The organism is Clostridium sp. UBA7503, from assembly GCF_002477055.1.
Classification (GTDB): Bacteria; Bacillota; Clostridia; order Clostridiales; family Clostridiaceae; genus Clostridium_J; species Clostridium_J sulfidigenes.
In genome coordinates this window covers 57,672-115,342 of sequence record NZ_DLNT01000059.1, presented here as the reverse complement: position 1 = coordinate 115,342, position 57,671 = coordinate 57,672, and the positions used below count along the sequence as shown (strand labels likewise).

Here is a 57,671-nt window from a genome sequence, read left to right as displayed (position 1 = left end):
GAAGATTTAAAGTCTCATAATAAAGAACTGAAAGATTCATTAAAAGAATATAAAGATCTTTTAGAAAAAGAGAGAGAAGATATCAGGGGATATAAAGAGCTTAACCTCATGTTAAAGGATAAAGTAAATGAGTTAACTGCCTATAAAAATGAAGTAGAAAGTTTAAGAGTAATAAACCGAAACATGGAAGAAAACTTAAAAAAATTAGAGAGAGAAGAGGAAAGCCTTACTAATAAATTAAATGAGGAATTAAATCGTAGCATTGCATTAGAAGATGAAATTCAGGATATGAAGAGTTCTTATGAAAATAATATTAAGCAGATCACAGAGGGGTTTAGCAGAGAATTAATATTAAAAAATGATGAAATAAGGATTTCTATGCAAAAAGAAGTGCTGAAAAAAGAGGAAGAGTACAGAAAAGAAATTTGGTCTATGAAATCTCATTATGATGATAAAATTTCTAAATTGATGGATGATAAAGAACAATTACTACTGAAAATAAGAGATGATATAAATAACAATAAATAGTATAAAAAACAGTATAAAAAATGCTGAAGTANNTACTTCAGCATTTTTTATACTATTTACCTTCTGTATAAGCATGTTCTAGTATATCTAAATATTCAGTAAAACTATCTTTGTCTTCTTTAGAAACGTTTTCTAAGGAATAATCGAGAAATTTACATCTTTCCATAATTACCGCTTCTAATATGTTATGTCCCTTTTCTAAACCTTCTATTCTAACTATTCGTCTATCTTTTGAATCTCTAACCCTCTTGACAAGATCCTTACTTTCCATTCTATCAACTAAATCAGTGATGGTGCTAGGGGCTTGATACAGTTTATTGCTAAGTTCACTAATGGTTACTTCTTTATGATTTACTATAATCTGTAAAGCTTCAAATTGTGCAGGAGTAATATCATAATCTTCTAATATAGTTCTTCCTTTTTTCTTTATATAAAAGCATACTCTTCTTAATAGTTTCTCTATTTTTTCTATTTGCGGATCTTCATAAATTTTCAAAAAATCACTCCTAATTTATATTATAAAAAACATTAAAGTTTATTATACTTCTGTGCTATTATACACTTTTTTTTGAATATAGTCAATTAATTACAATTCAATGATAAAATTCAATAAAAAACAGCATCTTGAATTAAAATCAAAATGCTGTTTTGATATTTTTAAATTAGTTATGTAAGAATATATTATTCTTGCATTTTAGCAATACTATCAAGACATTCTTCACAAATATTTTTACCTTTGTAGTTTTTAACGTCTCTAGCATTACCACAGAATAAACATGCTGGCTCATATTTTTTTAATATGATTTGATCTCTATCTACATAAATTTCTAAAGCATCTTTTATCTCGATGTCTAAAGTTCTTCTTAACTCTATTGGAATTACTATTCTTCCTAATTCGTCTACTTTTCTTACTATACCTGTTGATTTCATAATATTTTCCTCCTAAATGTTTGTTATTTATTTTTTCATAAGTATAAGTGGGATTATATATAACTATTATATATAATTATTGTAATTTGTATACATTATTAAATTATCCAATTCTCATTAAATTATACATTAATAGTTAATATATATCTATTATAACTTATTCTTTTAAATTTTAACAGAGATTTTTTGCATTTGTCATATTTTACAAATGTAAAGCCTACCTATAGTTAGTAAATTGTACATCTATACCATAGTCTTTAGATTTTAAGAGCTGCATTGTTTCTTGTAAATCATCCTTATTCTTTCCAGATATCCTTAATTGATCATCCATAATTTGAGGCTGAACTTTTATTTTACTAGCCTTGATATCTGCCACCATAGCCTTAGCTTTCTCAGTAGAGATACCTTTTACTAATTTACAAGTAACTTTAGCTGTACCTAGAGAACCTGAATCAATTTTACCAATCTCAAGAGCTTTGGAAGAGACGCCTCTTTTAATGAATTTTCCCTTGAGTATATCGATTACAGTATCTAACTTAAACTCATCGTCAGATATGAGCTTAACTTCATCTTTTAGTAAAGTTATTTCTGTCTTAGTACCTTTAAAGTCATATCTTTGTTTAATTTCCTTTAAGGCTTGATTAATAGCATTATCAACTTCTTGCATATTAATTTCAGAAACCACATCAAAGGAATATGAACTTGCCATACTTAGAACCTCCTTAAAATAATCTATATGTAAAAAACATATAAATATATAATAATTTATATATTCAAAAATGTCTATATAAATTTTAAAAAAATTAGATTTATTTTTAGTTGATGTTTTTCAATAGTTTTGTTAAAATAGTCTAATGATTTAATAAAGATAAAACAGGAAGTGATGATAATGAAATACTGTATTTTTGATGAAAAGAAGGTATGCAATGATTGTGGAGAGTGTAATATATGTGAATATAATAGGGATAAGATCTGTGATAACTGTGGTAAATGTCTAGAGATTGAAGGATATGATGTTAAGGCAGTAAAAATAGATGAGGTATTTGAAAAAAACAAAGAGGAAGAAATAAAAATTAATTTGGAAGACTTTAGTGATTTTGATATAATTGAAGAAGAGAATAGCTTTGAAGAAGGTGTAGTACCATTAGAAGAAGATGAAATACCATATATAGATGCTCTCGATGATGAATCTAATTGGGATTATATATCTGATATAGAAGGCATGGATGAACTTATGGAAGAAACGGGTACGGATGGACTACTACATGAAGAATATCCAGGTTTATATATAGTAAATAATAAAAGATAGCTACACAAAACTATTGTATATGATATAATAGTTTTATAATATATTGCTACGGAGGTACAAAAGAATGAGCATTACTATTCTTAATTAATTTTATAGGCATAACAAAATAAATAAATATTTATTACAATTTTAATATAATTTTATATTTTTGTTATGCAATTAATTAGGCAGTGGTAATCTATTCTTTTAATTCTAATCATATAATAAGTATAAGACTGTTTTGGTAAGTAAAGGTATGTAACTATAGTTTACTTAATAGTTTCTATTTACCATTAACCAGTCTATATTATATGAATTAATAATAGAGTTGTAAGTTTGGTTTTAATTGCTTATTGTGATTAAAACCTTTTTATTTCTTAAAATTGAAGTACCACCATTGCCTTTTGATAGACTTTATTAAAAGGAGTGTTATAAATGGGTAAGATAATTATAAAAAATATTTCTAAATCCTTTCAAAATCGCACAATTTTAAAAAATATAAGTTTTGAAATAGGAGATAATTTTAAGATAGGTCTTGTAGGAGAAAATGGCGTAGGTAAAAGTACCTTAAAACAAATAATAACTAAGGAGATATCCTACGATGAAGGAAGTGTCAATTATATTCCTTCAGATATTCTCATCGGAATTATAGATGAAAACTTATGTAATAATACTTTTTTAAGTGGTGGTGAAGCTACTAAAAAGGAAATTCTTAATATATTTCATAGTAACTATGATTTGTTTATACTAGATGAGCCTACAAATCATTTAGATTTAAGCGGTGTTCAATGGTTAGAAAGACTTATAAATTCTATAAATAAACCTATGATTATAATAAGTCACGATAGGTTTTTTTTAGATGAAGTTACAAATAAGACCTTTGTTTTAAGCAATAACGGAATAAAAATCTATGAAGGTAATTATTCTTCTTATGAAAAACAACTGTTGATGGAAAAAATAACTAATGAAAATTTGTATAACAAACAACAACAGGAAATAAGGGCTTTGAAAGAAAATATTAGTCAAAGAAAACAATGGTTTAACAAAGCACACAAAATGGCGGGTACTAATGACCATTTAAGAGCATTAAGTAAAAAGCATGTTTCTATAATGAGATCAAAAGAAAAGAAGTTAGAAAAATTAAAAGAAAATGGAGTTGAAATAATAAAGGATAATTCTTCAATTAAACTTATACTTAATAATAATAATAGTTTTAAAACAGCCATAAGAGTTGAAAATCTTAGTAAATCCTTTGATAAGAAATTATTATTTAAAGATGGAAATTTTACTATAAATGGTGGAGATAAAGTCGGCATCATTGGTAATAATGGTAGTGGGAAGACTACATTATTAAATATTCTTCTAGGTGAAGATAAGAATTACATTGGTGATGTTTATTTAAACCCAAATATAAAAATTAGCAGTTTATCTCAATATCTAGAAGTAGTAAATGAAGAAATAACTATATTAGAGTATTTATTAACCACCAATGAAACTGAAAATATAATTCGGTTATATTTGGGAAGTGTATTTATAAAAGGGGATAGAGTAAATACATTAATTAAAAACTTAAGTATGGGAGAAAAATGCAGAGTAATATTTACTAAAATAATCATTGAAAATCCTGATTTAATAATTCTTGATGAGCCAACTAATTATATGGATATCTTATCTAAAGAAAGTGTAAGTTTACTTTTAAAAAGTTATTCTGGAACAGCTTTGGTAGTTTCCCATGATAGACATTTAATTTCTACAGTATGTAATAGAATTCTAAAAATAGAAAATAACAAAATTATTAATTTTACTGGAAATAATACTGAGATAATTGAGTTTTTCACTTGTAATAAGACTAGAAATAGTAAATCAAAGGTTAATAAAGATGAAATATTAATGCTTCAGTGTCGACTTTCTCAGCTAAGTGGTTTACTAGATGATCCTTCATTGGAAAAGGATTCTAAGTTAAATTATGAAAAAGAATTTTTGAGTATTAGTAGGCGTATATATGAATTGAGAGATATAAAATATAAAAAGTAATAAAAAGAAGGATAGCAGCCATAGATTTGATAGCTGCTATCCTTCTTTATTACTCATCTCCTAAGGGATGAGTGTTAATTGCCTCTCTTAGGGTTTCATCATCAACATGAACATATATTTGAGTAGTACTTACATTTTCATGACCTAATATCTCTTGGAGAGTTTTAACATCTACACCACCGTGTTTATGAAGTAATGTTGCAGAGGTATGCCTTAACTTATGAGGTGTGTATTTATCAGTATCAAGACCTGCTGCGCCTACATATTTTTTTATTATTCTTTCTACAGTGCGCTTATTAATTCTTCTATACTTTCCACTTATAAATAGTGCCTCTCTATCCTCACTATGAACTTTATCTGCAATATCATTTCTTACAACAAGATACTTATTTATAGCCTTAATTGACGCTTTATTAAGATATATAGTCCTTTCTTTATTTCCTTTACCAATGACAGTAAGGGTATCACCTTTAATATTGGCAATATTGATGCTGCAAAGCTCTGAAAGTCTCACACCACAATTTAAGAATAGGGTAATTATACATAAATCCCTAGGTGAATTTTTATCTCTATTATTAGCTACAGCTAATAAGTCTCTACTTTCATCTAAAGTTAAGTAAATGGGGGAGCGCTTTCCTATTTTAGGACTTTCTAAGTCTAAAGTAGGGTCTGTAGGTATAATTTTAGCTTTAGAACATAAATAGTGAAAAAAGGACTTTAGAGAGGCAACTTTTCTTGCCTTTGCATAGGTTCCATTTTCTCTCATATTCTCTAAAAAGGATAGATAGGTGTAAAAATCAACCAATTCTAAATTTTTAAGATAATCAGAAGAGATGTTATCAATAGGAATACTTTCAAAGATTACATCCTGTGATAAAGTTACTTCATTATTATGTACTTTAAGAAATTTAAAGAATAAAGTTAGATCATAAGCGTAGGCAACTAAAGTATTGCTAGAAACACCTTTAACAGAAGAAAGGTAACTTAAATAATCCTTTAGTATTTTTGGTAGAGAATTATCTTGCATATAATTTAATTTAGAATCCATAAAATCCATTCCCCTTTAATTTTTATAGCACAATGTCGCGAAACTTACATTTCACGACATTAATTATTCTATGAAGAGAGGTAAAAATCCTTTAATTTTTAAAAAACTTTTCTATTTTAATTTTTTCTTCTAGAATTTTATAATCCATATTACTCACAGAATCAATCAAATGTATTTTTAAAGATCCACTTCCCTGAAACTTTTCTACTATCTTGCTATAAGCAAGTTCACCACATACTCCCATAATACAAAAAGCAGTTACCGTTGAATCAAAGATTTTATGAGGATTAGCACCGACTAAAACGCCTATGATTGATGAAAGCATACATCCTGTTCCAGTGACATTTCTCATAGATGGATGCCCATTTCTAATAATATATACTAAATCTTTATCTGCAACTATATCTATAGCCCCTGTAATGGCTATAATTGCCCCTAGATCCTTAGAAAGCTCAGTAGCTAGAGTAATTGCACCTTCTATATTATCTTCCGTTATAGACTCAATTTCACTGGCATCTACACCCTTACATATAGTTTTTTTCTTTCCTATAGTTTTTATTTCAGATATATTACCCTTTATAACTTGAAAATCTACAGTGTTTAAAAGTTCCTTTACAGCCTGTTGTCTAAAGGATGATGCACCAATACCCACAGGATCCAATATTACAGGATGCTTTAATTTATTAGCTCTCCTCCCTGCCTTAATCATAGCTTCTAACTTTCTTGGATTTAAAGTGCCTAAATTCATTACTAAAGCATTACATAAGGTGGTTATCTCCTCTACTTCCTCTGGATCATCTGACATAATAGGAGAACCACCACAAGCTAAAGTTATATTAGCACAATCATTAGCTGCTACATAATTAGTTATATTGTGCACAAGTGGGTTGGTTTTTCTTGCTGAATCTAAAATATCTTTAATCATTTTATATCCTCTCCTTAAGATCTATTTTAAAATACTAAGATGTTAAGCTCTAATTACCTTCATTAGAAACTTTATCTAATACTCCTGTTTTTTTAAGAGCTATTAAAAATAGTATAGCAATTAGTGTGCCACCAATAGAGCTTACGCTAAATGGCACCACAAAGCCCCATAGCGCGGCTTCCTTTGATAGGATGAACTTTGCTACCGGATAGGCTATTAAAGCTCCTATCGCCCCTGTACCGAAGATTTCTCCTATGGATGCCATAGTTATTTTTTTATTATATTTATATAGGATTCCAGCTAAAAGAGCTCCACACATACTTCCAGGAAAAGCTAGGAAGGTACCTGTACCAATAAGCACCCTAATTGTGGAAGTAAGGAAAGCTATAGCTACTCCATAAAAAGGACCTAAAATAACAGCTGATAAAACATTTATCAAATGTTGAACTGGAGCGCATTTTGCAATACCTACTGGTATAACTATAACTGTAGATAAAATAACTCCCATGGCTATGAAAATTCCAGCTAAAGTTAGTTTTTTAGTTTTTAACATTACATATCATCCCCTCAAAATCAATATTTTTAAATTACTTGCCCTCCCCTATATGCACAAAAATAAAAGGCATACCAACTAAGTGGTATACCTATAATTATATAAATCTACTTCCTACGTTGGCATTATCCAAATCAGGTACGGTCGAAGTTTACACTCCCTCTCAGCCTGTACACAAGCTCCCAAGTATTAAGTTAACTAAATATTATCATAATGAATTACTATAGTCAATTAAGGATATACTTGCTATTTTAGAAAAATAATATGCTATAATTATTTTAAAGCCTTGAGTCATTATTTAAAGCCATATACATAAAATTTTTAAGGAGGATGATATATGGAAAATAAACAAGCCACTCTATCTATTATTTTAGTAGTAATATTAGGTTGTATTATCATGGCCTTAGTGGAAATTTTAATTGTACCTAACTATTTTACAAAGTCTTTAATAAAAATATGTATCTTTTTACTATTGCCCTTAGTTGTATGTATAAAAGAGAGAGCTATTTCCTTTAAAGCACTTTTTAAAGGAAGTAAAAAAAGCATATTTTTTGCACTTATATTTGGTATAGTTGTATATGCATTTATACTAGGAGCTTATTTTATTCTAGGTCCATTTTTTGATTTTTCTATGGTCACTACTAATTTAGAGAATAATTTAGGAGTAACTAAAGAAAACTTTTTATTTGTAGCACTATATATTACATCAGTTAACTCCCTTTTGGAAGAGTTTTTCTTCCGTGGTTTTTCCTTCTTATCTTTAAAACAGGTAAGTTCAAGAAAAGCTGCTTATATTTTTAGTGCTTTGGCCTTTGCAATTTATCATGTGGCTATTATGAATAATTGGTTTACTCCCCCACTGTTCATTTTGCTTATAGTTTCACTATTTATAGCTGGACTTCTTTTTAATTACCTTAATGAAAGGTTTAATAATATTTATGTCTCATGGATAGTTCATATGTCCGCTAATTTAGCTATAAACACTGTGGGATTTATCCTCTTTGGCATCATAAAAATAAGCTGAAATGCATTAGCATTCCAGCTTATTTTATTATACGTTTATTTCTACTTGTTCACCTAATTCATTTTTATGAGCTTCTAATATTGGGTTTATATATTCGTCTATAAAATCTACTACCTGACCACTAGATCTTCCAGTGAACTTACTTGGATCTATTATAGATAGAATTTCTTCTTTTGATAATCCAAAGGATTCATCAGCTAATATTCTTTCTATTAAATCATTCTTTTCTCCAAATTCTTTTACTTGTCTTGCAGCAGCTAAAGAATGTACTCTTATTTTTTCATGAAGTTCTTGTCTATCCCCTCCACGCTTAACAGCTTCCATCATAATATTTTCTGTAGCCATAAATGGTAACTCACTATTAACATGTGCAGCTATTACCTTTTCATATACAACCATATTAGAAGTTATGTTTATATACAGGTTAAGTACTCCATCAAGAGCTAAGAAAGCTTCTGCAACGGATATACGTTTATTAGCAGAATCATCTAGTGTTCTCTCAAACCATTGAGTTGCAGCAGTAATTGCCGGGTTAAGAGAGTTTACAATTATATATCTTGAAAGTGCACTAATTCTTTCACTTCTCATAGGATTTCTCTTATATGCCATAGCTGAAGATCCTATCTGATGCTTTTCAAAAGGTTCTTCCATTTCCTTCATGTTTTGAAGAAGTCTCATATCATTACTAAATTTGTATGCACTTTGTGCTACTTCAGATAATGTATTTAATATTATAGAATCTAATTTTCTGGAGTAAGTTTGGCCAGTAACAGGATATGCTTTTTCAAAGCCCATTTTTTTACATACAATTTTATCAAGTTCTTTAACTTTTTCTTCATCATTATTAAATAAAGACATAAAGCTAGCTTGAGTTCCTGTTGTTCCCTTAACTCCTCTAAATTTCATTTTATCTATTGCAAAATCAAGGTTTTCTAAATCCATTAATAACTCTTGCATCCAAAGAGTAGCTCTCTTTCCTACAGTTGTAAGCTGAGCCGGTTGAAGATGTGTAAATCCAAGAGTTGGAACGTCTTTATATTTTAAAGCAAACTTGCTTAGTTGATCTAACACATTTATTACTTTTTTTCTAATTAATATAAGAGCATCTCTCATAATAAGTAGGTCCGTATTGTCGCCTACATAACAGCTAGTAGCTCCTAGATGTATTATTCCTTTAGCTGATGGAGCTACAACTCCATAAGCATATACATGACTCATTACATCATGTCTAACTTCTTTTTCTCTAGCAGCAGCTAATTCATAGTCAATGTTTTCAATATTGTCTCTAAGCTCTTTTATTTGTTCATCAGTAATATTTAATCCTAATTCTTGCTCTCCCTCGGCTAATGCAACCCAAAGTTTTCTCCAAGTTTTAAATTTCATCTCCTCAGAAAAAATATAGCTCATTTCCTTAGATGCATATCTAGAATTTAATGGTGAATTATATGTATATCTCATAGTAACCTCCGTACAAAAATGTTTTTTTATCTAATATCATTCACTATTATAACATATTATATAAATATAAGTCCAATTAAAATTCGTGTTATTTATAATAATAGGTTATTCTCATTGTTCTATTTTATCCAAATATATCATATATATTAAACATAAAATATATTAATGGATTTAAACATATCATAATATAATAAAAATGGGGGGGAAGTTTTTATGTGCAAAATTAGTTTATTAGACAAAATATCATTTGTACTTGTTATTATAGGCGCAATTAATTGGGGAATATTTGGACTCTTCAATTTTGATCTTGTTCATTTCATCTTTAGCTTTTCAGATATGCTAGTTAGAGCAATATATATATTAGTAGGACTAGCAGGCATAAATATGATTAGATTTTTATATTGTCTCAATAAAAAATAGTAGCTTTAATATTAAGAAATAGTTCTATATGTAAATATTTATATATGGAACTATTTCTATTTTTATGTAGGAAACTATTAAACTATGAAAAAATATAAATAGTTAAATAGTTGTACTGTTCATGGAGATCTTAGAGGATGTGTCATTAGAATATTAGAATAAAATAGACTCATTTATCCTCTATACCAAAGAATAATGGTATAATATTTTACGGAAATATATACTTATTGGAGGGATAACATGAAAATTGCTTTTATTGGTGATACTCATCATAATGAAAGAGCTTTAAAAGTAGCTTCAAAATATATAAATAATTTAAAATCTGATATAGTTATTCATCTAGGAGATTGCATAGAAGACGTAAAACTCTTAGAAAAAACTTTTAAAGGTGAAATATATGCAGTGGCTGGAAACTGTGATTTTTCTAATACATATCCTAAAGAAGATACTATTACTATTAATGGACTAAAAATTTTCTTTACTCATGGAGATTTATATAATGTTAAAAGTACCATGAATAGTATAGTTATAAAAGCAGAGAGCATTGGTGCAGATGTGGTACTCTTTGGTCATACCCATATACCCATTAAAGAAGAATATAGAAATATTATATTTATGAATCCTGGCAGTATCCCTAAGCCTTCTCCATGGACTAAGGGTAAATATATAGGCTTCATAGAAATTGATGATGAGGGAGCTATAGTTGCAGCTGAATTAAAGGCTGTAGAAGTATAAAATAAAAGCTATCTTTTCGTAGATGGTTTTTTATTTGTATATGAACTTTTTACTTATATTCTATCCAATATCTTTGAGTTATTTCATCTCCATTTATAACTTCATTTTCTAAAATTCCACCATTATTCATAATAGTTTTAGCTGAACCTGTATTATTTTTATCACAAGTAATTAAGGCTTTACTTATACCTAATTCTTTTACTATAGGTAGTGCTAGAGTTAACATTTGAGAAGCATAACCTTTTCTCCGCTGAGAAGGTCTTATTCCATATCCAATATGTCCTCCATACTGTAATAAGTAATCATTTAGCTCATGTCTAATATCTATAGCACCATAAATTTTTTTGTCTTCATCCATTAAAAAATATATGGAAGAAGGTACTAGTCCTTTCTCATACATCCTTTCTGACTCATATTCTTTCCACTTAGTTACTAACTCTTTGAAACTCATGCTATCTCGTTTAGCTGCATTTGGAACAATCTTCTCTTCAGTAGCTTCCCATTCAGTAATATATTCTACATATTCTTTCTCCATAGATAATGTGGGTTTAACTAATTCAAACAACTATTTCACTCCTTGTCATATTATATATTTATTAAATCTTTAATCTATATTTTAATGTCCTTTTCTTTTAAATAATTAATTATACGTTCTTTGTCTTTTAATCCTTTGAATAATATTGCCTCATAAATATAATATCCACTGGTAAATGGAGTTTTTCCTTCTTCACTTATAATGGAGTTTTTTATATTTAAGATTAAGCTCCTGTTTTCTTCATTTAAATTTTTAATTACTTTAGAGACATAGTTTTTATTAAATTCAAAACTTTCTTTATCTACAATCCACAAATCCATTTTCCAAGTTTTATCGGTGATCTTACTTTCATATTGGATTCCCCAATAAAATCCCTTTGGAAGTCCTTTCTTAGGGTAATTAACAAAGTCTTGAAATTTCATTAGTTTAATGTTCTTTATCTTTGCAAGTTCACTCCCCATTTTAAAGAAATTATCTAAAGAAAATTCTTCTCCATTCATTATCATGTTCATATCAATATCTTCCCATGCCATTAAATTAAACTTATAACTACCAGTATAATTAACTTGTCCATATTTCTTTAGAATAGAGTCAATACCTTCTTTATAAATTATATCTTCAGCTTCTTTGTGTAATTCTATAGCATGACTTAAATAATTCATTATTTCACCTCACTATTAATATAGTTATCTATATTGTTCATAATAAAATCTGCAAAATTAACTAGATATTTTTCGTTAAAATCAGCTTCTTCTCCTTTTTCATAGCAGTTTAAAGCTTTTTCCACAGTCTTTATATACTCCTTCGGAAGATTAGAGCATGCCCATTGTCCACCCTCTTTTTTTGAACAAATAACGTCTTCTTTAAGATAATATAAAACTCTACAAAGATTAAGAATAGTATACATAGGCAACTTTATAATTTCTTCTCTAGAATTTGCTATGTCAAAATAAATTGATTTTAAATAGTCTTTTCTTGGTACAGGTGAAAATATATCTTCTATGGAGCTACCATATATACAAATCCCTCTAGCTCTTGTTATTGTAATATGAGCAGCTAAATCTGGATCTTCTCCATCTTCACATAAATAGCTATGATTAGCTTCATAAGTTGCTTTATATGCATTAGAATAGTGAAGTATATATTGTGTTGGATGCTTAAAGTTCTTAACATCCTTTTCTAAAAGCACACTCATTTCCAAACCTTTTCCTGGTCCATCTTTAGATAGTTCTAATAAAATATCTACAAGCTTTCTTTTATCATTGGCATTTATGTTTTCTTTTACTACTACTAAAAAATCTATATCACTTATATCAGGGTTAAAACAATCCATAGCTAAAGAACCATGAATATAGATTCCTATTAGGTTATCCTTTAATATGGTTTTATAGCTTTCCACTATAATATCTAATATGGTTTTTATATTTTGCATTTTATATCACTCCTTTTCTATAACTTATACTTTTCATTACAGAATTCTATTATAAATTTTATGAAGTTTTTAACTGAGTATTCTCTTTCAAATGTTCAATTGTAAAAGGATGAATCAGAATTTCTCTTCCTAAGTCTTAAACATTCTTTTATAATTAAACTGTACTCCTTTTTAATATTTTCTTTGCAATTCCTCTACCTTGGTACTCAGGAAGTACAGATAACCTATGAGTGATTTTTTGAAAATTAATAACCAATACCTTTTCATCTTGAGTAATCCAATTTATGTTATTGTACTCTGATGGTTGTTCCTCATCTATTACAAAATATCCTATAGATAGTCCCTTGTCTCTTAGTAAATAGCAATTACCACTAATAATATTAGTTTCTATAATATCTAAGCTTGGATAAAATTCATTCCATTGATAGATGTTATGACTTTCCATATGAGTTTTACACTTAGAAATTATATTAAATATACTTGATAGATCTTGTTTTTGGCATTTAATAATATTCATAACATATTCCCTTTTAATCATATTTTTTATTAGATGCATTTTAAAATGGTAGTTATATTATACCATTTATATAAATATAATTCATAAATTTATAATTTCAATATTGAGATTAGTGTATAATATTCATATATTTTGAATTTAATTATTTTCATAGAGGGTGTGATTTTTTGAAAAAGCCTTTAGGTATATTAATAAAAGTTAATTAAGGAGATTAAACTTAGTCAGGCTAACAAATTTTTATGTGAGTGAATTTAAGTAAACAAATATTAAAATAAGAGGTAACCCGGAGGTTACCTCTTTTACATCTGCTCAGCTGCAGCCTGTGCCTTTTCCATCATATCTTTAACCTTCATTAGACGGCTTAAAGCACCTCTTTCATTTTCATCCAACTTCATTTTAATATATTTAATTGTTTCTTGAAGTTGAGGAATTGTCATATATTCTAGAGCGTTTACCCTTCTTCTTGTCTTCTCAATCTCATCAGCCATAAGCTGACAAGACTTTTCTACTTCGGCAAGTTCTAGAANNTCTAGAAGCTTAGGAAGAATTAAATAAAGCTGTTCTATAGAATTATCAAGTTCTGAGGAAGTACTGTAAAATCCATAAGGATATATACTACCTGAATCACCTTCTAGCTTACGTACAAAGTTCATAACAGGTACATTTACACTCATTATGTTTTTTTCTGCTAGCTCTAAAGATATGCTTTCCTTAGGATAAGAAATAGCTTCCTCTAAGAACTCAGGTGATATAGCTGCTGATGCCATGAGGAAATCCTTAAAGGCACCTTGAAGCTTATCTTCAACTTCACCACGTAACTTATTGTTATATTTTATTAAATCTATGAACCTTCTCATTAATTCATCTTGTTTATCTTTAAGAAGTTTATGCCCTCTAGTTGCTGTAGCTAATCTTTTCTTTAATTTAGATAGCTCCATTCTAGTAGGATTGACATTTAATCTTGCCATATGCTATGCCTCATCTCCCTTAGGCATATACTTTTCAAGGTATTCATCTCTAATTCTCTTAAGCTCTGTAGTAGGAAGTATGGTTAGAAGCTTCCATCCAAGAGATAAAGTTTCTTCTATGCTTCTATTTGTATTAAATCCTTGAGAAACATATTCATTTTCAAAAGCCTCAGCAAACTTAGCATATTTTTTATCTGCATCTGAAAGAGCAGATTCACCTAGAATTGCTGATAATTCTTTTGCTTGCTTACCTTGTGCATATGCTGAAAATAATTGGTTCATAGTATCTGCATGGTCTTCTCTAGTTTTACCCTTACCTATTCCTTTATCTTTAAGTCTTGATAGTGAAGGTAATACATCTATTGGAGGCATTATACCTTTTTGATATAACTCTCTAGATAAAATAATTTGTCCTTCTGTTATATATCCAGTTAAGTCTGGAATTGGGTGAGTCTTATCATCCTCTGGCATTGTAAGAATCGGAATTTGAGTAATAGATCCTTCTATACCTTTTAATCTTCCAGCTCTTTCATAAAGTGTAGATAGATCAGTATAAAGATATCCTGGGTATCCACGTCTACCTGGAACTTCCTTTCTAGCAGCTGATACTTCTCTTAAAGCTTCTGCGTAGTTTGTTATATCAGTCAATATAACAAGTACATGCATTCCTTTTTCATAAGCTAAATATTCAGCTGTAGTAAGAGCCATTCTAGGTGTAGCTATTCTCTCGATAGCTGGGTCTGAAGCTAAGTTCATGAATAGTACTGATTTATCTATAGCACCAGTCTTTTTAAACTCATCTACGAAGAATTGGGCTTCTTCAAAAGTTATACCTATAGCTCCAAATACAACGGCAAACTTAGAATCTGAGTTAAGAACTTGAGCTTGACGTGCTATTTGAGCAGCTAATTGTGCATGTGGAAGTCCTGAACCTGAAAATACAGGTAGTTTTTGACCTCTAACTAATGTATTAAGCCCATCTATAGCAGAAATTCCAGTTTGAATAAATTCAGATGGATAATCTCTTGATACTGGGTTAATTGGCTCACCGTTTATATCTACTCTTTTTTCAGCTATTATACTAGGACCATCATCGTTTGGATTTCCCATACCATCAAATATTCTTCCTAACATATCCTCAGATACTCCAAGTTCTAGAGGTCTTCCTAGAAATTTAGCTTTAGTACCTTTTAAGTTTATACCAGATGAACCTTCGAAAAGTTGAACCATTGCTTTAGAACCATTAACTTCTAGAACTTTACCTCTTCTCTTTTCTCCAGTTTGTAGTTCTATTTCAACTAACTCATCATATTTAACACCTTCAACACCTTCAACAACCATCAAAGGTCCTACAACTTCTGTAACCGTTCTATATTCTTTAAGCATCTAGAACCCCTCCTTCGCTAATTAATCTATTAATTTCTACTACTAATTCCTCAGCGATGTTATTGATAGTGTCAATATTATTTTCTTCAATATATTTACTTCTTGCAATTTTATCTCTAATAGGTAAATTTAATATATTGTTTAGATAAACTCCAGCTTCTAAAGCACGTTCAGCTTCTTTTCTAAATAATAGAATTAATTTTAGCATTTTATGCTGTTTTCCAAGTGAAGCATAAGTGTCTATTTCATGGAAAGCATTTTGTTGTAAATAATCTTCTCTAAGAGACTTTGCAACTTCTAATTTTAATCTATCCTTTTCAGATAATGCATCTATACCTACTAATCTAACAATTTCATCAAGGCTAGCTTCTTCTTGTAGTAGTGTCATAGCTTCAATCCTTAGTTGAGACCAATCTGATGCTACTTCATTATCCATCCACTCACCTATACTATCTAAGTATAATGAGTATGAACTTAACCAGTTTATTGAAGGGAAGTGACGTTTATAAGCTAATTGAGCATCTAGTCCCCAGAAAACTTTAACTATTCTTAAAGTAGATTGAGTAACTGGTTCAGATAAGTCTCCACCTGGAGGAGATACGGCTCCAATGGCAGTAACTGCTCCTTGTCTACCATCTTTTCCTAAACATACAACCTTACCAGCTCTTTCATAGTAATCTGCAAGTCTTGATCCTAAGTAAGCTGGATATCCTTCATCACCAGGCATCTCTTCAAGTCTACCGGACATTTCTCTAAGAGCCTCAGCCCATCTTGAAGTAGAGTCTGCCATTATAGAAACTGAGTATCCCATATCTCTAAAGTATTCTGCTATAGTTATACCAGTATAGATACAAGCTTCACGGGCTGCAACTGGCATATTTGAAGTATTAGCAATAAGTACTGTTCTCTTCATTAAGCTTTCACCAGTTTTAGGATCTTTAAGTTCTGGGAATTCATTAAGAACGTCTGTCATTTCATTACCACGTTCACCACATCCAACATAAACAACAATTTCTGTATCTCCCCATTTAGCTATCTGGTGTTGAACTACTGTTTTACCAGCTCCGAAAGGCCCTGGTACCGCAGCAGCACCACCTTTAGCTACTGGGAAAAATGTATCTACAACTCTTTGTCCTGTTACCATTGGTTCTATAGGCTTTAACTTACTAGCATAAGGTCTTCCTTTTCTAGCTGGCCATTTTTGCAGTAGGGTTAACTCTTTATCACCCTTTTCAGTTTCAACAATACATACAGTTTCAACTATAGTAAAGTTACCTGATTTTATTTCTTTAATCTTTCCTTTTACTCCATAAGGAACCATTATTTTGTGAAGAACTACGGCAGTTTCTTGTACTGTTCCAATAATATCTCCAGCTTCTACCTCATCTCCTACCTTTGCTGTGGCATTAAATTCCCAAACCTTTGTTCTGTTTAGTGATTTTACTGCAACACCTTTTTTAAGGAAATGAGAATTTGCGGCTTCCTGCAAAGCATTAAGTGGTCTTTGAATACCATCAAACATAGCTTCAATTAATCCTGGTCCAAGTTCTATACTTAATGGTTCTCCTGTTGTAATTACTGGGTCTCCAGGTCCTATACCAGAAGTTTCCTCATAAACCTGAATGGAAGCTTTATCGCCTCTCATTTCAATGATTTCACCAATAAGTCCCTTTTCACCAACTTTTACAACGTCAAATATATTAGCATTATCCATGTCCTTAGCAACTACTAATGGACCTGAAACTTTAACAATAGTACCATTCTTCAAGTTTTTTACCTACCTTTCNNATAAGATATTTACTCCAACAGCTTTTTCTACATAATCGCTGATTTTTTGTTTACCAATATTTAGCGTACCTTGATTGCTTGGTATAAGTATAATTGCAGGTATAAGCTTTTTATTATACCTTTCAATAGTTTCTTCTAAATGCTGAGCTAATTGCTCAGTTAAAAATATTACAGCATAATTTTCAAAAGCCATTTTATCTACAATTTTTCTTGCCTCTTTAGCTTCAACTGCTGGATAAACATCAATTCCTAAGGCCTTAAATGCTAGTATTGAATCTTTATCTCCAACTACACCTATCTTATACATATAGTTCACGCAACCTTTCTCTGATAACTTCAGTAGCAACCTTATTAATCTTTCCTACCATAATAATTCTAATTATTTTTATTTCAGTTTCTTTAGCAATTATATATGCAATGATAGGCTCTGGTCCGAAGTTAACTCTTTTAGCTTCCCTTGCATGATCCATAATGTAATTATCATAGAGTACATCTAGGGATGAAATGCTACCTGTAGCCATATATTCTTCTAAGATGGTATGTAGTACCTTTGAGTAAGGGGTTCTAGATATTTTACTAGTAAAGATTTCTAGGGATTCATTTATTCCTTCTATAAAAAAGTTATGATGTATAGTTCCACCAGGTATTAATACACCTTCAAGGAATCTACCATCTTTATTTTGCTTTTTAACTCTAAGCATAGTCTTTATATTAGTAATATCTATGGACTCATTTACATATCTAGTTATATACTGAACATTTATATTCCTTGCTTTTTCTATCATACCTTCAAACATGTATTTATCTAAAAGAGTGTCTATTACTTGAGGATCAGAATTAACCTCAAACTCTTTTTCTACCTTAGTGATAACTTCTTCAATATGTTTATCTAAGGATTTTAATTCATCAGATAATATACAGTTTTTTAGAATTTCTAAAGGAATTGTTCCTATTGGTATTAAAATATTAGATAAATCCTTGCCCAAGGCTTTTGCCTTTAATAAAACTTTAATATTATGATAATCATATCTTAAACTCATAATATCTATAATTTCTTTTACAGGAGATATTTTATATAAAGTGCTGTAAAGATTCACTAGCTCTTCCTTAAGGATTTTTTCATAATCGTAAACTGAATCTATATTATTAATAAGTTCACCATAAGTAGTTTCTTGTAATATCTTTAAAACTTCCTGTGGACCATCACTATCTAATAATCTTTCAATTTTATTTTTATCAAGGAGTTTTTTTTCCATTACCCTTAATCGAGCTACAGCATGGGTAAAATCCATTCTGTCCATTTAAATACCTCCTTACTATTCTGTAAACAATATTTTCCCAACTTCATACTCTAATTCATATTTAAGTGAGTTCACAAGTTCATCAAAGGAATTATTTATCTCAATTCCATTTTTACTAAGGATAAACCCACCATCAATTTCATGAGTTTTAACATTAAATTTTAAATTTCCTAATTTGCCCTTAGATATTAAGGACTTATTTACCTCGGCTAAGAACTTTTCAGGAAGCTTTTCTCTATCCACTGGGTTTATAATTATTTCTTCATCTCCATCGATGTTTAAAGCCATAATAGAGTTCTTTATAAATTTAGTGAATTCTTCTGCATTCATAGCTTTTAATTTGTCCTTAGCTGTTTCAAACACTTTCTCAATAACTTGTTGTTTTGCTAATAATTTCTTATTTCTTATTTCTAAATCAGTTTTTGAGATAATTCTTTCTTTAATAGTTTTACTTTCCATCTCAGCTTTTTCTAAAATAGAAGAAGCTTTTTTATTGGCCTCTTCTGTTTTCTTTTTAATTATTTCATCAGCTTTAACGGTAGCTTCATTTAAAATTTCAATTTTCTTTACTTCTGCATCCTTTATAATTTTAGAAGTAAGATTATCCAAATTAGACATATTATTCACTTCCTTAATTAAAAGTTACCACTCATTACTAGTAGAAGAGACATTACAAATCCTAAAAGTGCATAAGTTTCAACCATAACAGTTAATATAATACCCTTTGTGTTGTGCTCTGGTCTCTTAGCTAAAATTTGAACTGCTGAAGCTGCTGTTTTCGCTTGAGATATAGCTGATTTCCATCCTGCTATAGCTATTGGAAGACAAGCTGCAAATAGATAAAAACCTTGACCAAAAGACATGTCTGGTGATAATTGTAAAGATACTAAAAGTGCTATAACGAATCCATATAATCCTTGAGTACCTGGAAGTAATTCAAGAATTAAGGCTTTACCAAACTTCTCTGGTTCTTCTGCTAAAAGTCCTGTAGCTGCTTCACCAACTATACCAACACCCTTTGCTGACCCTATTCCAGGTAATGCTGCTGCAAGAGCAACTCCTATAGCCGCTATAACTATTCCACCATTTTCCATTAAAAAATCCATCATAATATTATATTCCTCCTAATTTCTCTATTTTGATATTTTAAAATATTTAGAATTATATTTTAAAGGCTCAAAGGATGTGCCTCCACCTTCATAAAATTTTCCGAAATATTCAAGGTATTGTAGTCTACATGTATGAACATAGGCACCTAATGCGTTGATAAATAAGTTAAATACATGGCCCACTACAAATATCGCTACTCCAAATATAACTGTAGCCCATGAAGTTGATACCATATCTACCATAATATTAAATGCATAAGCTATAAATCCTGTTGCAAGCCCTAGAGCTGCAAGTCTAGTATAAGAAACTAAATCGCCTACATAGGATGTAATTCCATATAGAGAGTAGAACCCTTGACCTAACTTACCACCTATAGAACTTTCTTGGCGTCCATTAGTTAATACAATTCCTATCATTCCAACAATAGTAGCATATTTTCCTATAGTACTTACTACAGATGGAACTCCTAGGGAAGCTAAGTCTACGAAACCACTTAATGCCCAAATAATTGCACCAGTTAGGGTAATATACCATAATCCTACATCAGCAAAGGCTCCAAAGTAATCTTTATCTCTTATTTGCATATATGCTTTGATTCCTAGACCTACATAAATTTGAATTAGTCCCATTATTACAGAGACAATCATTAGTAATCCTACGTTACTATCTGGTTTCATCCATAAAGGAGCTATCTTTATAAAATCTCCAAAATAACTACCATACATGATGCCCCAGAATATAGTAGAAAGACTTAATAAGAAAAACATCTTTATAGATTTTCTCGTATCCTCATCTAAATTAAAAGTAGTAAGTGCAATTAAAGTACCTACAAACATCACAAAACCGTATCCAGCATCTGATAGCATCATTCCAAAGAAGAATATGTAAAAAGGTGCTAACAGTGGTGTTGGATCAATCTCCTTATACTTAGGTACACTGTACATAGATGTAATATTTTCAAAGGATTCAAAGACTTTATTATTTTTTAATTTAACGGGTACATCGTCACCTTCAGCAGATTCTGATTCTAAATAATAATCATCACCTAAAATATTTTTCAATGTACTTTGAAAGTCATTATGCAATTCAGAAGGATAATATCCTTCTATAGCCACAATGTTTTTACTCTTCAGGAAATTTTCGGTAGATTTTAATCTTAATAATAAAGAACTGTAGTATTCGTAAACTACTTTATATTCTTCTAGTTTATTAACATGTTCTTTCATACCTTCTTGAATAAAATTATTTTCTGTATTTATTGATTCAATGGTTTTTTTGTACTCTTTTATAACTTCTTTAGGTACCCCATCACATTGAATATCAATCTTACTAAAGCTTAAAGACTTCAATAATTGTTCTACATCAGCTAACTCATCATTGTGAACTGTCACCATTATGTAGCTGTTTCTACCTATGTTGCTAATAACTTCAAAGTAGTAGTTCTTAGTTGTTTCCTCTAACTTAAGCCTTAAAGAATCTACATTCCCTTGTGGAATTTCACCTAGTATAACTTTAGATTTTTTTAGTATATTTATGCTTTGTACTGAAGTGTCTAAAGCTTCCCATGGTTTTAGCTCTTCTATATTGGCTTTCAACTTAGTTATATAATTATGATTCATGTTTATTTTATTATCTTTTTGTTTTAGGTCACTATATACCTCACGCCAATGAGAGGTACTTGTAATCTGCTCTAACACATCATAGCTATAGCTCTTTTTTCCTTCCTTTAGGTCTTTTAGTAGCTTAGGCTTTTCACTAAATGTGTTCAAAAGTTCAATAATAAATTTTACTTTTGATAAATCACCTTCTACTTCAGAAATTTCACTGCTTGCACTATCACTTTTTAATTGATTCAATTCACTACTTTCATTTTCATTTAAATTTAGGAATTGTACATTTTGGAAGGATTGCAGTTTCTCAAGCAAAGATTTTTTTTGATTTTCAAAGGCTAAGAGCATAAATTTATTCATTTTAACTATTGCCATTGAACTTCACTATCCTCTCAATTACTAAATTAATAGCTAAATCAATCTTTTCCTTAGAAGTATTAATTATATTTTTTACTTCTTCATCCCCTTTAGCTAAGGTTGGTTGTGATTCCTCATTTCCTTTATTAAGAGCATCTTCTTTCATTTTCTTCGCTTTTTCTGTAGCATCTCCAATGATAGCATGGTACTCTTCATTGCCTTTACCTTGAGCATCACTAATTATTTGTTTGCTATTTTCTACTGCTTTATCTAATATATCCTTTGCAGTAGACTCGGCCTGTTGAATTTTACTAATTGCTTCTAGCGCCAAAATATCACCACCTTTTAAGTATTAATTATATATATAACCACTTGTATTAAGTTTGCTTTCTGTACTTATGTAAACATAATAACTAAGTGGTATTTGATAACTCATAACATAGATTAGCTGAACTCTTTAAAAGATATATTAAAATCTATTATATCAGTTTTCTTAAAAAGTACAATATATCAATACAAAAAATTAATATATTGTACTTTTTAAAATAACAAAGATTTTACTTGACATTTTATTGAACTTTTAATTCATTTTCCTGTATAAATATTCTTTCCTTAATGTCTTTTTTTATAAAGGCAATATAATTTAAGGCTTTCTTTATTTCTCCATATTCAATAAAACTTTTTATATTATGATTAAATTTAAACACACTTATATTATTTATATTATTTATAGAATTTTTATTCATAATAAACTCTTTTATATTTCTTTCTTCAGTTTTACTCATTTCTATTCTTAGAAAGTCAGGTATCCATTTTGTGTTATTATATGAGAAATACTCATATCTTATTATGTCTAATAATAATTCTTTCTCACCAGCTTTAATATAGTCATTAAATTCAACAAATAGAGAGTAATAATCGACAGATGCTATACTGCGTTTAAAGTATCCCTTGCTATCATAGAATTTAGATAATTCATAGTAGAATTCAAATATATCTTTAAATTTATTACTTTTTTTAAAGAAATTTAATATAGTATAAAACTTACCACTATTTAAATATTTATCGACCATATGCTCAATTTTCTTTAGTATAATTAATTCGTCATAACTTATATTTTTTGTTTTTAAAATTTCATAAGGTGGATAAGGTGAATAAACCATCCCCCATTTTTCACTTTCTTCCCTCATTTGAGAACCTCTTAAAAGCTTTAAAAATCCTAATTGTAATTCTTCTGGACTAATCTCATATACTTCATTAAAGGATTTTTTGAAGGAATTAAAGTCTTCACCAGGTAACCCTGCAATTAAATCTAAGTGTTGCTTAATATTCTTTAGTTTATTTAGCTCTAATACTTTTTCTTTAATAGTAGAAAATTCTATAGTTCTATTTATATTTCTTAGTATTTCATTATTGGTGGTTTGAACACCTACCTCAAGTTGAAACATTCCACTAGGTGCTTTTCTTAGTATATCTATAGATTCACTACTAAATAGATCTGCGGATACTTCAAAGTGGAAACATGTATTCTCTCCATTTTCAACTAGATAACTCCATATAGCATTTGCAAAAGCTTTATTACAATTAAAGGTTCTATCAACAAATTTAACTAACTTAACTTTTTTATCTATGAAATATTGTAGTTCTTTTAACACTCTATCTAAATTTAAGAACCTAACTCCGTGGGTAGTTGAAGATAAACAGTACTTACAATTAAAAGGACATCCTCTTGAAGCTTCATAATATATAATTTTATTTTTTAAGTCGTCTTCAGCCTCATAAGGAAATACTATATTGTTCATATCCATCAATGGTCTTTTACCTCCATATATAATGCCTTTCTTGCTTTTATAGTATAACCCCTTAATATTTTCACAATTATTAGTATCTCCATTAACTTCAATATTTATTTTAGAATTAATTAATTCTCTATAGGTTTCTTCACCTTCTCCTTCAATTAAATATTCACCTACATTTTCTGTTAAAAATTCAATCGGATTATAAGAAGTTTCTGGACCTCCATATATAATTTCAATATTATTATCAATAAGTTTTATTAAAGTTGATACCTTTTTAACAAACTCAATATTCCAAATATAACATGAAAATCCTATTATATTTGGTTTCTCGTATAGTATTTCTTCAACTATTCTTTCTTCTCTATCATTTATAGAAAACTCCATAATATTACAATTATAATTTAAGTCCCTCGTATATGATTTTAAATATCTTACCGCTAAATTGCTGTGTATATACTTTGAATTTACTGCAACTAAAACTACTTTCATTTTTTATTAACATCCTTTCTTTCTGCCCACAATCCTAAAGGTACCATTGGTAGATACTGCTTCTACAATATCAAAATAATTCTTTAGTCCGTATATAATCTTTGATGAAGTATTATCAGTGAATATGTTAAGTAAGTTTATTTGAAAATTCTTCATACTTTTATCAGGCAATGATACCCTTATATTTTTTTGTAATGTCTTTAATGGCTCCTTTTCTACATCCCAAATATAAATATATCCATTATTTTTCATTAATCTATATATATTATCAAAAAGTTTTAGCTTTTGTCTATGGGTTTTAATTTTATTTAAGGTAAAAAATACTATACAGCTATCATAATACCCCTCATTATCACAGGATTTAGAAGGTGCATTCTCCAAATAATTAACATCTATAAAATTATCATAATATTTATTAGCCTTATATATTATACCCTGGTTTCCATAAGTAATATCCAATACGTTACCTCTAAAAACCTCTTTTTCTAAACTTACAAATAAGCTCTCCATTTCACACCTCCATATTTTTATATTATTGATACTATTCTTTTAAATTTTGTAAATTCCTTTATTTTTACTATTACATAAGAAAAAAATAAGGTTAAGTTCAAAATTACAGTTTTAGAACCTAAAAAAGAACTACCAATATATATTCTTGGTAGTTCTTACATTGTACATAGTTCTAATCTTCACTTTTAGATTCTATAGTCTTTAAGGTATTATAAAAATCAATGAGTAATCCTGCTGTTGTTGTGCAAGCTCTAAGTAGTATAACATCCGCAATTTCATTAAACCTATTTTCTTTGATTCTTATACTTTCAAAGGACTTAGCGGTTTTAACAGCAAACTTTGTGTTTTCAATAACATATTTTTCAGGACTTCCATAAGTGATTATAGGATCTTTTAAAGGAATTTTATATCCATTAATAACTTTATCTATTATGAAACTTTCCAGAGGTTTATGTTTTTTCAAGTTTTTCATGGCATGAGCTGGCACTGTAGAGTCTTGTACTAAATGACAAGCAGCACCTAATAAAAATAGGGCTCTATTCATATCAGAATTTGCACCGTAAAACACAGATGCCTTATAATACTTTACACATTCTACTTTAGCATTTGAAAATCCATATAGACCGATGCCCTTCTCATGATGATAGAAATGATTAGTACTTTTCAAATCTGCATCAGCCCATTTTACACCTTTATTCAAATCTAACAAATGTTTAACAAAAAAATGATATTCTTCAGTATAGCCTTCCTGCTTTAATAAACGAAGAGCTTCTTTATTTATAAATTTATGGACTATACATTCTGTCTTTTTTATTCTCTTTTTTATAGGGTTTGCAACTTTTATAAAGGCTGTCATAGTTTTATTATAAGTTCTTTCCATTCTCTTCATGTAATACACCTACGATTCTTTAAGGATAATAAAATAATCATTGAGATATATATTATTATACTCCAATTTAACCATATTATTTTATTATCTATTAAATTTAATGTAGTATTTATATGGAAATTATATATAGAAGAGCCTATTTTCTAATAGCTAAGGTAAATATAAATCCATGGTTACCATCTAATATATATAGCTCATCTTTTAGAACCTTCATATTAGATACAGTGCAATTATCCTTTAAAGTTATTAATTTATCTGGAACACCATTTACAGTGCTGCACATTATATTATTTTTATTACTATCGTAAAAATATAGTTGCAAGGTGTTTTGTCCATTAATTTTCCCTGTATCATCTATTGCTATCCATTTTAAACTATTCAAATCATTATGTTGATAAGCAGGTGCTGGTGGTGACATCGGATGTTTTTTTAACAATGGAGGATTTTTTATATTAGATTGACCTTGAAATCTTGGTGAATCTAAAGGATCTCCTCCAGAAAAATCTGGGAACCCGTACCAATAACCTTTTTTTAGTTCATAGATATAATCACTGTCATTTTCTACTGGTCTTAATCCTCTATTTTCATAGCCTCCTATGGTAGCAAAGATTCTACCATCAAGCGTTATATCTAGTCCCTCTATATTTCTTATTCCCCATGCATAGGTTTCAATAGCTTTGGTTTTACTATTATAAATTAGCAGAGATGAATTGCCTATGGATTCACCCTTTATAACCTCGTTATCTTCATTAGAAGCTCCCTGGGGTACAAAGGCTCCTTTTTCATTTTTATTTAGCACTATATTAAAAGGTGATATATCATAACCAGTTGGATCTTTATCTATCCATTGGTTATCATCTCCAACTACAGCTGAATTAGTTGCAGCTCCAATTGAAATAAACAAATAGTCATTATATCCTCTTATTAAAACCTTACTATAATCTCCTTTATTAGGTAGGTTTGATAAGCATTGTTCTAACTTCCCATTGTTTATATCCAAGCTGAGTATTTCATTATTAGTAAGGAAGTATAGTTTATCTCCATTACATTCAAGGGTGGTAATATTATAGTTTTTGTCTTCAATTAAAGTATAGGGCTCTCCAGTTGATGGAATAGCCATTATTTTATTTTCAAAGGCAACATATAATCCTTTATCGTTACTAGTAAAATCTATGGCATTCTTTAATCCCTTATATCTAATTTTCATCTCAACTTCTGAGTCTTTAACCCCTATGTTATATATATTATTTTTATCTTTTACTATTAATAAAGAACTAATAGCTAATATTATAAGCAGAATCCATCCAATTATTTTTTTCATAGTTCCTCCATTTAAATATTATTTACACTAATATATATTTAAATATTCTTAATTAAATTACATTAAATGAAATATAAGATAAAAATATATGGTTAGAGAATAATCTTTAATCTGCCTTCATAAGTATTATTATATTAAGGCATATTCAAAAAATAAATAAGTCAGAATGCTCGTTTATTTTGTGTTATACTGTGTCAACAGAACCCTTAGATAGTGCTACTATCTGCGGAACCTGTTTCCTTGTCTAACTCAAAATATACTTCTCATCTTTGACTTGTTATTTATTTTCAGATGCCTAATTGGAGGTAATAAAGATGAGTAAAGATACTTTTTATAGAGATACATTTGTGTTGACTCTTTCTAATTTAGCCATGGGCGTATTGAGATTTATGTTTTCTATTATACTATCAAGACAGTTAGGACCAGAGGGAGTTGGACTTTATGGTTTGATAATGCCTATATATGATTTATTTTGTTGTTTAGTATGTGGAGGAATAATTGCTGCAATTTCAAGAGAAACTTCTGCTTATCTTGGTACTAGGAGATTTGAAGATTTACATAAAACTGTTAATGCTTCCCTAGTTTTTATAGTACTTTGGTCAATTTTTATAGCAGGTATTATGTTTATACTTAGTCCAATAATCTGTAATTATATTATTAAAGACCCTAGAGCAATACGCTCCTTATGGATAGCTTCTCCTGCTATTGTTTTTATTGCTATATCCTGCGTATATAAAGGTTATTTCTATGGAGTAAGTCAGGTAATAACCCCTTCAGTTATAGATATATTAGAAAAAGCTGTTAGAATGGTGATATTAGTAGGAGTAATCTACTATTTATCTCTTAAAACCATCGAAAATACTGTAGCGGCAACCTATCTTTCATTTACTATTGGTGAAATAATAAGTTTCGTATTTCTATATATTTTCTATAAAAGAAGTATTAAAAAGATTCCCTATACCAATAGTGTAAGACCAGATAACAGCTTTCAATTGTTATTTAACATACTAATTATTGCTGTTCCCCTAGCTATAAATGGTTTTTTAACTACAGCACTTCAAAGTATATCTACACTTTTAGTACCCATAAGGTTAGTTGCTGCTGGGTTTGATCACATAGGTGCCCTTGAGATAATAGGTAAATTTAATGGTATGGCTCTTGCTATTGTGTACTTCCCATTAGTTATAGTTGTATCTTTGTCTACAGTAATAATTCCGGATATATCTAAAAAAATAAGTCAAAAGGATTTTTCTAATATAAACTCTAGAGTAAATGAAGTAATTAAAATTTGTTTTATGTTAGGGGTTTCTACAGTAATTATTTGCTATGTATGTCCTAATTTATTAGGTGAAGTATTCTTTGATAGAAATGACTTAGGTAGCTTTATAAAGATAGCTTCCCTTGCAGCTCCATTTATGTATTGTCACTACTGTACCTATAGTATTTTAAATGGTATAGGGAAACAAAAGGTTATCCTTTTAAGTTCCATTGCTACAGCTTTGATTGAGTTAGTTCTAATATTTATACTTATAGGTATTCCTAGCATAAATATCTATGGATATGGAATTTCCTTGATTGTAACCTCTATTATAGGATTTTTAATAAATCTTTATTATATTGGACAAGTGATAGAGCTATCTTTTCCAATTTGGGAAATATTAATCCTAGTGTTACTAACAGTTTTAGTATATTTAGTAACAGCCATCATAAGTTCTATAATTTCTAATACCTTTATCATTCCTAAAATTATAACTATCATTGTAGTTGCTTTTTCCTTATTCTTTGTATCAAGTTTTTTAATACGAAAAAGTTCATAAAATAGAACCTAGAACTTAATTTTTAAATACTAAGTTCTAGGTTCTATTTTAAAATAATTTAATAATATTTATTTTAACTTTTTATATATTCTTTTAGGTATAAGTTTTGTAATTTTATTTGGCAGTGAATTTAAATCGGACTTTTTAACACCACCTATGGTTACTAACACTAATCCGTAGGCTCCAGCAGATAATGCTATACTTATTAATGATACAAATAAGTTTAATATATAACCACCGAAAATTAATCCTAGAACTCCATTAAATATCTTATATGAGAAAAATGTCACTATCCCCATAGCTAATCCAGCTATCAAAGGTTTTATATAACAAGGAATCAAGTGTATCCTTCCATCAATAGAGTCATTTATTTGCCATTGGAATAATATAAGCATTACTAAATAACAGGCTGCATTACCCCAAATAGCTCCAAGGATTCCAAAGGAAGGCATTGCTATTAATATATAATTTACAACAACTTTAGTTAATATTCCAACTACAGAAAATATAGTTACTACGTTTACCTTACCCATTCCCTGCAGAATAGAAGTTTGGACTAATGTGATAGCATATAGGATTAAAACCCAAGCTCCCCATATTAATAAAGGGGATACCTCCTTATCATAGCCTAGGATTCTTAAAATAGGCATAGATAGAATTCCTAATCCCACAGCGCAAGGTATAGCTATCATAAAAGCAACTCTGTAGGAAGATTTAATATTAAACCTAAGACCTTTTTTATTATCTAAGGCATGAATTCTAGATATGGCAGGAACAAGAGCAATAGCTAAAGCTCCAATAATAGCCATAGGAATTGACATAAGCGTGTTGTAAAGACCTAAATATCCCCATTGAATATCAACAGTTTTTTGACTTAATCCTGTAAATAAGAGTCTAGACTTTACGATTTTTAAGTCTACTATAGTTCCCGAATTCTGCAGTGCAGAAGCTATAGTTATTGGAAATGCATACTTTAATATAGATTTAATAATAGTTTTATTACTTAATCTATTTACCCCAGCTTTATTCTTTTTGGGGGCGTGATTAGATCCATATATTTTATAGGCTAATATAAAGTATAAAGATGCTCCAATAGCTCCAACCACTGTACCTATAGTTCCTCCAGCAGCTCCATAGGATACACCTTTTCCCATGAGTAGATAAGCAAATAATAAACTAAATATTATATTTAGAATTTGTTCTCCTACTTGGGATACTGCAGTGGTAGTCATGTTTCCGATACCTTGAAAATAACCTTTGTATGCACCCATTATTGAAGTAAATAATAATGCTGGTGCAAGCCATCTAGTAGCTAATATTGATTCAGGACTATTAAAAGCTATACTTAAGGGTTTTGCCCATATAAACATGAATACAGATAGGATTAACCCTAAGATTATAAGTAAAGTTCTAGATGCTCTAAAGGTTTTTATTGCATCTTTGTAGTTTCCCTTTGCTTCAAGTTCCGATACTAACTTTGCAATGGCTACAGGTATACCCGCATTAGCTATAATGTATATATAAGAAAAAATTGTATATGTAGAATAGTATACTGACCAACCCGTTGATCCTAAAATCTGCCTAAGTAAAGGTGTATAAACTACCGATAACACCTTTACTGACATCATAGATATGGTGAGTACCATAAAGCCTTTAGCTACAGAGTGCTGAGCCCCCTCAGTTCTGTCATTCATATTACCCCTCCATTAAAACTTAAACACATCATTCTTTATCTTCTTTAATACTGGTGGTAAAGATTCTGCTATAGTTTTATTTTTCATATATTCAAGCTCCTCTGAGTTTGATTTAAATATTACTTTATATGCATATAGGAATTGAAAATCTAAACCATATCTATTTACAAAGAAGCTATTAAGCTTTTTATCTCCATATTTAGAATCTCCAACTATAGGATTTCCTAGCTCTGATAAGTGGGCCCTTAATTGATGACTTCTTCCAGTAAGTAAGTTAATTTCTATTAGGGAAAAAGTACCACAACTTTGAATAGTTTTAACTTCCATAGCAATTTCTTTACTGTTTGGAACTTCAGTCCTATATACCTTAGAAATATTTGCATCTTCATTTTTCAAGATATATCCTGTATAAGTTCCGTCCTTTATTCTTCCTTGTACTAGAGCCATATAGTATTTTTCAATACTTCTTTCCCTTATAGCCTCATTAAGAGCCTTTAGATATTTGAAATTTTTTCCAAATATAACGACACCAGAGGTATTTCTATCTAATCTATTGCATGGAGCAGGAGTAAAAGTTACTTCTTTTTCAGGTTCATAATCACCCTTGTCATAGAGATAGGATAAGGCATAGTCTGTTAAAGTTGGTTCCCCATTCTTTGTATCACTATGAACTAATAAATTAGGCCACTTTTCTACCATAAGTATATTTTCATCTTCATAGGTAATTTTAAGATTATTTTCTATTCTTTCAAATTTCTTTTTTTCACCACTAGTTTTTATATATCTTATTTCTATGGTGTCTCCCTCTTCTAAAACATATTGTTCTTTTATTTTTTTACCATTTACTCTAATGTCACCTTTTCTAAATGCCTTATATATAGCACTTAAAGGTACATCCTTCAGTAACTTTCTAAGGAATTTATCGCATCTTTGACCAGATTCATTTGAACCTATTTGTATATTATTCATATTGTCCTCCAATATTTCTTTCTTATAGTTTGTTAAGATAGTTTACAGCCATATTACAATGAACTGCTACTCCTATTTGTAGACATTCCTCATCTATATCAAATTTACTACTATGAAGAGGATATATTATTCCTTTTTTAGGGTTTCCACATCCTAATTGATAAAACATAGCTGGAACCTTAAGGGAGAAGTATGCAAAACTTTCTACCCCCATAGTAGGTTCTTGTAATATTTTATTCTTATCTTTCCCTAATAGAGCTACACTATTATCATAAAATATATTATACATAGCATCGTCATTATATAAACATGGATAACTCTCATCAATAGTAATTTCACAGGTGCCTCTTAAACTTTCTACCTGAATGGTTACCAATTCTTTTAATCTTTTTTTCATGTATTCCCTATCCTCTAGGTTCATAGTTCTAATTATACCAGTTATAGTAACCTTATCTGGTATAATATTGGCTGCTGTACCTCCAGTTATAGTTCCTATAGTTATTACCCCTGGTGATACTGGACTAGTCTCTCTACTTACCAATAATTGTAAAGCATTTATAACCTGAGCTGCAATTACTATAGGGTCTATCCCTTTATGAGGACTTGCACCATGAGAACTTTTACCACAAATAGTAATGGTAAAAGGATTAGAAGCAGCATAAGCTACCCCTTGCTTAAGTCCAATAGTTCCCACCTCAAGACTTTCATCTACATGACATCCAATTATTGCATCCACATGAGGAGCTTCTAATGCTCCTTCTTCTATCATAATCTTAGCTCCACCAGTAGTTTCTTCTGCAGGTTCAAAAATAAACTTTACGTTTCCTTTTAACTTTTTTCTATGGTTATTTAAGAGTTTAGCTGCTCCAAGTACCATTGTCATATGAGCATCATGGCCACAGGCATGCATTTTTCCATCCATCTTAGAAATATAGCAGTGACTATTTTTTTCATGGAGAGGTAGTGCATCCATATCACATCTTATAGCTATAGTTTTTCCATTACTACTATTTCCTTCTCCATATATAGTAGCTACAACACCTGTACCTGCACAAGAATAAAATTCTATATTCTCATTCCTCAAGAAATTTTTTATTCTATCAGAAGTATTGTATAAATCAAAATCTAACTCTGGATTTTTATGAAATTCTCTTCTTATATAAATTAATTCTTCACTTATTTGTTTAGCTTCATGGATAAAGTTCATCTGAAACCTCCTTACTGATAATTATATATTATATACAAATATACAAAAAAATAATAGACTTGAAGTCTATTTAAGAGAAGTCTTGACTATATTGTACTTCAAACCATTATATAACAGAAAAGCTTTCCTTTCAATATTATAGTAAAATATGTTTCAGCTGAGTAAAATATCATGGGTCATTCTCCACAATATATGCCATTTAATTTGTAATCCTTACTATAGTCTATATCTATGAATATATGTAACATTATATATATATACCTATATTAATATTAAACTATAGAACTATTTAACTAGTTAAATAGTTGTACTCATAGTCAGGCTTTGGGGTGTATTAAGTTTTTAAAAAGTTTTAATTTAAGTCATTAAATATCATTTTCTTTAAATTAAATCTATAAACACTCTTACCCATAATATCATCTATTTTAATAGCTCCAATACTTCTGTTATCTAAACTATTTTCTCTATTGTCTCCCATGACAAATATAGAATCACTAGGTATTTTAATAGTCATATCAGGATATGTTTTTACACTATCATCTAAATAAGGTTCTTCAAGTAGTTCACCATTTATATATACATCACTATTCTTAATCTTAATTATTTCATTAGGTAATCCTTATAATCTTTTTTAATATGATATATCACTCCTTAATAGTACAATCATCATCAATAGATTAATATGTCTCCAGTAGGTTTAATATAAAAATTAAGGATTAACAAATGGTAAAACTTTAATTTCTATATATTTAATTATTACTTTGTTTAATTGTATTTACGATAACCTATACAAAAATACATAAAATTATGAGTTTGATAGATGGAATTACAAATAGTGGAGTACTTAAAGTTGAAGTAGTTATAGTTTTAATTCCATTCTTAAATCTGATTCTAGATACTTACTGCCTAGAAAAGGGGTTTCTATAAAACCAAATTTCTTATATAACCCTATGGCTGAAGTTAATTTATGATTTGAAAAAAGAATTATTCTTTTAGCATTTTTTTGTTTTGCAATATAAAGACATTTTTCCATTAATATTTTTCCTATATTTAATCCTTGATATTTTTCAGTAACAGCGAGTTTTGCCAATTCGAAAGTATTATCATCAACTCTTATTAGAGACATAGTTCCTACTATTTCTTCACCGTGTTTAGAAAAAAATATAAAACCACCTTTATCTAGTACGATTTCCTTAGGATTATTTAAAATCTTCTCATCTTCCCGCTCTAATAATTCATACTTTTCAAGCCATTCATAAGAGAGCCTCTTTAAATCATCATGGTATTTTTCTTCATATTCAACAATTATTATTTTCTCCATATTAAATTCCCTCCACTTTTAAATTGAACTTACATTTTAAATTATACTATATTATATATATCTTGGAAAAAGTATAAAAAGTAGAAAAAATAGAAAAGTTTAAAACTATACTTTAACTTATAGACACTAGAGTACTCTTAAGAGTACCTTCTCTTTGACCTACACTTTACAATAATCCATATACTTCAATAGTATTTAGAATATCATCTGCAATTTTTATGAAATCTACTTTCTTTTGTTCAACATTATAAAAATCATCAGCAATAAAGTAAAGGTCAGCGTTTGGAGCAACACCTATATTTCTTCCAACTGCGATAGAAGCCATTGCTACTCCATGCATTTCTGCTATGTCTTTTTCACTACTAAAAGCTTTATAAAATTTCACATTATCTTTTATTTCCACATGGTCAACAATCAAGGTAGCATTTATCATAGCTATCCCAATACCCTCACCATCATATCCTTTATCATGCAACTTGCCTAATTCAAGCTTTTTCTTTTTACCTTCTTCAATAAGTTTCCACGGTTCAAAGTCATTATTGCTATCCAATTTTATATCTATTCATATTTCCTAATATATCTTCTCATCTACCCTTAGTACATTAGAAAAGGATGAACTATTCCTCAAAAACCTCTATAAGACCATTAGCAATCAGGACATCAAAGTCAAATTTTCTCTCCAAATCAGAGAATTTAATAGAGATATTACTTTCTTCTAAGGCTGTTATAGTTCCTGTTCCATAGAATTTATGAGTTACAGTTGTTCCAATCTTAAATTTAACTCTTTCTAGTATCTCTTCTTCTAACTGGCACTCACATAGAAATTGAGATTTATTTTTCTTTTCACCTCTTATAAATTGAGGGAAAAGAAATATTAAGTTGTTAATAGCTCTAGTAACTCCTACATAGAATAATCTTCTCTCTTCCTCTATATCATTATTTTTATAGGGAATAGCTCCATCTACTGTGTTAATCATAAATACCGTATCAAATTCCATTCCTTTAACGCCGTGAATAGTACTAAGAATTACGCCTTCATTTTTATCCTTATTTCTAGAGCTAGCTTTCTTTGTTTCCTCTTCTACAGTATTTACATGTTCTAAGAAGTCTTTAATAGTTTTAAATCCTTTAACGCTTTCTTTAAACTCATTTAACACATTTTCTAAATCTTCTATGGAAAATTTATATTTCTGTGCATATTCGACTAGATGTTTATGATACATTAAGTCTCCTATAATAAATTCTACAGCAGAAGGTAATGAAATTCTATTTAAGTTAGAAATATCCCTTTCGAGTTTATCTAATATTTTTAGTTGGAATACTGGGGTGCTATCTAAGTTTTTTAATTTAGTAAAGATACTGCCTAAGCTATTGCTCTTTTTAACTTCTTCTATACTATTTTTACTTATATACCTATAGGGTTTATTTATTATTCTAGTAAAGCTATCCATGTTTAGAGGATATATGCTTAACTTTAGATAAGCTAATATGTCTTGGCATATGAAGTGAGAGAAAAAATTATATTGTCTATCTAGCAAGGTAAAGGGAATTTTCTTTCTAATAAAACTATCAATTATACTTCTACTTTCTATATTCGTTCTATAAAGTACTGCAAAGTTATTAAAGTTATTGTCTTCACTTTCCTTTACCTTGAGAATATAATCACTTATATATGTACCTTGAGTTGTTTCATCACGAACCCCTTGAGCCTTTATTATTCCATCATCAGTTTTGTTGGCTCTGATATCCTTTGAGGTTCTAATCTTATTATTTTTTATAGACTTCATTGATAATCTTACTATATTCTGCTTTGACCTATAATTTGTAGATAGATATAAGGTTTTACCTTCTTTAAATATATCTTTAAAGTTTACTATATAGGTTGGATTAGCGCCTCTAAAACTATAGATGCATTGATCCTCATCTCCTACTACAAATAAGTTATTTCCCTTATTTAAAAGCTTTAATATGTCCACTTGCACATCATCACTATCTTGAAATTCATCAACTAATATATGTTTAAATTGATTTTGATATGAATTTAATATGGAGCTATTCTTAATAAATAAATCTCTACACATTAACTGTAGATCTTCAAAGTCAAGGAGGGATTTTTCCTTTTTATGAGATTCATAGAAATTTACACAGTTTTTTAAAAGCTCTTTATCGATTTGATTATTTCCATCTCTATTATATTCTCCCTTGCACTTATAGATGGATATGGCATTTACATATTCCTTAACTCTATCTTCACTAACATCCTCCATATAGGCAGTTAAAAAGTTTTTTACTACTCTATAACTTTCAAAGGGCTCTATTATATTAATTTCTCCATAATATGACTTTAGTATTTTATAGCAAAGTCCATGAAAGGTTCCAAAGAAAGGACTTACCTTATTTTTATCTATGGCTAGGAACCTATTTCTCATATTAGTTGCTGCTGCCTTGGTAAAGGTTATTATAACTATGTTTTTAGGTGATATGTTTTTATGATTTATTAGCTCATAAACTCTATTTACAATAACTACAGTTTTTCCACTTCCAGGACCTGCACTGACTATTATATTTTCATTTGTACAGTTAATGGCTGTTAACTGTTCTTTACTTAAAGTGTTATTTTTATTTTTTATCATAATATAAATCTTTCCTTTTACATACTTTCAATTTAATAATATTACCATATTATTTGTCCATATACTATAGAAATGAAAGTTTTCTTATGGTACGATATATAGGATGTAAATGTTAACCTATGGAGATTTTATAAAATTTTATCCGATGACTACCAGCTCTAATACTCTCATCTTCTTTAAAGTGGGAGTAAAGAGCTGATACGTCACTGGATAACGATTTCTAAGCTTCAGTGGGAGTAAAAAACTCCCCCTGAAGCAAATAACTCTGTTTATGGTTTATATAAGTGAGGAGAACTAAAAATGGATACAATTACTAGACTTGACCTAAGAAGCCAAAGAAATCTTACCATGTTAGTAGATTTTTATGAGCTTACAATGGCTAATGGTTATTTAAATACTGAAGCAGATGATACCATAGCTTATTTTGACATGTTTTTTAGGAAAATTCCTGATGGTGGTGGCTACTGCATAATGGCAGGAGTTCAACAATTAATTGAATATTTAACTAATCTTAAATTTACTGATGAAGATATAGAATATCTAAGAAGTAAAGCTTTATTTAGTGAAGAATTTTTAAATTATTTAGCTAACTTTAAGTTTAGTTGTGATGTATGGGCTATTCCAGAAGGTACCCCAGTATTCCCTAATGAACCACTTGTAACTGTAAGGGGTCCAGTTATGGAAGCTCAGTTTATAGAAACTATGATACTACTAACAATAAATCATCAAACTCTAATTGCTACTAAAGCTGCAAGAATTTGTGAAGCGGCTAGTGGTAGACCAGTAATGGAGTTTGGTTCTAGACGAGCTCAAGGCTATGATGGTGCCTTGTATGGAGCCAGAGCTGCAATTATCGGTGGATGTAATGCTACTGCTTGTACTATGGCAGATGAATTATTCAATGTGCCTGTAACTGGAACTATGGCACACTCTTGGATTCAACTTTTTGATAGTGAATATGAAGCTTTTGTAGCATGGGCTAAAACTTATCCTGATAATACTGTACTTTTAGTAGATACATATAATGTTCTAAAATCAGGCATTCCAAATGCTATCAAGGTTTTTGATGAAATCTTAAAACCTATGGGTAAAAGACCTAAGGCTGTAAGAATAGATAGTGGTGATATTGCATATCTTTCTATAGAAACTAGAAAAATGCTAGATGAAGCTGGCTATGAAGATGTAAAAATCACAATTTCTAACTCTTTAGATGAATTTATAATTAAAGCTGTTCTTGATAATGGTGCTAAAATCGATAGTTTTGGTGTTGGTGAAAGATTGATCACTGCAAGAAGTGAGCCTGTATTTGGTGGTGTTTATAAACTTGTTGCCATTGAAAAAAATGGAGCTATTATCCCTAAAATTAAGATAAGTGAAAATGTTGAAAAAATAACAAATCCTGGTTTTAAATCTCTTTATAGAGTTTATGATAAGAAAACAAATAAAGCTATTGCAGATTTAATTGCTTTAAATGATGAGAATTTTGACAATAATAAGCCTTTACAGTTGTTTGACCCTAATTACACTTGGAAGAAAAAAAGAATTAAAAATTATAATATAAAAAATCTCATGGTACAAATATTTGATAAAGGTAAATGTACTTATGAAAGTCCTTCTGTAATGGAGATAAGAGAATTTTGTAGTAAAGAAAAAGCTAGTCTATGGTCAGAGATAAGAAGATTACAAAATCCTCATCAATACTATATAGACTTATCTAAAAACTTATGGAATTTAAAAGAATCATTATTACACGAATACTCTTCAATATATGAAGAATAATATTAATATACTATCTATGAAGGGTATGATATCTATTGAATAAGAAACTTAAAATAAAAATTTCTAATGATGCCTTTGATTTTATTATTAAACTACTGGAATTTCATGATGAATATGATTGCATAGCATTAAAAGAACCTGAAAATGGTGGATGTTGTAAAAATTCTAAGGTTGATATAATCTTAGATAATACCATTAACTACAATGTTATTGAAGATATACAAGGATTAAAAATTGCTTATAGTGAAGATTTATATAGTAACTTTAATGAAATAGTTATTGTACTGAAGAAAGATTCACTTTACCTAAAGGCAACACCTTCATTTACTAATAAATCTAAGGGATGTGGTGGATGCGGATCAAAGTCAAAGGATTGCACATCATGTTCAGTATGTAGTATGAAATCAAAATAGTTAATAAAAAATCTCCTAGCCTAGGCTAGGAGATTTATATGTTTACTGAAAGATACTAAATAGCATACTTATGGATTAGTTTAATTTTGTTGTAGCTTAATATAGATATAATATTATAAAAAATCCATATCAAAAATAATATAATTATAAGTAGCTGTCTTTGTATAAATGAGATATAGACAACGACTTATCCTCCTTATACGAATCATAATCATAGAGATTTTTTATTTTGCTCCCCTTGCTACTAAGCTCTTTAAAGGGGCACTTATTATTATTTTCAGCCCAATTATAAAGGGCACAGTCCTTTGAACACTCTACATACTCATCGTAAGTTGATAAAAAATCACACTTAACCAAGCATAACACCCCCAATAAATACACATTTAATACCCTAAATTATAAATGAGAATTTTCACAAAATAAAGTATTTTTAGTAGATTTACTGTAGAATTTTCTATATTTGAAGATTTTCAAATATTTTTTAAATATAATTATAATATTTTAAAAAAACATAAAATTGTACTACCATTGCTAAAATATTTATTAAAATTTATATAAAAAAGGTTCCTCTCGGAACCTTTTAATTATGATAATAATCTTGAATTTNNCACTTATGTCAATGTTTATATTTTTATGTCCTATATTTCTTTGAGTATTATGGATATTCAAACTATTATCTTCTTTTTTTGCTATATGATTTTTAAGATTAATAATCTTTTCACTATCAATATTCATTATTTTTTCATATATAGGAAGTAGCTCATTAGTATTCTTATTATTTAAGCCTATATTAATGATTGCTATTTTTTTTATTCCATAAATACAACTTAACAAATTTTCATTGTTGGCGATATAATGAGAAAATTCAGTAAACTCGTCCAATAAGTGACTACAACCATATAAATCCAGTTCGGATATAGTTGAAGGTCTTTTTTTGCCTTCTTTGAAATCTAAATCCCCTACTTCATTATTTAATATGGTACCACCTTTTTCTATGACAGCTCTTTCTAAGTTTAAATCATTTAACTCTAAACAATCATCTATTCTTACCTGAGTTCCAATATCTATATGATACATAATAAAATTTTTAGCTTCTTCCTTAGATTTGACAAGAATACTGTGAATACCAATTTCCTCAAGTTTATTCATCATATCTTGTATTAATATGCTTACAGAAGTTCTATTTACCATACATATTACACCTCCTAAGGCAGTTAAATATTTTCTTTACTTATTTATATGGATGTAATTACTATTTTATGATATCAATGAAAGATTTTATAATATGAGCTGTAAAACCCCAAATTACATAATTATTCCACTTATAAAAGTATTCATCTAATACCCCCTTTGAAAATTTGTAATCCTTACCTCCGTTTATTAAATGAAAGGGAAATCCATCTTGATTTATTGGACCAATATCCATTTTATATAGTAATGGTTGTGTATCAATAAAAAATTTTATTGGTACCTTAAATATATGATCAACTTCACTTGTATTAAACCTAATATTACTTGTATTAAGTTTAGCGATATAGGGACGCATTATCATGTGGTATGGTGATAAGAAATAATCCATTTCACCAATAACTTCAAAATCTTCTTTTTTAATATTCATCTCTTCCATGGTTTCTCTTATTGCAGCATCTCTAAAAGACTCTCCTTCTTCAACCTTTCCACCAGGTAGACAAACATCTCCAGGCTGACTATTTAATTTTTTAGCCCTAACTTGAAAAATTATATAAACCTCGTCTTCTATAACCTGTAGAAGAATCATCACTGCTGCTTTTTTCATAGGTTGTATAGATGCGGACTCCCTATCTTTAAAAATATCATTTATTATATCAATATTTATATTTGTCATCAGTTCACTGCTCCTTCTAAATGTCTTATATATAGCATACCACAATATTAGATAATAAAAATATAACATATTATTAATAACATATTTTTTCTTTGTCCTTGTTGAAAATTACAGTAAATGTTATACTAGATAGGACTTATTTAATTCTAAAATATAAAATTGGAGAGATGACTTGTGAAAAAGAGAATTTTATCATTATGGGTATTTTTTACTTTAGTGTTTACCTTTTCTTTCTCAACTATAGCCATTGCAGAAACTAAACTTGAAATCGTCGGTACTTCTGCTATTGTTATGGACTTAGAAACAAAGGAAATAATCTATTCTAAAAATATCGATGAAAAGAAACAACCAGCCAGTATTACTAAGCTGATGACCGCTTTACTATTAGCTGAAAATAAAAGTAAAACTGATTTACTTACTTATCCAGCTGCAGCCTTAGAAGAAGATCCTTATTCTTATGGACTTAATGTTCATCCAGTAACTCCTGGAGATACATTTACCAGTAAAGATGCGATGGACATACTACTTCTTTATTCAGGTAATGATATTGCTTATATGGTTGCTGAAAATGTTGGTGGAACAAATGAAAAGTTCATTACAATGATGAATGAAAAAGCTAAAGCTTTAGGTATGACTAATACTAATTTTGTAACACCTAATGGCCTTGATGATAACACTGATGATCACTATACTACAGCATATGATTTATCCCTATTATTAAATGCAGTTTACAGTAATGAGTGGATTAGAGAAACTATGTCTAAAAAGGAATCTGAAGTAAAATCTACTAATGGACCTTCATCAATAGTTGAAAATAGAAATAAACTTATAGGTTTAGATGGAAACATTGGTGGAAAAACTGGTTATACAGAAAAGTCTGGAAGGTGCCTGGCTGCTTTATATCAAAGGAATGGACATACTTTAGCAACAGTAGTATTAGGTTCAGATTATAATTTTCCAGTAGACACTCAGGTTTTTGAAGATACTACAAACCTAGCTAATTATGGCTTCAATGCAGAAAAAGAGGTCTTCAAAACTAAGAACACTGAAATTTCAGAAGTTACTATTGAATATAAAATTTTACCTCTTATAGGACCTAAAAAAGCAATTAAAGTTCCAGTTACTATTCATGAGGATATTTCATTATATCCAACAGACTTAGAACCAGAATTTAATTCTGAAGTAGGTAAGATAAATATTTGGACTTTAAGTAAAGATAAATCTATTGGTAAAGCTACTGTTAATATAAAGGGGTACGAAAAACAATATGATATATATTCTGGACTATCCAATATGGATATAATAAAAAGTAATATCATATATTATGTATTAGCTCTATTAGTATTAATAGTAATAGGATCTTTAGTAATACTAATAATATCTAAAATAAACAAAAAACGCAGAAAAAAAAGAAATCGTATATATAGATAGTTTTAAAGATTCCCTATGTTAATATTAATCACAGGGAATCTTTTTTTGTGTAAATATTTGTAATTTTATATACAGTATATTTTTATATTTACTAATTAATTTTATATTGTAATAAGTAAATATAAATTTTGTACTATTTATTTTATCATTTTCAATTATGACAATGATACTTATGATTATATTTTGCGGTAAAACCTAAAATACTAAATAAACTTTATAATGTCTTCAATTCTATCTATTATAAAATCAGGGTTATATACTTTAATTTTTTCTATATTTAACGCGGTATAATTTACTAGGCAAGTTTTTGCTCCTGCATTCTTTCCGCATAATATATCATTGTGGCTATCTCCTACCATTATAGTTTCATTAGGGTTAACCTTAAAGGCTTCACAGGCCTTTAACACTGGTTCACCATCTGGCTTATGTTTACTACTATCTTCTGGAGTAATTATTACATCAAAATATTTCTCTAAGTCAAAACAATTAAGTCCTCTTAAAGCTGTTCCTCTTTTTTTAGATGTAACTATTGCTAATTTTAATCCCTTATCTTTTAGTTTTAATAGTCCATCTTCCACGTGATCATAAGATTTTATGTATTTATCATGACAATTAAGACAGTATCTTATGTATTCATCAACTAATTCATCAGCTCTCTCTTTATCATATTCACTCAATACATCTTTAAGTGGTATGCCAAAGGATTCTACAATTTCCTCCTTTCCTATATTTAATCCTAAATAATTATTTAATACATAATTAAAGGAAGTTAATATTAATTCATTGGTGTCTATTATTGTACCATCTAGGTCAAACAGTATTGCTTTAATCATATCTTTTTACTCCTTATTTATAAGTAATTTTAGGGGTACGTACCACTTTGAATAACTAAATCCATGGTTATCTATATATTCACCCTTTATATCCTTCACCATCACTGTAGCTCTTTTATTAATATTACTAATTATTCCTTCATACAATATACCTTTGTATTTAAATTGAACAACTTGTCCTTTAAGAAATGAGTTATTTATGCTTTTATTGAAGGTATCTTTACTCTTTAATATTTCATGATAACTACTTGTATGTCCAAATAAATTAAAGGCTAGATTCTTAAATATTTCACCTTTACAATTAGAGCTTCCATACTCACTAAATTCTATCACATGGCAAAGCTCATGCTCTAAAATGAGCATAAGAGCTTCTAGTGCATCCTTAGCTTCTATTCCACATACAACTTTACTTCTATTATCTTCTATATATTCTTTTATGACTCTATTACTTATTCTAATCTCATAGGTACAGTCTCTTCCTCTTTTTGAAAAGATAGTCTTTCCACCACTTGAAGTCATCCTATTGGATAAGGATACCTTAATACCCTTTGGTATAGCATTTACTAAATACCCCTTTAATACATAACCATCATATATATCTATAAGGTTAGAAATGTTTTCTAATGTCAAAATATCTAGAGAATTTAGCACATTAGGTTTATGTCTTCTGCAAAAATCTTTCTTTATAAAATCTCTCATATTCACTTTATCATTTTTGTTAACTTCAGTGTCAATCATTAAGTATGTAATACCTTCCTTAAATAGATTTTTTCTATAAAAAATGCTGAGCATGCACTATAATTATATTACATGCTCAGAGCTTATCTAATATTTAAAGCATTTTAACACAGACTAACTTAATATTTTATTGATTTATATATAAGTCTGCTTAATTGATCTTTTTCTTTTGCACCTTCTATACTTCTTAAAATTTCCACATTAATCTTACTTATATCAATATTTAATTCTTCAATATGACTTTCTAAGGAATTTATTGCATTTAAAAGCCTTGTCTTTTTATTATCTTTAACTATTACCTTATCTGCAAAAGATTTAAGAGCAACATATGTCAAGATTAGTACATCTTCAGTCTCTAAAAATTCTTCATAATTTTCCACAAGATATACTACAGCTTTAGTTAGTAGATTTTTATATATTTCTATCCCTTCCCCATGGAGAGTAAAAGCTACTATACTCCTAGCAGTATATATAACCTTATCTATTTTATCATCTTCTACAGATTTACCAAAGGCACCACTTGCTAATTGTTGCGTTGCTAGCACACGTAAGAACTCTGATTTATCTATACCCTCATCCATTAAATTTTCTAATTTCAATTCATCTAGACTTTGACTATAGTAGAACTTCGGAGAAATTATATTTGTATCACCCTTATTGAAATCTATGTTAACTGGTAAGAATTTTCTCATAACTCCCCCCAGTACAGGTTCATAGATTTCTTCTATTAAAACAAAGGAAGTTTCATCACTTATAATTCCAATATCAGTAGATAACTCTATAATCTTATTTTTCATAGCCTCATGAACTCCTCCACGTTCATAGACGATTCTATTTTCTAAAGATTCTATTCTTTTCTTATACCAAACCTTTTCGATTAAATTTGCATTAACCTCTAAGTCTAATTTAGTTAGAACTATTCTTCGTTGTATTCTTCTATCTCCAACCATACCATTAAGAGTAACAATACCTTCTAAATCCCCATCTATCTTAGCAAATATTGAAAATGGTTCTCCATCATACATATATTCTATGGTTCTAGGGTAAGTCTTCTCAACCTTCATTCCACCCCAATCAATTTCAATATCTGTTATTTGTAGTCCTCTTATTCTATTGAACTGATTTAAGATTACATCTTCAATTCTAATACTTCTATTAATAAATTCTGCTTTTCCAAAGGTAATTCTTGCTATTTTATTGATGAAATAAGTATTAACAGAGGCATCTATTCCAAAAGGGAAAATTCTGCTTCCAACACAAGTTTTTTCTACATAATCAAGAATCTCTTTTTCATCATCCACCACGTCATCAGTAAATAAAACGATAGTATTTTCTTCTCCTTTATCTTCATTTAAAAAGGCATATTTTATTCCATCAAATATATTAGCATCATTTTCACAAGCTAAATTATCTATCCATTTAGACGCTTCCTTTAAATTCTCATCATTAAATTCAACTCTCCTACTCTCTGAAAAATGCTTTAGGGTGTCACCCATAGCAACTATGTTAAAGGTATCACCTTTATATAAATTTCTAAGACATAAGTGTAAAGCAGTTTTAGCCTCCTTTAACTTATCTCCTTCCATGGATTCTGATATGTCTATAAGGAATATATAGTTTCCATTTTTCTCTTCTACATCCTCTTCAATTTCAGGTAGAAATCTCAAATAAACAATTCCATTGTCTTCGCTATAATTCTCATATATAATTCCACTTGTTTCACTGGAATTTTCCTCTAAATAAATTGTCATAGCACTATCCAGAATTTGCTCTTCACCATGAAGGGTTATTTTGTATAAATTGCTCTCATCATCCTCTTCTTCTTCTTCTACCTGAATTTTATGAGTATTACAAGAAAATTTAGCACTTTCAAAGGTCTCTACTAATAGATTTAAAGATAATTTATAGTTTTCTTGTTGACTTTGTTCTTCATTATATGGATTTTCTGGAAGTACAATCTTAGGTATAATTAACTTAAGCTTGGAATGTTCATATACTAGCTCTTCAATATAAGAGATCTTTATAACTACAGTTTCACCTTTTAAAATTGTTCCAATTGACATTTTAAAATAGTTGTTATTTAGTTCTTCTAATATAAGTTTACTTCCTGAATCCTCTCCAATATTTTCATAAATTTTCTCTATTTCTTTTTTATCTTCTACTTTACCTTTTATAACACTGCCACCTATATTTGCTTCAAAACCTGAAATAACAGCAGTATCTGGTATAGGGAAGGTATAAATTCCTTTTACATCATCTTCACCAATATTTTCATAAACATGGCTAATTGTAAATTCAACAAACTCTCCACAAATATTACCATCTATATCTACCTTTTTTAACAATATTTCTCCCTTAGAAATATTGTTCTGTAACTTTTCATATTCCATAACCTCACTCCTTTTATGTTATATACCTTTCCTTCAGAAGGAGTTTTTCCTACCTCTGAAGGATAAATTATTATCTAGAGACTTAGCCATATTCATATAGTTTCATATAAAAATTTCAATAAATTATATTGTACTACATAACTTCTTTTATTACTCTTAAAGCATTCTTATATAATATTTTTTCTATGTGGCTTTCATGATATCCTTCTTTTTGTAGTTCTGTTATGAGTTTATCTATCTCCCCCATATTACTAATTTCTAGATTTTTAGGATTTATTCCATCAAAATCACTACCTAGGGATAATACATCTATACCCCCAACATCATAAATATGATTTATATGTTTAACCATATCTTTAACAGCACTTTTACTTCCGCCTTCTATTAAGAAAGATTTTTCAAAGTTGATTCCAGTTATGCCCCCCTTTTCACTAAGAGTTCTAATCATATCATCAGTTAAATTTCTGCTGTGATTACATACAGCTCTACTGTTTGAATGTGATGCTACAAAAGGTTTCTTACTATATCTTGATACATCATAGAACCCTCCATCTGATAGGTGTGAAACGTCAATAATCATGCCTAGCCTATTCATTTCTTCAAGGGTTTCTAATCCAAAGGTTTTTAACCCTTTATTTTGAAACTCTTCTCTGCAATTTGGATAACCTATACTATTTTCATAATTCCAGGTTAATGTCATAAGTCTAACTCCTAGGTCATAAAAATTTCTTAAATTCTTAAGAGAGCCTTCTATAGCTTCACCTTCTTCAATGGTCAAGAAAGCTGATATTTTATCCTCCTCCTTATTCACTTTAAAATCCTTATAATTTTTTGCTACAGATATTTCATGATTATTTTTTTCTAATTCTTCATAAAATTTATTTAGCATATCCATGGCTCTATTAAATGCCTTAGGATGCTCATTAAGATCAATAAACAAGGCAAAAAATTGTGCCAAGGACTTACCTTTTATTAATTTTTCTAAATCAATAGCTAGATTATTTCTCTTTAATTCCATATACTTATTATCTATTAAATGACAAATTGTATCACAATGTAAATCAATTATACTCATATTATATCCCCCTTAATTCTAAGACTATATTTTCTGTTAAATTACGAATTTACAAGTTATTTATTACCATATATATTGAAATTCTATCCCTATTATCTATATTATAAATTCTCCTTCTTTATTTATATATCCTTCTTTTTCATCTATTATAACCTTACATATTCCATCATAAAAGTTATCTACTTCATGAAATTTAGGCTCTATAACTATATGGCCTTTTAAATCTACAAAACCCCACTTCTCGTTAATTTCAACAGAAAATAAACCTTCACTATACTCAAGAACATTATCATACTCTATAGGTATTATTATGTTCCCACTTCTATCTATAAATCCATATTTATCTTCTATGGAAACTGCTGCATATTCTGTATTGAAATTATCCGCCCAGCTATATGTTTTTTCAATAACAAAGTCACCAGCATTATTAATATATCCCCATATATTATCTTGGGATACAGCTGCAAGACCATTAAAAAATTCGTTAGTGAAATCAAAATTCCCGTCTATCTTTATATTAAAGTTTTCATCCACATATACATTTTTACCCTCTAATCCCACATTGGCTAAACCTTCATTAAAGTTGTTAGCATATTCATATATAAATCCGCTAATACACTGACCTTCCCCATTTATATATCCATAGTTCTCACCTTTTCTAACTATAGCAAGGCCATTCTCTTCAAACTCATCAGCTTCATCAAAGGCAGGCGATATAATCATCTTACCGTGGCTATTAATATATCCCCACTTTCCTAATATTTTAACTGCTGCAAGTCCTTCAGTGAATCCTTTTCCTTCTTCATATTTTATTGGTATTATCTCATTGCCCTGTAAGTCTATATATCCATATCTATGGTTTAACTCAACTAAAGCCATTCCTTCACTAAAATAATTTATATCATCATATTTGGGAGCTATTATATAATCTCCTTGTCTATTGATAAAACCACATAATCCATCTACTTCTACAAAGCCCATTTCATCCTCAAATTCATCGGAAAAATCAAAAATAAAAGGAACTATAGTTTTTCCACTTTCATCTATATAACCATATTTATTATCTAATTCAACTGGATACATTTTCATAATCTTTTCTCCTTTGCTTTTTAAATATATGAATATTATACCATTTATACGAATAAAAAGTCTTATATTATCTTAATTAAAGATAACCTATTATATATATTTAACTATTTAAAAACTATTATTTCATACCTTATATATTATTAATACAATGTCTATTTAATTATACTAATTGTTAGTAATTATAATTTATATTATAATTAAAAGGATGTAATAATAAGTGTAGGTATCTCTACACAATACAAAGGAGTGTTAAATATATGAAAAATTGTATAGTAGCTCAATCAGGTGGTCCTACATCTGTAATAAATGCTAGCGCAATGGGAGTATTTAAAGCAAATGAAGAACTACACTATTTTGACAATGTATATGCAGGAATTAACGGTATTGAGGGAATTTTAAATGAAAATATAATAAATCTTTCTCATATTGACAGTGAAGTTATTGACAGATTAATCTATACACCATCTTCAGGACTTGGATCTTGTAGATACAAATTAAAAACTTATGAAGATAACAAAGAAGAATACATAAAACTTTTTGAGATTTTTAAGAAGCATGAAATTGATACTTTCTTCTACATTGGTGGAAATGATTCTATGGATACAGTTCATAAACTTAGTAACTATGCAAAAGAGCATAACCTTCCTGTAAAATTCTTTGGAGTTCCTAAAACTATAGATAATGACCTTCCAGTAATGGATCATACTCCCGGTTTTGGAAGTGCTGCTAAATTTATATCAACTATAGCCCTAGAAAACAAACTAGATGCTAGTGTGTATACTGCAAAAAATGTATTTGTTATAGAGGCAATGGGCCGTGATACAGGATGGCTAGCTGCAAGTTCTTGTATTGCTACATTAAATGGAGAACCAGTGGTAGATTTAATTTACCTTCCTGAAGTTGCCTTTGATGAAGCTAAGTTTTTAAAAGATGTGGCTAAAAAATTAGAAGTAAAAAATTCTGTAATTGTAGTAGTTTCTGAGGGAATAAGAACAGCAGATGGTACTTTCATTGGTGAAATGGGTGGTACTGGTCTAGATAAATTTGGTCACGCTCAATTAGGTGGAGTTTGTAGTTATATTAAAAATGTAATCACCGAAAATGGAGTTTGCAAAAAAGTAAGAGCCATAGAACTTTCAACTATGCAACGTTGCGCAATGCACTTTGCTTCTCAAACTGATATTGATGAAGCCTTTAATTGTGGATTTGCTGCATTAAAATACTCTAGAGAAGGTGAAAGCGGTTATATGATAGGTATTAAGAGGGTTTCTAATTATCCATATGAATCAGAAACCTTTGCAGTGCACACTTCAAAGGTAGCAAACTCAATAAAATATTTTCCTAAGGAATGGATCAATGAGGAAGGCAATAATGTAACTAAAGAAGCCTATGAGTATACACTACCTCTAATTATGGGAGAATCAAAAATTCAATACGAAAATGGTCTTCCCAAATATGCTTTTATAACAAAATAATATTAGCAATTTAATTTACCTATATTAAAAGGAGTGATTTTTTATTAAAAATCACTCCTTTGTACTAATTTATGTATTATATTAAGAGACATTTTAGTTTTAATCTAAAGATAATCAGTGTTATTTCTGTCAGTGTGATTTTAGTTACCTGCTGTATCTGTATTATCTTCTTCTACATAATTAGGATAAAACTCTTTTCCACCAGCTTTAACAGTAATTACATTATTAGTTACAGCTACATCAAATTTAGTTTTTAAAGATTGTGATGTTGGAAATTTACCATCAAAGTATTTATTACCTATTTCCGTTATATCACTTTCTTCAATAGGTCCTGAAGCACTTATATCTCCCTCTATTATCCCAGTTTTAACTGCCATAGCTATGGCATTAGCATTTGAAACATCTGTTTTTTCTTTAGCTTCATCCACTTTAGATACCATTGTTGGTGCTACGGCTAAGGCTAATACACCTATTATCCCTAAAACTACTAGTAACTCAATTAAGGTAAATCCCTTTTTCTTAGATCTATTAGTTTTCTTATTCACACTATTCCTCCTTTCCTTTTTGATTTAAGAATTTATGTAACAATTCACGTACATAAACTATGATATCCATTAGATACATAATTATACAATAATTTCTACTTTTTTCTAAAAATTTATATATATTTTCTATAAAATATTTTCTTCATAAATAAAAACACCTAGGCTTTATTTTAATCCTAGGTGTTTACAATATTTATATACTAATTATCATTTAATTTTTCATTACACTTTTCTTTTATAAGAAAAGCTTCATCATAATGATCGTCAATAACTATAGCTTCTTCTGCACACTTTAATGCTTCTTTAAACTTTCCATCTTTAAAATATATTTTAGCTTTAAGCAGGTAGTATCTTTCATCATCAGACATCTCTATAGCATTATTAATAAAGGTTAAGGCTTTGTCATATTCAAAATCAACTATAGCATAAAAATAATACGCTATTATATAGTAAATTTTATCTTGCCTTGTATATAAATTAAATATACCCATTAAGAAACTAAGAATTTCTTTTCTTGAAAGAAAGGTTTTTCTTACGGTACCTCTATTCATATCTTTATAGGACATCTTAAATAAATAATCCACTGCTTCTGTGTACTTATATCTTCTAATATAAATACAAACCTTATTTAAATTCATATATAAATCATTAGGTGCTAGAGTAAGTGCTTGTTCCATATATCCCATGGACTTCTCATATTCCCCAATCTCAAAATGGGTTCTTGCTAAAAGGTTAAAGTATTTACCATTGTCACTTTTCAAGCTAATAGCCTTATTAAGATTATATATAACCTCTGAATAAGAAAACCAATCTAAATTATGAACTCCAACTAAATCCTTTAAGGAGGTTTTAGAACTATTTAAAAGTCTCAATACTAATACAATTGCCCTTCCTTTTCTATAATACCCATGAGGACCATCACTTTTCACCTCAATGAGCCTATCATATATATTTATAGCTTTATTATAGTTTTGTATCACTTTATATACTGATTGGTTTTTTACAATAACTTCATATTCCTCACCTAATTCCAAAGATAACACTTCTATATAATCATACCAAAAATCATTATCTAGTTCTAAATTAATAGCCCTCTTGCAGTTGTGTATTATTCTGTCACATCTATCATCTAAAATTAAATATTCATCTTCCTTTATCCTAAAAATTTCATCTCTAAGGAGATCTGACATACTTTTTTTATACTCATTATAATTTCCCATATATATATCTTCAGCTTCATACAATTTTTTAATTATACACTCATAGCTTTGAACTTTTATATTATAAGGTGATTCCTTATCTCTAGTTATGCCACCTAATACTTCTAATGCCTCATTATATTTTTTAAGTTTCATAAAAATAAAACCCTTATGATACAAGTAATTATAGTAATCTCTATTTTTGATGCCTATAACTTCATTTAAAACTTTTAAAATTATATCTACATCCTTAGTAAGTGAAGTTCTTTCCATAACAGCATCGATAAATTCCCTCACTTTATTATTTATATAGGATTTATTAATGTACTCCCTATCCTCATACTCTGAATTACTTTCTATTTGGTATAGAATTTTATATATATTAATCATCTCTAAAAAATAATTATTATCAATTAAAATATACTTTCCCTCTTCAACTAACTCTAGATATTTTACACTTACATATTCACAACTACTATGATAGTGGTCGTTTTCTTCTTCCTTAAGAATAACTTGAAGAAGTTTCATATAGTTTTCATAAAGATTATAATAATCTCTTATATTTATAAATTTCTTTATGTTATCTAAATATTGATTTTTTAAAATTCCCCCTAGTCTAGCTAAATTTTCACCAAATATCTCTACATCTCCATAACTACTATAACTCGAGAGAGCATAATTAAGTCCTACATAATAGGTTTCAAAAGCTTCTTCAAACCTATTTAATTTTTCTAAAGTTTTTCCTTTATGATTATAAATAAATTCATCTACTGTTATTCCAAAAGATAAGTTTATATAATAAAGTGCTTTTTCATAATCTTCTTCCTCATAATAGGCAAAGGATAAAAGGTCATATACTTCATCAGTTTTATTAAAGGTCATAGCCTTTTCTAAGGCATGAAAAGCATCCTTCCTTCTATCCAGCTTAAGGAGCATCTTTCCCTTTAATATGTAATAATCATATCCTTTATCATAATCTATCACACTATCTAATTTCACCAGTATCTTTTCAGCTTCTACCTTTGTTATATTATTATAATTATCATATTTTTCTTCTATGTTAAATTTGTTGTAATCCATATTCCCTCCTAAACATAAGATAAGCCCTACGCATCCATATTCAATTTTACCATATACGGGTATAAATCTAAATTAATAAATGATTAACTTTCATATATTGTCATATTATTTATATTTCATATGGATTATAATTACTATATTTTTTTTAAAAATATGGTAATATATAATTAAAAATAAAATTTAGGAGGTAACTAAAAATGCAGAATATTAATAGTGAAAATTACAAAACTGCTATATTTGCTGGTGGCTGTTTTTGGTGCATGGTATCCCCTTTTGATGTATTAGATGGAATCATAAGTGTTACTTCTGGGTATACTGGAGGTAAACTAAAAAGCCCTGCCTATAAAGATGTAAAAGCTCAAGGTACAGGTCATTATGAAGCTATTAAAATTGTATATGATCCTACTATCATTTCCTATGAAAAGCTCCTAGATGCCTTTTGGAGACAGATAGACCCAACGGATGATGAAGGTCAATTTCAAGATAGAGGCTCTTCCTACATTGCTGCTATTTTTTACATGGATGATAATCAAAGAGTAATTTCTGAAAAATCTAAAAAAGCTCTAAATGATTCAAGTAGATTTCCCAAAGAAGTGGTTACTAGGATTCTCCCAGCATCAACCTTCTATGAAGCAGAGGAATATCATCAAGAATTTTACAAAACCCATCCTACAGAATATAAAAAGGATAGAAGTATATCTGGAAGAGATGAGTTTATAGCAAAATATTGGGGTAATGATTATTATGAAATATATGAAGACTAAGCAGAGTTCTTAGCTTCTATGAAGCTTTACTAACAGAATTCTTAGTATCAATTTATTTCATACTTAGAATTCGTTGTCCTTTAGGGGAAATCGTTATCCAGGGACATACCAGCTCTTACACTCACAATTTAAAGAAGATGAGAGTATTAGAGCTGGTAGTCATCGGATAAAATATTTTAAGATTGGATGTGATGTTATGAAAAAACAACATAGTGAATTATTTAAAATCCTTATTAATGCCTACTATAATGATAAATTAGAGAATGTTATTGAAGAATTATTAAAGGACAATACGGTTGATAAAGAAGCCTTAGCTGCAGAAATTTCTTCTCTCTGTGGAGTGAATTTGTCCTTTAGTAATAATTACATAGAGGATTTAAAAAATGCCATAAATAATTATGAATCAGATCATAAAATTGTTAATAAAATTAAACTATGTAAAATGGAATGTAAGGTAGATTGTGATGGAAAGACAAAATGTCAAGAAAGTTGCCCCTTTGATGCTATTTTATATGATGAAAAAACTAAGTGTACTTATATAGATAATGATAAATGTACTGATTGTGGGTTCTGTGTAGAGGGATGTCCAACTGGAAGTATTCTAGATACAGTTGAATTTATGCCTCTTGCTAAACTTTTAAAGGAAAACACTCCTGTAGTAGCTGCTGTAGCCCCTGCTATAATGGGTCAATTTGGAGATAGTACCATTGAACAGCTTAGAACTGCTTTTAAATCTCTTGGATTTACTGATATGGTGGAAGTAGCATTCTTTGCAGATATGCTTACCCTTAAAGAAACCATTGAATTTGATGCTCATGTTAAAACTAAATCAGATTTTATGATTACATCTTGCTGCTGTCCTATGTGGGTTGGCATGATAAAAAAAGTATATAAGGATTTATTGCCTCATACATCTCCTACTATATCTCCAATGATTGCAGCTGGTAGGGTGTTAAAAAAATTAAACTCAGATGTAAAGGTAGTGTTTGTAGGCCCATGTGTAGCAAAAAAGGCAGAAGTTAAATCTCCAGATTTAATTGGTGATATTGATTTTGTTCTTACCTTTGCAGAATTACAAGAAATTTTTGAAGCCTTTAATATAGTTCCAGAAACCCTTGAAGGCACTACATCCATGGAATATGCCTCACGAGGTGGAAGGCTTTATGCACGTACCGGTGGAGTTTCAATTGCTATTGAAGATTGCATAGAAAGAATGTTTCCTGAAAAATATAAACTTGTAACTCCTATTCAAGGTAACGGAATAAAAGAATGTAAGGAAATATTACAAGACCTTCAAAAAGGTATTATAAAAGGAAACTTCATTGAAGGAATGGGATGTGTTGGTGGATGTGTTGGTGGGCCAAAAGCTATTGCCCCCAAAGATAATTCTAAAATAGCCGTAGATACATTTGCAGATAACTCTAAATATAAAGTTGCCTACGATAGCCCAGTAATGAATGGAATCTTAGATGCCATTGGCATATTCACCATAGAAGATTATAAAGATGAAAGCAAAACTGAAATATTCCATAGAGACTTTTAAAAAGACTATGTCTATGAAACTTCCTACTAGATTAATTTATCTCTCACAAAAATTGAGTATCCACTTTGATATAAGTGGATACTCAATTTTTTTTATTTATATAATTCCTTTATTTTTTCAAAGGCTTCATTACTTAGAATGTGTTCTATACGGCAGGCATCTCCATCTGCTACTTCTTTTGATACTTCTAAAGTCTCCATGAGGTATTTAGTGATGAGAGTATGTCTTTCATAAATTTCACTGGCCTTTTTCATACCTTTTTCTGTGAGAGTTATCTCCCCTCCTTGTTCCATAGTTATATACTCAGCTTTTTTCAGTATGCCCATGGCTCTACTAATGCTAGCCTTTGTATAACCTAATTCACTTGCTATATCTATAGAACGTACAGATCCCTTTTTTCTCTGAAGCAATAAAATAGTTTCTAAATAATTTTCTCCGGATTCATGTATTTTCATAATAATCTCCTGTATAGTTTCTTTTAACCTATTTTATCATAGGTTAAATTTTCATTCAACTTTCTAAAATTACTCTTTACTTATTTAAAATAACCAAATATATGAAAATTATTCTCATTTTCAGTTGACATCATAAATCATTTATAGTAAACTCAAAATATAGGTTAGTTAAAGCTAACTTATGTTTTTTAATATTAGTTAGCTTGTGCATACTTAAGGGAGGGATTTATATGCCACTTACTATGGCCAAATCTGGAGAAAAAGTTTTTATAAAGAAAATTAATGGAAAAGAAGAAACGGTGAGATTTTTAAAAAGCCTAGGATTTATTGTAGGTGAAAGTATAACTCTTATTTCAGAGTTAGGTGGAAATATAATTATTAATGTTAAAGATAGCCGTATTGCTATAGATAAATCTATGGCAAATAGGATTATTATATAGGAATTATTTTAGGAGGTAATTATGAATACATTAAAGGATGTAAAGCCAGGACATACTGTTACAGTACTTAAAATTCAAGGTGAAGGTGCTGTAAAACGTAGGATTATGGACATGGGAGTTACTAAAGGCTCTTCTATTCATCTTAGGAAGATAGCTCCCTTAGGAGATCCTATTGAGATAACTATTCGAGGATATGAACTTTCTATTAGAAAATCTGATGCTGAAAAAATATTAGTTGAATAGTTTTTAAATCTAAAATTTTCACAGAGTAAAATCTGTGTATATTTTTCATTAGTAAGTTAGCGTTGGCTAACATTTAGGGGGGATTAAAATGGGTATAAAAATAGCTCTTGCTGGAAACCCAAACTGTGGTAAGACCACAATTTTCAATAAACTTACAGGGAGTTCCCAATATGTAGGAAACTGGCCTGGAGTAACTGTAGAAAAGAAAGAAGGAAAATTAAAAGGACATAAGGATGTAACTATCGTTGATTTACCAGGTATTTATTCATTATCACCTTATACCTTAGAAGAAGTTGTTACTCGTAACTTCTTAATTGAGGAAAGACCAGATGTGATTATTAATATAGTTGATGGATCAAATATTGAAAGAAATCTTTATTTAACAACTCAACTTGTAGAACTTGGAATTCCTGTAGTTGTAGCCTTAAATATGATGGATGTAGTAAATAAAAATGGAGACATGATAAATACTTCAAAACTTTCAAAAACACTGGGATGTGAAGTGCTAGAAACCTCTGCCCTTAAAGGTAAAGGTCTAAAGGAATTATCTGATAAGGCTGTAGAAATTGGTAGAGGCACTCCAAAGGTTACCTTATTAAATACCTTTAGTAAGGATACAGAAGAAGTTTTAAGTAACATAGAAAAACTACTAAAAGGAAATTCATTAATAAAAAATCCACGTTGGTTTTATATTAAACTCTTTGAAAGAGATGAAAAAGTTCTGGAGTATTTAAAACTAGATAACAATACAAAAGATAAAATAGATAATTTAATTAATAACTATGAGGAATCTCTTGATGACGATGCAGAAAGTATTATTACCACTGAACGTTATGACTACATAGGTAAAATAACTACCTCCTGCGTTAAGAAGAAAAATAACTCTAATTTAACTACTTCAGATAAAATAGATAAAGTTGTTACTAACAGATGGCTTGCCCTTCCAATTTTTGCACTAGTAATGCTAGGAATATATTATATTGCCGTTACTACCATTGGAGCTATAGCTACTGATTGGGTAAATGACACCCTTTTTGCTGAGCTCATTCAAGGAAATGTTTCTGACTGGTTAATGAATATGCAGGTATCTGACTGGTTACATGGACTAATTGTAGATGGTATTATCGGTGGGGTTGGTGCAGTTCTCGGATTTGTACCACAAATAATGGTATTATTTTTCTTAATATCTTTATTAGAAGACTGTGGTTATATGGCTCGTGTAGCCTTTATCATGGATAGGATCTTCCGTAGATTTGGTCTATCTGGAAAATCTTTTATCCCTATGTTAATAGGTTCTGGTTGTAGTGTTCCTGCTGTTATGGCAAGTAGAACCATTGAAAATGATAGAGATAGAAAAATGACTATAATGCTTACTCCATTTATTCCATGTAGTGCTAAACTACCAGTATTTGCGCTACTAGCTGGTGCATTCTTCCCTAGTCAACCTTGGGCAGCGCCATCAATGTACTTCTTAGGTATAGCCATGGTTATACTTTCAGGAATAATCCTTAAGAAAACTAAGTTATTCAAAGGTGATCCAGCTCCTTTTGTTATGGAACTACCACAATACAGAATACCTAGCTTAAAAGGACTTCTTATCCACATGTGGGACAGAGGAAAAGCCTTTATCATTAAAGCTGGTACCATTATCTTTGTAGCTTCAGGTCTTATCTGGTTTTTACAATCCTTTAGTTGGTCTCTTCAAATGGTGGATGCCCA

Annotated in this window: 56 protein-coding genes, 1 pseudogene and 1 riboswitch (2 of these 58 cut by a window edge); of the genes and pseudogenes, 16 read left to right on the top strand and 41 right to left on the bottom strand. The window is 29.3% G+C overall.

The window, feature by feature from the left end; translation table 11 throughout:
* Nucleotides 1-528: the 3' portion of a hypothetical protein gene (locus B3630_RS17295; protein ID WP_346900334.1), read on the top strand. 336 nt of this gene lie to the left of the window's left edge; 528 of the gene's 864 nt are visible here — the last part of the coding sequence; its start codon lies off the left edge, out of view; its stop codon occupies nt 526-528.
* Between the two features lie 52 nt (nt 529-580).
* Here the strand turns inward: B3630_RS17295 and B3630_RS17290 are convergent, their stop codons facing one another.
* The 3 genes from B3630_RS17290 to B3630_RS17280 form a co-directional block, all read right to left on the bottom strand.
* On the bottom strand, nt 581-1,024 hold the full coding sequence (locus tag B3630_RS17290) for a MarR family winged helix-turn-helix transcriptional regulator (RefSeq protein WP_035135877.1): 444 nt from the start codon (nt 1,022-1,024) through the stop codon (nt 581-583).
* A gap of 185 nt (nt 1,025-1,209) precedes the next feature.
* Nucleotides 1,210-1,458, bottom strand: a complete 249-nt coding sequence (locus B3630_RS17285) for an AbrB/MazE/SpoVT family DNA-binding domain-containing protein (protein ID WP_035135880.1) — start codon at nt 1,456-1,458, stop codon at nt 1,210-1,212.
* 217 nt (nt 1,459-1,675) lie between these two features.
* Nucleotides 1,676-2,167, bottom strand: coding sequence for a YajQ family cyclic di-GMP-binding protein (locus B3630_RS17280; protein ID WP_346900332.1), 492 nt, complete (start codon nt 2,165-2,167; stop codon nt 1,676-1,678).
* 180 nt (nt 2,168-2,347) lie between these two features.
* Here B3630_RS17280 and B3630_RS17275 point away from each other — a divergent pair, with 180 nt between their 5' ends.
* Complete coding sequence (locus tag B3630_RS17275; protein ID WP_346900330.1) at nt 2,348-2,767, top strand: hypothetical protein; 420 nt, start codon at nt 2,348-2,350, stop codon at nt 2,765-2,767.
* A gap of 414 nt (nt 2,768-3,181) precedes the next feature.
* Nucleotides 3,182-4,780: an ABC-F family ATP-binding cassette domain-containing protein gene (locus B3630_RS17270; RefSeq protein WP_346900328.1), complete on the top strand. Its 1,599-nt coding sequence runs from the start codon at nt 3,182-3,184 to the stop codon at nt 4,778-4,780.
* A 49-nt stretch (nt 4,781-4,829) separates the two neighbouring features.
* Here B3630_RS17270 and B3630_RS17265 read toward each other — a convergent pair whose 3' ends face one another.
* The 3 genes from B3630_RS17265 to thiW form a co-directional block, all read right to left on the bottom strand.
* On the bottom strand, nt 4,830-5,828 hold the full coding sequence (locus B3630_RS17265; protein ID WP_346869454.1) for a tyrosine recombinase XerC: 999 nt from the start codon (nt 5,826-5,828) through the stop codon (nt 4,830-4,832).
* 91 nt (nt 5,829-5,919) lie between these two features.
* A complete protein-coding gene (thiM, locus tag B3630_RS17260) occupies nt 5,920-6,753 on the bottom strand; it encodes a hydroxyethylthiazole kinase (RefSeq protein WP_346900326.1) in 834 nt (277 codons plus the stop codon).
* A gap of 49 nt (nt 6,754-6,802) precedes the next feature.
* Complete coding sequence (gene thiW, locus B3630_RS17255; RefSeq protein ID WP_346900324.1) at nt 6,803-7,306, bottom strand: energy coupling factor transporter S component ThiW; 504 nt, start codon at nt 7,304-7,306, stop codon at nt 6,803-6,805.
* 94 nt (nt 7,307-7,400) lie between these two features.
* Nucleotides 7,401-7,502, bottom strand: a riboswitch (TPP riboswitch).
* Between the two features lie 141 nt (nt 7,503-7,643).
* Between thiW and B3630_RS17250 the strand changes: the two genes are divergently transcribed.
* Nucleotides 7,644-8,330, top strand: a complete 687-nt coding sequence (locus B3630_RS17250; protein WP_346900322.1) for a type II CAAX endopeptidase family protein — start codon at nt 7,644-7,646, stop codon at nt 8,328-8,330.
* Nucleotides 8,331-8,357: 27 nt separating this feature from the next.
* Here B3630_RS17250 and purB read toward each other — a convergent pair whose 3' ends face one another.
* Nucleotides 8,358-9,788, bottom strand: a complete 1,431-nt coding sequence (purB, locus tag B3630_RS17245; RefSeq protein WP_346900320.1) for an adenylosuccinate lyase — start codon at nt 9,786-9,788, stop codon at nt 8,358-8,360.
* Nucleotides 9,789-10,001: 213 nt separating this feature from the next.
* Here purB and B3630_RS17240 point away from each other — a divergent pair, with 213 nt between their 5' ends.
* Nucleotides 10,002-10,208: a DUF378 domain-containing protein gene (locus tag B3630_RS17240; protein ID WP_150845516.1), complete on the top strand. Its 207-nt coding sequence runs from the start codon at nt 10,002-10,004 to the stop codon at nt 10,206-10,208.
* 240 nt (nt 10,209-10,448) lie between these two features.
* Complete coding sequence (locus B3630_RS17235) at nt 10,449-10,943, top strand: metallophosphoesterase (protein ID WP_346900318.1); 495 nt, start codon at nt 10,449-10,451, stop codon at nt 10,941-10,943.
* A gap of 49 nt (nt 10,944-10,992) precedes the next feature.
* On the opposite strand, the gene B3630_RS17230 is transcribed toward B3630_RS17235, so the two are convergent.
* The 17 genes from B3630_RS17230 to B3630_RS17150 all read right to left on the bottom strand — a co-directional run bounded on the left by B3630_RS17230 (nt 10,993) and on the right by B3630_RS17150 (nt 26,955).
* On the bottom strand, nt 10,993-11,508 hold the full coding sequence (locus B3630_RS17230) for a GNAT family N-acetyltransferase (protein WP_346900316.1): 516 nt from the start codon (nt 11,506-11,508) through the stop codon (nt 10,993-10,995).
* Between the two features lie 44 nt (nt 11,509-11,552).
* A complete protein-coding gene (locus B3630_RS17225) occupies nt 11,553-12,140 on the bottom strand; it encodes a hypothetical protein (RefSeq protein WP_346900314.1) in 588 nt (195 codons plus the stop codon).
* Nucleotides 12,140-12,910, bottom strand: coding sequence for an aminoglycoside adenylyltransferase domain-containing protein (locus B3630_RS17220; protein WP_346900312.1), 771 nt, complete (start codon nt 12,908-12,910; stop codon nt 12,140-12,142). Before B3630_RS17220 ends, B3630_RS17225 begins: the two co-directional genes overlap by 1 nt.
* 154 nt (nt 12,911-13,064) lie before the next feature.
* On the bottom strand, nt 13,065-13,427 hold the full coding sequence (locus B3630_RS17215) for a GNAT family N-acetyltransferase (RefSeq protein WP_346900310.1): 363 nt from the start codon (nt 13,425-13,427) through the stop codon (nt 13,065-13,067).
* A gap of 299 nt (nt 13,428-13,726) precedes the next feature.
* Nucleotides 13,727-14,395: a V-type ATP synthase subunit D gene (locus B3630_RS17210; protein WP_346900308.1), complete on the bottom strand. Its 669-nt coding sequence runs from the start codon at nt 14,393-14,395 to the stop codon at nt 13,727-13,729.
* Between the two features lie 3 nt (nt 14,396-14,398).
* Nucleotides 14,399-15,781 carry a V-type ATP synthase subunit B gene (locus B3630_RS17205; RefSeq protein WP_035131359.1) on the bottom strand — a complete coding sequence of 461 codons (1,383 nt, stop codon included), beginning with the start codon at nt 15,779-15,781 and terminating at the stop codon, nt 14,399-14,401.
* Nucleotides 15,774-17,549, bottom strand: coding sequence for a V-type ATP synthase subunit A (locus B3630_RS17200; RefSeq protein ID WP_346869466.1), 1,776 nt, complete (start codon nt 17,547-17,549; stop codon nt 15,774-15,776). The genes B3630_RS17205 and B3630_RS17200 overlap by 8 nt, the downstream gene beginning before the upstream one ends.
* 9 nt (nt 17,550-17,558) lie before the next feature.
* Entirely contained in the window at nt 17,559-17,876 is a 318-nt protein-coding gene (locus B3630_RS17195) for a V-type ATP synthase subunit F (RefSeq protein WP_414633025.1), read from the bottom strand.
* Complete coding sequence (locus B3630_RS17190; RefSeq protein ID WP_346900304.1) at nt 17,869-18,870, bottom strand: V-type ATP synthase subunit C; 1,002 nt, start codon at nt 18,868-18,870, stop codon at nt 17,869-17,871. Before B3630_RS17190 ends, B3630_RS17195 begins: the two co-directional genes overlap by 8 nt.
* A 15-nt stretch (nt 18,871-18,885) precedes the next feature.
* Nucleotides 18,886-19,488 carry a V-type ATP synthase subunit E gene (locus B3630_RS17185; protein ID WP_346869468.1) on the bottom strand — a complete coding sequence of 201 codons (603 nt, stop codon included), beginning with the start codon at nt 19,486-19,488 and terminating at the stop codon, nt 18,886-18,888.
* A 17-nt stretch (nt 19,489-19,505) separates the two neighbouring features.
* A complete protein-coding gene (locus B3630_RS17180) occupies nt 19,506-19,979 on the bottom strand; it encodes a V-type ATP synthase subunit K (RefSeq protein WP_346885989.1) in 474 nt (157 codons plus the stop codon).
* A gap of 24 nt (nt 19,980-20,003) precedes the next feature.
* The gene (locus tag B3630_RS17175; protein ID WP_346900302.1) at nt 20,004-21,965 is read right to left on the bottom strand and encodes a V-type ATP synthase subunit I; all 1,962 of its coding nucleotides are present in this window, start codon (nt 21,963-21,965) and stop codon (nt 20,004-20,006) included.
* Entirely contained in the window at nt 21,952-22,278 is a 327-nt protein-coding gene (locus B3630_RS17170; RefSeq protein WP_346900300.1) for an ATPase, read from the bottom strand. The genes B3630_RS17175 and B3630_RS17170 overlap by 14 nt, the downstream gene beginning before the upstream one ends.
* Before the next feature lie 238 nt (nt 22,279-22,516).
* Nucleotides 22,517-24,235 (bottom strand): B12-binding domain-containing radical SAM protein, encoded by a 1,719-nt coding sequence (locus tag B3630_RS17165; protein WP_346900298.1) that lies wholly within the window; start codon nt 24,233-24,235, stop codon nt 22,517-22,519.
* A gap of 6 nt (nt 24,236-24,241) precedes the next feature.
* Nucleotides 24,242-24,745: a hypothetical protein gene (locus tag B3630_RS17160; protein ID WP_346900296.1), complete on the bottom strand. Its 504-nt coding sequence runs from the start codon at nt 24,743-24,745 to the stop codon at nt 24,242-24,244.
* A gap of 172 nt (nt 24,746-24,917) precedes the next feature.
* Nucleotides 24,918-25,634, bottom strand: a complete 717-nt coding sequence (locus B3630_RS17155; protein WP_346900294.1) for a zinc dependent phospholipase C family protein — start codon at nt 25,632-25,634, stop codon at nt 24,918-24,920.
* Nucleotides 25,635-25,770: 136 nt separating this feature from the next.
* A complete protein-coding gene (locus B3630_RS17150; protein WP_346900292.1) occupies nt 25,771-26,955 on the bottom strand; it encodes a hypothetical protein in 1,185 nt (394 codons plus the stop codon).
* A 314-nt stretch (nt 26,956-27,269) separates the two neighbouring features.
* On the opposite strand from B3630_RS17150, the gene spoVB reads away from it, so the two are divergent.
* The gene (gene spoVB, locus B3630_RS17145) at nt 27,270-28,772 is read left to right on the top strand and encodes a stage V sporulation protein B (protein WP_346900290.1); all 1,503 of its coding nucleotides are present in this window, start codon (nt 27,270-27,272) and stop codon (nt 28,770-28,772) included.
* Nucleotides 28,773-28,840: 68 nt separating this feature from the next.
* Here spoVB and B3630_RS17140 read toward each other — a convergent pair whose 3' ends face one another.
* The 7 genes and pseudogenes from B3630_RS17140 to B3630_RS17110 form a co-directional block, all read right to left on the bottom strand.
* Nucleotides 28,841-30,466, bottom strand: a complete 1,626-nt coding sequence (locus tag B3630_RS17140) for a polysaccharide biosynthesis protein (protein ID WP_346900288.1) — start codon at nt 30,464-30,466, stop codon at nt 28,841-28,843.
* A gap of 12 nt (nt 30,467-30,478) precedes the next feature.
* Entirely contained in the window at nt 30,479-31,435 is a 957-nt protein-coding gene (locus B3630_RS17135) for an RluA family pseudouridine synthase (protein WP_346900286.1), read from the bottom strand.
* 22 nt (nt 31,436-31,457) lie between these two features.
* Entirely contained in the window at nt 31,458-32,642 is a 1,185-nt protein-coding gene (locus B3630_RS17130) for a M20 family metallopeptidase (RefSeq protein WP_346900284.1), read from the bottom strand.
* Between the two features lie 352 nt (nt 32,643-32,994).
* Nucleotides 32,995-33,249 (bottom strand): annotated as a pseudogene (gene lepB, locus B3630_RS17125) (signal peptidase I); the annotation flags it as partial.
* A gap of 252 nt (nt 33,250-33,501) precedes the next feature.
* A complete protein-coding gene (locus tag B3630_RS17120; protein ID WP_346900282.1) occupies nt 33,502-33,963 on the bottom strand; it encodes a GNAT family N-acetyltransferase in 462 nt (153 codons plus the stop codon).
* Nucleotides 33,964-34,129: 166 nt separating this feature from the next.
* Complete coding sequence (locus tag B3630_RS17115; protein WP_346900280.1) at nt 34,130-34,513, bottom strand: hypothetical protein; 384 nt, start codon at nt 34,511-34,513, stop codon at nt 34,130-34,132.
* Nucleotides 34,514-34,580: 67 nt separating this feature from the next.
* Entirely contained in the window at nt 34,581-36,596 is a 2,016-nt protein-coding gene (locus tag B3630_RS17110; RefSeq protein WP_346900278.1) for an ATP-dependent helicase, read from the bottom strand.
* 300 nt (nt 36,597-36,896) lie between these two features.
* On the opposite strand from B3630_RS17110, the gene B3630_RS17105 reads away from it, so the two are divergent.
* Together B3630_RS17105 and B3630_RS17100 are read left to right on the top strand one after the other, a co-directional pair.
* The gene (locus B3630_RS17105; protein WP_346900276.1) at nt 36,897-38,375 is read left to right on the top strand and encodes a nicotinate phosphoribosyltransferase; all 1,479 of its coding nucleotides are present in this window, start codon (nt 36,897-36,899) and stop codon (nt 38,373-38,375) included.
* A 35-nt stretch (nt 38,376-38,410) separates the two neighbouring features.
* Entirely contained in the window at nt 38,411-38,788 is a 378-nt protein-coding gene (locus tag B3630_RS17100) for a hypothetical protein (protein WP_346900274.1), read from the top strand.
* Nucleotides 38,789-38,932: 144 nt separating this feature from the next.
* On the opposite strand, the gene B3630_RS17095 is transcribed toward B3630_RS17100, so the two are convergent.
* Entirely contained in the window at nt 38,933-39,145 is a 213-nt protein-coding gene (locus B3630_RS17095; protein ID WP_414633023.1) for a hypothetical protein, read from the bottom strand.
* Between the two features lie 895 nt (nt 39,146-40,040).
* Entirely contained in the window at nt 40,041-40,652 is a 612-nt protein-coding gene (locus B3630_RS17090; protein WP_346900272.1) for a CoA pyrophosphatase, read from the bottom strand.
* Between the two features lie 174 nt (nt 40,653-40,826).
* Between B3630_RS17090 and B3630_RS17085 the strand changes: the two genes are divergently transcribed.
* Nucleotides 40,827-42,083: a D-alanyl-D-alanine carboxypeptidase family protein gene (locus B3630_RS17085; protein WP_346900270.1), complete on the top strand. Its 1,257-nt coding sequence runs from the start codon at nt 40,827-40,829 to the stop codon at nt 42,081-42,083.
* Nucleotides 42,084-42,286: 203 nt separating this feature from the next.
* On the opposite strand, the gene ppaX is transcribed toward B3630_RS17085, so the two are convergent.
* The 5 genes from ppaX to B3630_RS17060 form a co-directional block, all read right to left on the bottom strand.
* The gene (gene ppaX / locus B3630_RS17080; RefSeq protein WP_346900268.1) at nt 42,287-42,916 is read right to left on the bottom strand and encodes a pyrophosphatase PpaX; all 630 of its coding nucleotides are present in this window, start codon (nt 42,914-42,916) and stop codon (nt 42,287-42,289) included.
* 6 nt (nt 42,917-42,922) lie between these two features.
* Nucleotides 42,923-43,654, bottom strand: a complete 732-nt coding sequence (locus tag B3630_RS17075) for a hypothetical protein (protein WP_346900266.1) — start codon at nt 43,652-43,654, stop codon at nt 42,923-42,925.
* Between the two features lie 119 nt (nt 43,655-43,773).
* Entirely contained in the window at nt 43,774-46,044 is a 2,271-nt protein-coding gene (locus B3630_RS17070; RefSeq protein ID WP_346900264.1) for a VIT and VWA domain-containing protein, read from the bottom strand.
* Between the two features lie 133 nt (nt 46,045-46,177).
* Nucleotides 46,178-47,119 (bottom strand): dipeptidase, encoded by a 942-nt coding sequence (locus B3630_RS17065; RefSeq protein WP_346900262.1) that lies wholly within the window; start codon nt 47,117-47,119, stop codon nt 46,178-46,180.
* 96 nt (nt 47,120-47,215) lie between these two features.
* Entirely contained in the window at nt 47,216-48,208 is a 993-nt protein-coding gene (locus tag B3630_RS17060) for a WG repeat-containing protein (protein WP_346900260.1), read from the bottom strand.
* Between the two features lie 257 nt (nt 48,209-48,465).
* On the opposite strand from B3630_RS17060, the gene B3630_RS17055 reads away from it, so the two are divergent.
* Nucleotides 48,466-49,683, top strand: coding sequence for a 6-phosphofructokinase (locus B3630_RS17055; protein WP_346900258.1), 1,218 nt, complete (start codon nt 48,466-48,468; stop codon nt 49,681-49,683).
* Between the two features lie 140 nt (nt 49,684-49,823).
* Here B3630_RS17055 and B3630_RS17050 read toward each other — a convergent pair whose 3' ends face one another.
* Together B3630_RS17050 and B3630_RS17045 are read right to left on the bottom strand one after the other, a co-directional pair.
* A complete protein-coding gene (locus B3630_RS17050) occupies nt 49,824-50,228 on the bottom strand; it encodes a type II secretion system protein (protein WP_346900256.1) in 405 nt (134 codons plus the stop codon).
* Between the two features lie 200 nt (nt 50,229-50,428).
* Nucleotides 50,429-52,507, bottom strand: coding sequence for a hypothetical protein (locus tag B3630_RS17045; RefSeq protein WP_346900254.1), 2,079 nt, complete (start codon nt 52,505-52,507; stop codon nt 50,429-50,431).
* A 197-nt stretch (nt 52,508-52,704) separates the two neighbouring features.
* Here B3630_RS17045 and msrA point away from each other — a divergent pair, with 197 nt between their 5' ends.
* Together msrA and B3630_RS17035 are read left to right on the top strand one after the other, a co-directional pair.
* Nucleotides 52,705-53,271, top strand: coding sequence for a peptide-methionine (S)-S-oxide reductase MsrA (msrA, locus tag B3630_RS17040; protein ID WP_346900252.1), 567 nt, complete (start codon nt 52,705-52,707; stop codon nt 53,269-53,271).
* Nucleotides 53,272-53,467: 196 nt separating this feature from the next.
* Nucleotides 53,468-54,814, top strand: a complete 1,347-nt coding sequence (locus B3630_RS17035; protein ID WP_346900250.1) for a [Fe-Fe] hydrogenase large subunit C-terminal domain-containing protein — start codon at nt 53,468-53,470, stop codon at nt 54,812-54,814.
* Between the two features lie 92 nt (nt 54,815-54,906).
* Here the strand turns inward: B3630_RS17035 and B3630_RS17030 are convergent, their stop codons facing one another.
* Nucleotides 54,907-55,269 (bottom strand): metal-dependent transcriptional regulator, encoded by a 363-nt coding sequence (locus B3630_RS17030; RefSeq protein ID WP_346900248.1) that lies wholly within the window; start codon nt 55,267-55,269, stop codon nt 54,907-54,909.
* 230 nt (nt 55,270-55,499) lie between these two features.
* Between B3630_RS17030 and B3630_RS17025 the strand changes: the two genes are divergently transcribed.
* The 3 genes from B3630_RS17025 to feoB form a co-directional block, all read left to right on the top strand.
* Nucleotides 55,500-55,709, top strand: a complete 210-nt coding sequence (locus tag B3630_RS17025; protein WP_035131427.1) for a FeoA family protein — start codon at nt 55,500-55,502, stop codon at nt 55,707-55,709.
* A gap of 21 nt (nt 55,710-55,730) precedes the next feature.
* Nucleotides 55,731-55,952, top strand: a complete 222-nt coding sequence (locus B3630_RS17020; protein WP_346900246.1) for a ferrous iron transport protein A — start codon at nt 55,731-55,733, stop codon at nt 55,950-55,952.
* Nucleotides 55,953-56,040: 88 nt separating this feature from the next.
* Nucleotides 56,041-57,671: the 5' portion of a ferrous iron transport protein B gene (gene feoB, locus B3630_RS17015; RefSeq protein ID WP_346900244.1), read on the top strand. 394 nt of this gene lie beyond the right edge of the window; the window shows 1,631 of its 2,025 coding nt (coding positions 1-1,631); the start codon lies at nt 56,041-56,043; its stop codon lies beyond the right edge, outside the window.

Coding starts and splice junctions, on each gene's coding strand:
- B3630_RS17285 (WP_035135880.1), bottom strand. CDS start 1,458: ATGAAATCAACAGGTATAGTAAGAAAAGTAGACGAATTAGGAAGAATA.
- B3630_RS17280 (WP_346900332.1), bottom strand. CDS start 2,167: ATGGCAAGTTCATATTCCTTTGATGTGGTTTCTGAAATTAATATGCAA.
- B3630_RS17275 (WP_346900330.1), top strand. CDS start 2,348: ATGAAATACTGTATTTTTGATGAAAAGAAGGTATGCAATGATTGTGGA.
- B3630_RS17270 (WP_346900328.1), top strand. CDS start 3,182: ATGGGTAAGATAATTATAAAAAATATTTCTAAATCCTTTCAAAATCGC.
- B3630_RS17265 (WP_346869454.1), bottom strand. CDS start 5,828: ATGGATTCTAAATTAAATTATATGCAAGATAATTCTCTACCAAAAATA.
- thiM (WP_346900326.1), bottom strand. CDS start 6,753: ATGATTAAAGATATTTTAGATTCAGCAAGAAAAACCAACCCACTTGTG.
- thiW (WP_346900324.1), bottom strand. CDS start 7,306: ATGTTAAAAACTAAAAAACTAACTTTAGCTGGAATTTTCATAGCCATG.
- B3630_RS17250 (WP_346900322.1), top strand. CDS start 7,644: ATGGAAAATAAACAAGCCACTCTATCTATTATTTTAGTAGTAATATTA.
- purB (WP_346900320.1), bottom strand. CDS start 9,788: ATGAGATATACATATAATTCACCATTAAATTCTAGATATGCATCTAAG.
- B3630_RS17240 (WP_150845516.1), top strand. CDS start 10,002: ATGTGCAAAATTAGTTTATTAGACAAAATATCATTTGTACTTGTTATT.
- B3630_RS17235 (WP_346900318.1), top strand. CDS start 10,449: ATGAAAATTGCTTTTATTGGTGATACTCATCATAATGAAAGAGCTTTA.
- B3630_RS17225 (WP_346900314.1), bottom strand. CDS start 12,140: ATGAATTATTTAAGTCATGCTATAGAATTACACAAAGAAGCTGAAGAT.
- B3630_RS17220 (WP_346900312.1), bottom strand. CDS start 12,910: ATGCAAAATATAAAAACCATATTAGATATTATAGTGGAAAGCTATAAA.
- B3630_RS17215 (WP_346900310.1), bottom strand. CDS start 13,427: ATGAATATTATTAAATGCCAAAAACAAGATCTATCAAGTATATTTAAT.
- B3630_RS17205 (WP_035131359.1), bottom strand. CDS start 15,781: ATGCTTAAAGAATATAGAACGGTTACAGAAGTTGTAGGACCTTTGATG.
- B3630_RS17190 (WP_346900304.1), bottom strand. CDS start 18,870: ATGGACAGAATGGATTTTACCCATGCTGTAGCTCGATTAAGGGTAATG.
- B3630_RS17185 (WP_346869468.1), bottom strand. CDS start 19,488: ATGTCTAATTTGGATAATCTTACTTCTAAAATTATAAAGGATGCAGAA.
- B3630_RS17180 (WP_346885989.1), bottom strand. CDS start 19,979: ATGATGGATTTTTTAATGGAAAATGGTGGAATAGTTATAGCGGCTATA.
- B3630_RS17175 (WP_346900302.1), bottom strand. CDS start 21,965: ATGGCAATAGTTAAAATGAATAAATTTATGCTCTTAGCCTTTGAAAAT.
- B3630_RS17165 (WP_346900298.1), bottom strand. CDS start 24,235: ATGAAAGTAGTTTTAGTTGCAGTAAATTCAAAGTATATACACAGCAAT.
- B3630_RS17160 (WP_346900296.1), bottom strand. CDS start 24,745: ATGGAGAGCTTATTTGTAAGTTTAGAAAAAGAGGTTTTTAGAGGTAAC.
- B3630_RS17155 (WP_346900294.1), bottom strand. CDS start 25,634: ATGAAGAGAATGGAAAGAACTTATAATAAAACTATGACAGCCTTTATA.
- B3630_RS17150 (WP_346900292.1), bottom strand. CDS start 26,955: ATGAAAAAAATAATTGGATGGATTCTGCTTATAATATTAGCTATTAGT.
- spoVB (WP_346900290.1), top strand. CDS start 27,270: ATGAGTAAAGATACTTTTTATAGAGATACATTTGTGTTGACTCTTTCT.
- B3630_RS17140 (WP_346900288.1), bottom strand. CDS start 30,466: ATGAATGACAGAACTGAGGGGGCTCAGCACTCTGTAGCTAAAGGCTTT.
- B3630_RS17135 (WP_346900286.1), bottom strand. CDS start 31,435: ATGAATAATATACAAATAGGTTCAAATGAATCTGGTCAAAGATGCGAT.
- B3630_RS17130 (WP_346900284.1), bottom strand. CDS start 32,642: ATGAACTTTATCCATGAAGCTAAACAAATAAGTGAAGAATTAATTTAT.
- B3630_RS17120 (WP_346900282.1), bottom strand. CDS start 33,963: ATGGAGAAAATAATAATTGTTGAATATGAAGAAAAATACCATGATGAT.
- B3630_RS17110 (WP_346900278.1), bottom strand. CDS start 36,596: ATGATAAAAAATAAAAATAACACTTTAAGTAAAGAACAGTTAACAGCC.
- B3630_RS17105 (WP_346900276.1), top strand. CDS start 36,897: ATGGATACAATTACTAGACTTGACCTAAGAAGCCAAAGAAATCTTACC.
- B3630_RS17090 (WP_346900272.1), bottom strand. CDS start 40,652: ATGACAAATATAAATATTGATATAATAAATGATATTTTTAAAGATAGG.
- ppaX (WP_346900268.1), bottom strand. CDS start 42,916: ATGATTAAAGCAATACTGTTTGACCTAGATGGTACAATAATAGACACC.
- B3630_RS17075 (WP_346900266.1), bottom strand. CDS start 43,654: ATGATTGACACTGAAGTTAACAAAAATGATAAAGTGAATATGAGAGAT.
- B3630_RS17070 (WP_346900264.1), bottom strand. CDS start 46,044: ATGGAATATGAAAAGTTACAGAACAATATTTCTAAGGGAGAAATATTG.
- B3630_RS17065 (WP_346900262.1), bottom strand. CDS start 47,119: ATGAGTATAATTGATTTACATTGTGATACAATTTGTCATTTAATAGAT.
- B3630_RS17060 (WP_346900260.1), bottom strand. CDS start 48,208: ATGAAAATGTATCCAGTTGAATTAGATAATAAATATGGTTATATAGAT.
- B3630_RS17055 (WP_346900258.1), top strand. CDS start 48,466: ATGAAAAATTGTATAGTAGCTCAATCAGGTGGTCCTACATCTGTAATA.
- B3630_RS17045 (WP_346900254.1), bottom strand. CDS start 52,507: ATGGATTACAACAAATTTAACATAGAAGAAAAATATGATAATTATAAT.
- msrA (WP_346900252.1), top strand. CDS start 52,705: ATGCAGAATATTAATAGTGAAAATTACAAAACTGCTATATTTGCTGGT.
- B3630_RS17035 (WP_346900250.1), top strand. CDS start 53,468: ATGAAAAAACAACATAGTGAATTATTTAAAATCCTTATTAATGCCTAC.
- B3630_RS17030 (WP_346900248.1), bottom strand. CDS start 55,269: ATGAAAATACATGAATCCGGAGAAAATTATTTAGAAACTATTTTATTG.
- B3630_RS17025 (WP_035131427.1), top strand. CDS start 55,500: ATGCCACTTACTATGGCCAAATCTGGAGAAAAAGTTTTTATAAAGAAA.
- B3630_RS17020 (WP_346900246.1), top strand. CDS start 55,731: ATGAATACATTAAAGGATGTAAAGCCAGGACATACTGTTACAGTACTT.